Genomic DNA, 57,671 nt, shown 5'->3' on the forward strand with positions numbered 1-57,671 from the left:
CGTTATCGCCTATTTATGGGGAATAACCACACTACATAGGCTCTGCCTTGCCTAAAAACCAAACACGCTGCTGCAAATTCAAACATCAAAGATCAACACGCCCTACTAATACGCGATTTAGAAAGCTGACTATTAGGAATAATAATCATATTATTTGGCAGCATTTTAACCCATGTAGAGCGCCAACCAATTTTCTCTACAAAGCCTTGCTCCTTTGACTCAAGCTCAATAAAATCTCCCACCCGTATGGGTTTATCTATAACAAGTTGTACGCCCGAAAAAAAGTTTTCAAGGGTGGGTTGCAGGGCAAGTGCCACCGCTAATGACGTAATACCTAACGAGGCAATTATAGGTGTAATAGAAATACCCAAGGTGCCTAACAGCACTAAAGCCCCGACCGATAAAACGCTTACCCTAATAATGCCTTTAATAATACTTTGTGAATTAAAAATTACCGCCGACTCTTTGCTGTAGTAATTAATGGCGCCCACAAAAAAGTGGTCAAAAAATAAAATAATAGCCACTAAGCCCAAAATAATATTAATGGTCGAAAACGACATATAGCTCGCAACCGGCTCGCCTTGTATTAACAACCCTTGCTCTATAATGGTGAGTAGCAAAATAAATGTGCAAAGGGTGAGCGGTTTAGAGATAGAGGCGATAAGTAAGCTATCGAATATAAATTTAGTATGAGAGGTCCACTTTTTAAGCCAGTACATTATAAAAAAGCGGATACAAAACAAAGCTATAGTTATAGAAACTAAACAAATAGCAATAACCACCCAAGGTTGCTCTGTTAGGTTGTAAAAAGTAGTAGCAGACATTACTTACCTCTCTTTTATAAACTTAAAAGAGTAAGCAGCAAGTTATGTACCTATATGAATAGTTAGCCAAGGCAAGGAAAGAGGGGCTATTTAAATAGGGTTAAACTGGCAAGCTAATACCTGCCAGTTTTAATGAAGGACTAAGGCCGTATATCTTTCGAGGTTAAATTTATACTTTTTTAGCTATCCACATACCGCCAAGTACGGCTGCAAAAAATAACCAAAATTCCATTTTAAGTGAAGTAAGTTGCACAAGGCCAGGGCCTGGGCATATGCCGCTTAATCCCCATCCTAAACCAAACATTACAGAGCCAGTGATTAGCCGAGGGCTAATGTTTTTGACATCACTTAAAGTAAACGTTTCACCAAGCAGTGGTTTATCTTTTTTGGCAACCCAAAACCATGCCAGCATCATTATTCCCATAGCCACAGCCATTACAATAATTAAACTGCCATCCCATTGATTTTGAAAATTTAAAAAGTTAAGTACTTTGTCGGGGTTTGTCATACCACTAATGATAAGCCCTAAACCAAATATAAATCCTAAAATAACATGAATTACTGCTGTCATTTTTTTAACCTACTAGGTTTGCTGTAATTATAGCCACGGCCATAAATGTACATGTTGAAACCCACGAACGGGTAGAAAAACGCGACATGCCACATACGCCATGGCCACTTGTACAGCCATTAGCTAATGAGGTGCCCATACCGACAAGTAGCCCAGCTATAACTATAAGCACAGGCGATAAGCTCAGCTCACCTTCTAATAAAGATGGCGCAAATATACGCACTGCAATACCGGCTAATAATAGCCCTGCAATAAAGTATAATTTCCAACGCGACTCAGCCGTTTGCTTATTAAAAACAGATTTAACAATGCCTGATATACCGGCTATTTTTCCGTATAAAACCAGTAATAGTGCGCACGCTATTCCTATTAAAGCACCCCCTATAGCTGCCGCTATTGGCGTAAACTCTGTAACCATTTTATATTCCCCAAACAACCGACACACCTAGGCCTGATTGCTCCATTTCAATTGATACTTGTTGGTTTGGCGCTAAGTAGTTAGCACCCGATACTTTTTTAGCTGGCGAGTAAAAAGCCATTGCATTTAATTGTACCGTGTTACTAATAGAATGGCTAAACCCCGTAGTAAAATGCCATTCTTGTACACCTGGCGCTAAAATATTAAGTAAAACGTTTGATGAAGGAATAGGTTGCTCTGTATACGAAATACCAAAGCGAATTTTTTGTTTTGCTGTACGCTGCCACTGATAGCCAAGTTTATAAATGGTCATATCGTCCCAACCAAAACCTGCGCCTGCATCGGCACCTAGTGGAGCCGACATTAAATTATCAATCGGGTTAGCAATGCTGTTTACTTCACTGTAATTAATTTTTTGCCAATCAAATACAAGCTGGTTGTTTGGCGTAATTTTATAAGCTGCGCCAATTTGAAGCGAACTAGGTAAATCAAATCCACCTTGCTCTGCAAACAAACCTTTATAGCTATCAAACTCTTGCATAGATACTGATGAGCGGTAACTTGCTCCCCAGCTTAATGACGAGTTTATATCTTGGCTAATACCTAATTGAATACCTAAGCCTGTGCTGGTGTCGGTACCATTATTGGTAAGGGCTTGGGACGATTGCGAAAAAGGCGCAAAGTTTCCAAGGCCTGTAGCTTTAAACTGCTGCACTGCATAAATTGGTGATACACCAAGGCGTATTTGCTCGTTAAGTTTGTAGCTTATTGTTGGGCTAATAAACATTTGCTTTAAATCAACACCCGTAGTGCCAGCATAAAATGTGCCTTCAGGCTCTGAATCGGCGCTGTAGTCGGTGTTCATACCGCCATTACCATAAACTAATAAGCCAATACTTACTTTGTCATTAAGCTGGTGGCCAATAGCAAATTCAGGAATAGCAAATAAAGTGTTATCACTTTTTTGGGTTTTTGCTTGCAGGTAAAATGCGTCAGGGTAAAAGGTATCTACATCGGATGCTGAGTATTTTCGAACAGGCGAAAAAAGCTCCAAGCCCACAGATAATTGCGTGCCATTTGCTAAAAAGGTAGCAGGGTTATTAGCGCCAGACATTAACTCTTCAGATAGCGCAACACCCGCACCCGCCATGCCTTTGTGGGTCATGCCATAACCATGAGTAAAATACCCATTGGTAGCAAATGCGTTAAACGAACCTAAAGTAAGGGTTAGGGCCAAACCAGATACTAACTTATTTTTCATTTTGATAGACATACGTAGTGGGAAAACGCGGACAATAGCTAATTTTCTATATTCAAAAAAGGAATTTAAATCGATTACTTATAGTAAAAAGGAATACTGAATGCGAGAGATAAGCCAATGTTTAGTGCAGTAATTATTAGATGGTTTAATACTGATATTAAATCAATCATTTACCTAAAAAACACAAAGCGGTGAAAAGGGTTCACCGCTTTCAGGACTAATTACATAGACTCAAGTGTTTTACCACGGGTTTCTGTAATGTATTTAGCCACAAAAAATATGCTAATAAGTGCCGATAAAGCATAAAAGCCGTACGCACCTGCAAGGCCAATGTTAGCCAGCATAATAGGGAAGGTCATGGTAATGGCAAAGTTAGCAATCCACTGCGCGCTTGCAGCAACAGCAAGCGCTGCACCGCGAATACGGTTATTAAACATTTCGCCTAATAACACCCACACAACGGGGCCCCAACTTAAACCAAAAAATACCACAAATAAGTTAGCCATAATAAGCGCAAACGTACCCATGTTATCGCTAAGTGCAAGCTTGCCTGCTTCATCAAGGCCTGCGCTGCCAAATATATAAGTAAGCGCGCTTAAGCTGATAAACATACCAATACTGCCTACTAATAGCAGTGGCTTACGGCCAATTTTGTCAACAAGGGCAATAGCAATAAAGGTCGATACAATATTAGTCGTCCCCGCTAATACATTTATAAATAACGATTGCGACTCGTCAAACCCTGCGGCTTGCCAAAGCTCAGAGCCGTAATAAAACACCACGTTAATACCTACAAATTGCTGAAACACACTCAGCGCAACACCTGCCCATACAATCGGGTGTACTTTTTTACTGCCATCAATAAATAAGTCGCGAATACTTGGCTTTTTATCGCTACGTAAGGAGCTTTTAACATCACTTATTTGTGCAGCAACGTTGTCGTTCGAAATTTTACTAAATACTGTTTTTGCATCGTCCACTTTACCTTGCGCCACTAAATAACGAGGCGACTCAGGAATAAACAACACCCCCACTAAAAACAGTATTGCAGGCACAAGCTCAGCCCAAAACATCCAGCGCCAAGCGGCTATATCAAGCATTAAAATATTTTGCGCACTACCAGCTGCATCAGCAATTAAATAATTACTTAAAAACGCAGCAAATAAACCCAATACAATAGCGAGCTGTTGTAATGTAGCTAAACGACCACGAAGGGTAGGTGGCGCAACCTCTGCAATATAAGCTGGCGCCAATACCGATGCAGCACCAATACCTAAGCCACCAAATAAGCGGTAAAAAATAAACTCGGCCGAGCTTTCGCTAATGCCTGAGCCAAACGCACTAATGGCAAAAATAATCGCGGTGATGATCATAATTGCACGGCGACCAAACTTATCAGCCAGCGGCCCCGCAGCAAGTGCACCTAAGGCACAGCCAAGTAATACAGACGCTACGTTAAAGCCCGTAGCCACACTGCTTGAATTAAACGCATTACCCAGTGCCGACACCGTGCCGTTAATAACACCCGAGTCAAAACCAAATAAAAAGCCACCAATAGCAGCCACGGCAGAGATAAAAATTACGTAAAAAAGAGAGGTGTTTTCAGCTGTGTTGGCTGAGTGGGAAGGCGGTGTGTGCGTTGTCATTATATGCCCTGAAAGTTAATTTAAATTTAAAGGAGCATAATATCGTAAAGCGTTATGGCTGAATACATTTGTGCAGGTATAACGATTTAGCGGGTTTAAATTGAGCTGTATTTTAAAGGTTTTAGCTTAAAGGAATTAGTTAAAAGGCGTTAGATTGAATTCTTTTGACTTAAGTACCGCCTTTTGTAAATAACACAGACTGAATTTTAAAAAATAATATGCACTTTATGGGCCGTGCATGTTTAATAATATTAATTTTATCAAGCATTTAGATGTGTTTTTGCAATTACATAAACTGATATGAGTTTTGTAATTTCTTTCATGTGGTTATTTGGTGGTTAAAGTGAATATATAATAAAATAAGGATATTTGCCGGTCTAAAGCGATAGGTGTCGTAGAGTAAGTAGTCAGCTTTGCTTTAATATTCCGGCTGTAATTTTTATCTCAAAATTATATATTTTTGAGACAAGCTCAGTTCGATAGTATATAGTTAATTCAATTGGTAACATAATTGAGATAAAAAATGATCACAAAGCCACCTAGCAAAAATGTGGTAAACCCTTTTCAGCAAATTGCAGAAAATGCTCCATCAAAACTGGATGCTTATCTCGAATTGTTTTCACCTATTGATTCTAAAGGCAGGTACCTTCATTTTGACGAACTTAAATATAGATTACCCAAAGATCTAGATAGCACTATTGCTTGGTCTATTGTGAAAATGGCTAGAACTAGACAGTTCCAAACGATGTTTCGTATCGGAGAGCCCAAAGTCTCCTGTAAATTTTATTTATCACCATCTATACAAAAAGCTATTTCAGAAACAGATAGAAATACTACAAGTGCTTCATTAGACTGGATGTGCAGTAAGATAGGTGAAGAAAAGCATTTAGAGTATTTATTAAATGACCTTATTGAAGATGAGGCTATCAGTAGTAGCCAATTAGAAGGGGCTGCGACAACCACTAAGGTTGCAAAAGATTTGTTGAAAAGACAGAGAAGACCTCGTTCACCAGATGAGAAAATGATAGTTGGCAACTTTAAAATGATGAAATTCGCATGGGAAAATAGGCACAAAGATTTGTCTGTAGACCTCATCTTGGAATTACATCAGATAGGTGTAGACAATATAGATAACGATAATTACACACCAGGAGTGTTTAGAAAAACTGATGATGTTGAAGTCGTAGACTCAGAAGGTAATACCGTGCACGTGCCTCCTACAGCCACAGGGTTGACCAAAAGAATTAAAGAATTATCCAAGTGGGTAAACATATGTCATCACGATATCGATAATAAAAATTATTTGCACCCTCTGGTAAAAGCAATTGCTTTGCATTTTGCTATAGGTTATGAACACCCATTCAGAGATGGAAATGGCAGGGTAGCTAGAGCATTATTCTATTGGTACATGTTTAAAAATGATTTTGCTGCATTCAGGTATATTGCAATTAGTGTTCTATTGAAATCAGCACCAGTTAAATATGGAAAAAGTTATTTATATACAGAAACCGATAAAATGGATTTAACTTATTTTTTAGATTACCAATGTGGAATTATCATCAAAGCAATAAATCAATTTAAAGGTTCTTACAAGCAAACACTCGAGGAAACTGAAAAATTTAATAAGTGGTTATGGGAATCGGGGCTTTATAAAAAGCTGAATGATAAACAGCAGACTGTTTTTCAAGTGGCACGAAGTGGAGTAGCACATAGCTTTACAGCGACGAATGTTAAAGAGAACCTAGGGTGTGCGTATAACACAGCATCAACTGTATTGAATGGTTTAGTCGAACTCAAACTATTTACAAAACAAAAACAAGGCAGAGAGTGGGTTTATAGTATGAGAAGCCAGAAAAAAATACTGGAAGCCTGGAAGAACTAATAAGAAATTATGGCATCAATAGCTATTTTTAAGCAACTGGCGCTTCTTATTCTTTATTGTCTTTTAGTGATGAATTTAAGATCACAACCATTTTTCTAATTCAATTAAAGTGGCTAATTAGTTTATTGAGTATTAATTCTTTTTTGAGGCTAGATGGATGCTAGAGATTGTTGCTACTGAAGACTTAAAGGCTGCCGCGCACTTTACGTTTAACAATATGAAGCCCTATTACGAAATGTATGCGGTAGATTGGGATGTAGAAGACGTTTATCAAGCTACCAAAAACCTTAAAAATTTTGATATTTTGTGTAAGGAACAACACATAGGTGTCGTGCGCTTATCATTTGAAGAAGGGCGTTGCCAACTTCGCGATATTCAGATTGCAGCTACTTATCAAAACAAAGGTTATGGTGCTCTTGTTATTGCTAAAGTAGTTGATATAGCTCGACAACACAGCGTCAAATTCATAGACCTCAAAGTATTTCAGCTAAGCCCAGCATTTAAGTTATATAGCCGTATTGGATTTGCAGTCGATAGAGAAGACGATCGTTTCTACTACATGAGCTTGCGAGTCTAATAGCAACAGTATTAAGAGGCGTAAAGTACTTGGTTTCACTACTCTTTAGCTAACTTTAGTCAAGTCCGACTGTATTACCCTATGCAGGCATTAGTTTTTAGGAGAGCGAGGTGTTCTTAATTGCTGTGTGGTCTGCTCAAAAATTTAAAAGTACATTTAGGCCTGCAGGTATTGGCTCAATCCTATTTGGTGTTTTTTTGGTTTACATAATTACGATTAGTTACCACTTAATAAGTGGCTAAGCTTGCCAAGGGTAACTAAGAATGAGCGTTAACATATTACCCAGTTTCCCCCTCACACCTCAGAGTTATTAAAGTATTCTTTTTGCAGCTCTATAGTCAGTGCTTTAGGGCGAATACCTTGTACTAGGCTGTATACTTCTTCTTTTGTGTAACCTGCCGAATTTAAAATAAGCGCAGCAACCAACCCTGTGCGGCCAGTGCCGCCTTTGCAATGTATGGCAATGGTTTGTTTTTGCTGTATGGCTTGTAGTATGTCTGTTTTGTGGGTATTCCAGCTTGATGTAAAAGGTTGTTTTGGGGCTTCGTCGTCATTTATTGGTAAATGAAACCAGGTTATATCGTGCTTATTGCACTCACTATTAATTGTTTGTACGTTGTTTTTTTCAAGCTCCTTTTGTGGCATAAGCGATAGTAGCATGTGAGTGCCAGCGGCTTTTAATGTAGCGATTGAATCCGCTAGGTTTTGCGTTTTTGTACCAGGGCAAGGCGTAAAAATAATATTTGCGCCGTTATTGAGTGATAAAACATCGTATGGGTGCGCGCTCATGGTAAGTCCTTTATTTTTAATAAATTTGCTTTTATACGCTCACTATAGCGTGTTTTAGTTACAAGTTTAAGATTGAATAATAAGCATAAATACTAGATACTGTTTTTATATACAGTTGTGGCGATGTTATGAAAAAAGAATTACCAGCAAAATACTATTTAGCGCATTTTAGAGAGCTTATTGAGTTTGTAACAAGTAAATGTATGCACTTACTTGAGCCTAAACATAGTGAATTTATTAGTAAAATTAACCAACTAGATGAGCAAAGCCAATGCATGTTGGCGCGTGTGTATTCGCGCAAGCCTTATTTAGTGCAGGCGCAATCGCTTAATTATGAAGAAATAACTTCGCCGCATCAGGCTATTTATACGCTAAAAACAGCGGGTATTTTATATGAGCCAAACGCACAGCATTACAAGCAGCTTATAGCGCATTTAACCAAGCCCATGCTGGTGGAGTTACTCAGTAATTACAGTGAGCAAGTAAGCTTTAAGAAAAGCGCAGCTAAAGGGGAGTTGGTTACTATTGCGTGCCAATTTTTTAGTGAGCGCGCAGATGATTTAGCCCCTTTATATAGCCAGTATGTCATTAATAACCGTGAAGATTATTACGAGTATTTTGAATTTTTATTTGCAGGGCGCTTAAGTAGTGGCGATGTAAACCATCAAAACCGCTTTGTTATGCGCGATTTAGGGTTAACCGCTACCCGCGAAGGGCACAGCGAGAGCTTATCGCGCTTTAATACACTCGCTGAGGCGCAATCTAATTACGTTTTAAATCGTTACCGTTTAGCGTTTAAAAACATTGGCAAAACGGGTGGTAATGCAAAAGCTGAAACCTTGGATGACAAAACCGCTTACACCGAGCTTGCGCATTTAGTATTAGCGCAACCGGCGCATGGCGCACAAGCGCACGACATTAAAAATAAATTGCTGGTTAGGCTGTATAAACAACTTAAAAATACCGATAGCGAACTTGCCTTTAGCCTACTTGAAGGCTGCACCGATTACGCCGAAGCACAAGAAATTCAAATAAGAGAGCAATACCGCCTAGGTAATAAAGCGTGGGTTAAAGCGCAGCTAGAGCAAATTATAGAAAACCCGCTCACCGACGATTTACTGTACTTTGCTGATGACTTTTTAATGCGTAAGTTTAATAAACAAACGCGTTCGCGCTTAAGTACTATGCTGGCCGACACCCAATGTGTACTTGAAATTGACGAAATTTACCGAGGCGATGTAGAGCAAGGCGTAAATGAGTATTACAGTGCAAAAGGGTTAACGGTTTTTAATACCGAAAACACCTTATGGCAAAGCTTGTTTGGCTTAGTATTTTGGCACGAGTTATTTATTGAATCGCCTTACCCGCCGTGTAATGAATTTGATATTTACCCGCAAGTTTTACAGCTTGGTAATTTTTATGAAGCACAAAGCACGCAAATTGACGCACGTTTAAAAAGCTGTAGCACTAATCAGGCGCTGCTTAATTTGGTATGTAAGCATGCCGCGCAGTATTTTGAGCAGCCCAATGGTTTATTTAGATGGCGCAGCAATTTATTAGAGCCACTAGAGGCACTTATTTTAAACAGCCCGCTTGAAGCGTTAATTGCGCACTTAACGGCTATGAGCAAACACTATTTACAGCTAAAAGACGGCTACCCCGACTTAATGGTTATTAATAATGGCCAAGTACATTTTGAAGAGGTAAAAGCCCCAGGCGATAAGCTTAGGCGCAACCAACTTACCACTATTGATAATTTAAAAAATGTAGGCTTTACAGTACATATTGCTGCAGTTAAGTGGTTTGTAGACCCTAACCGTATTTACAGCGTGGTTGATATAGAAACCACGGGTGGCTTAAAAGGCGGTAACCGCATTACCGAAATTGGCATTGTTAAAGTGCAGCACGGTAAAGTAATTGATACCTGGACGACACTTATTAATCCGCAGCGCCATATCCCAAGTTTTATTACTAAATTGACCGGCATAAGCGATGGCATGGTTTGCAACGCGCCTGTATTTGCCGATATAGCACAGCCACTACTAGATAAACTCGCAGGCAGTATTTTTGTGGCCCATAACGTAAACTTTGATTACGGTTTTATAAAAAAAGAATGCGAGGTTGCAGGGCACTTTTTTAAAATGCCAAAAATGTGCACCGTGGTCGAATCGCGCAGAGCGTTTAAAGGCTTAAAGTCGTATTCGCTTGGTAACCTCAGCGCGCATTTTAATTTAAACTTAACCAGCCATCACCGCGCATTGGCCGATGCTACCGCCACTGCCGAGCTGTTATTGCTGATCCAAAACAGTGAAACGCTTACGCAGTAAACGAGTAATTTATATTTAAGAGTATGAAACTTAAATAATTAAGTAACGTTATTATAATTTTTTATTTATTTTTGGAATAAAGTGGTTTTGTAAATCGTCTTCATTATGTCAATCCGACAAACTAGAGGACAAAACAATGACTAAATTAAATAAAACTGTAAGCGTAATGATGTTAAGCGGTGTGTGTACTTTTACAGGTGCAGTGCACGCCGCTGATATTGAACTATCTCAGTCAACGTCGGCGCAGCAACAAACATCTACATCTATTGCGCTTTCACAAAATGGTTTAACAGCCAGTGGTAGCAACGAGTCAAACGTATCTAACGATACACAAGTAACGGCTGATGATTCGCAAAACACTGATTCAACGGCGAATAACACGCAAACTCCAACGCAAGAAAGCAGTGAGGCCGCAGAGCCTGCAAATACATTAGTTGCATCTGCCAGCGGATCTTTAAATAATGCATTAAATGCATCGGCCTCGTCTTTAAATGCCACAGCCAATTCCACAAGCAATACCACAGCCAATACAGCGCTCGATGCAACAACACAGTTAACTTCATCGGCGGGTAATTTAACAACCGCTGTGAGCCAGTCGTCATTACTTTCTGTTACCTCTGAGCAAGGCGCTCAGCCAGATACTACCGATACACCAGCCGATGCCTCTTTACTTTCAAATGTAAGTAGCGCTACCGATCCAGTTACACAAGCTGATGCAACTAATGCCGGTGAGCTTACAAACCAATTAGCAATTACTAATACGGCTGCAAACTCAGTGAGTTCTGCACTGCAAATGGGTGATGCAATTAATACCAGTAATGAAGTAGTAAGCAGTGTTCAGCAATCTTTAATTGCCAGTGTGCAAGACAGTACGGTTAGTAGTTTACAAAGCACAGTACAACAAAGTGTTAGCGGGCAGGTGAGTGCAGCGGTCACTGATCAAATTAGTAACGATGTAGCACTTAGCACCGCAAGTGAAGTAGTAACCAACATTACTAACGATTTAGACCTAGGCCTTTAATACGCCAAGTGCTTGCACAAATGCCGAATGGGGAAACCTATTCGGCCTGTTGGAGAATAAATATGAAAGCAGTTATAACCGCCACATTGTGTGTTTTTAGTGCTCAAGCGGTGCTTGCACAAACTAACCACATTAAAACAGCTGAGCAAAATAAGCCTTTTAAAAGTAGCTTTGAGCTAAATGCAGATGCTGAAGTTGGGGTATTAAGTAACTCGGCGCTCTCTGTTCAGGAGCTTGACGATATTTCGTCGCAAAGCGACAGCGGCATAAAAACCGCAGCCGGTGTTAATGCAAAATGGCAAGTAACCAAAAGCGCTAAATTAACCTCAAGCTATAAGTTTGAACAACAAGACTACGATGAGTTTGATCAATACGATTTAGACCTGCATCAATATGGTTTAGATGGCAGTTATAGCTTTAATAGCCATGAGCTAGGGGTTCGTTACGATGGCGCAAAAGCAAATGTAGATGGCGAAACATTTTTACATTTTAATCAAGCCAGCGCCTACTATGGCCATTTTTTAAACCCGCATACGTATTTGCGTATGAGTGTAAAAACCAAAGCTAAACGTTTTGCTACTGCAAAAGCACGTAATGCCGACGGCGTAGGTGGCGATGTAGCGCTTTATCATTTTATAAATAACGGCCAAACCATGCTAATGGCAGCGCTAAGTGCCGATAAAGAAAACGCCGACGACAACCAATACGACTTTAACGGCTACGGTTTTACTACTAAAGTTACGCACAAATTTACGGCCTTTAATGTAGCGAATAAAGTGGGCGCAGGCTGGCGTTATCAAAATAAAGATTACGATGAGCAAACAACGGATGATTTTTTTGAGCAAATACCGTCGCGAGATGAGCACCGAAATGTAGTTAATGCGTTTTATAACCTAGCTTTATTTGAGCACGTAACATTAATAGCCGAGGCTGAATATGGCGATTATCAATCAAAGCTTAGAAGCAATACCTATACGCAATCGGTTTTATCGGCGTCAGTTAAAGTGCATTTTTAGGTGGGTAAATGGCACCATAACCAAAGGTGGTGTCTTTGCCATGCTCGCCTAAATCGACGGCAAGCGATGTAAGCTCGTTAAGTGCTTTGGTTTTATTATTACCATGTTTTAACAATAAACAACTTAATGCCGCGCTTACATGCGGCGCTGCCATTGACGTACCCGACTCCCTTCCAAATTTTCCATTGCCTTGGCTTGTAACAACATTTACACCAAGGGCTGCAAAGTCTATGTAATCGCCTTTATTTGACCATCTATAAATTTGGTTTTGTGAATCAATAGCACTTACCGCTATCACGCTTTTATACGCACCTGGGTATAACGGCTGCGACGCCGGCCCTTGGTTACCTGCAGCAGCTACAATTAACACGTTTTGTTTTATTGCTGCAGTAATACTTGCTTCTAAAACTGCGTTATTTGGCCCCGTTAGGCTCATATTTATTACGGGTATTTTATTACTGACTAGCCAGTTAAGTGCTTCTACTATGGCAAATAATGTAGCCCCTTGAGCATATTCAGATTGCCTATAAAACACCTCGGCACTGTAAAGCATGGCACTGCCTAAAAGCGGGTTAAGTTTTGCGCCTTTACCTGTAATTAGCCCTGCAATGGCGGTGCCGTGTAAATTTGGAGAGCTTAACCCTTGTGGTAAAAAGCTTTGCGTAGTGATATTTGCGCCTTCAAAAGCACTGTGTTTGGTATTAATGGCGCTGTCGATCATGCCAATTTTTACGCTTTGTGTGCAGTAGGGGGCAATAGAGTTATTTGGTGTTACTTTTTCGGTAGGCTCGCCAATTTGCGCCTGGTATATGTGGTTTCGGTCAAGTATTGCAGACTCATCTAAGTTAAGTGCTTTTAATAACTCACTTTTAGAATTAACACCTTGGGGCACGTTAAAGCGCACTAAGCTCATGTTAAGTGCGTTGTAATTTTTTACCGATACAATGGTTACATTTTGCTGTTTTAGGGTATTAAGTTGTTGGCTATTTGCCATTAATAACCATTGGCGCTCTATTGCTCTAAAGCCGTTTTCTAGCTCTACTTCAACAAATGCGGTGTTTTGGCTATTTATATTAATGTTAAGTACATTGGGTAAGCTGCTAATTGGCTCACTAATTTGCGCTTTTAGTGCATCAATCGAAACTTGTGGTACAAGCATCGGAAGCGGCAGGCGTTGTGCTCGTTCTATTGTTTGCTCAATACGCTGCTCTATTGGGTTTAACTGCCCAAGCACTTGATCGACACTCACTATATTGGCAGAGCTCGTTGCGCTAAATATGCAAAGCGAAGCGGCTATTATGTGTTTAACGCGTGTGTTTTTAATATTCATAGTGGGTTACTTCTATTAAATTTATCATGCTTGTAATTAACGTTTAACACATAGAAATATTTCATTATTCAAATTATTTTGATTATTTGGGAATAAATGTTTTTTTGAATCGTCTTCTTTATAAAAGGGGTAAAAATCAATGAACGAAACATTAAAAACCTTATTGCCCATGCTTAGGCGCTTTGCCTATTCGCTAACGGGTAGTAAAGCAGATGCAGACGATGTAGTGCAAATAACAATTGAAAAACTATTAGTAAAAGGCATTCCGGATGACGTTGAGCCTGCTAAATGGGCGTTTAAAATTTGCCGCAATGTGTGGATAGACGAATACCGCTCACGCAAGGTAAGACAAAATACGGCCCAGGCCGATATATTACCAGAGCCAATTACAAGTAATGAGCACCAAACACTCGAAAACAAACAAATGCTTAAAAATGTAAATACAGCACTTGGGCAATTACCCGAAGAGCAACGCGCCATTGTATCGTTGGTGGCAGTGCAGGGCATGGCCTATAAAGAAGTAGCACATACACTCGATATACCTATAGGCAGTGTAATGAGTAAATTATCGCGAGCACGCAGTACACTTTATAATTTAATAAAACCCGACTTTAAAAAGGAGCAAGTATGAACATTAACGACGAAACACTTAGCGCCTTTTTAGACTCAGAGCTAAGCGAGCACGAAATGGGGCAAGTGCGCAAAGCCCTTGAAACCGATGATGAACTAGTAATGCGACTTGCAGAGCTAAGCGAAGTAGACATGCGTGTAAAAGAGCACGCAACAAGTATTGATGACGCACCCCTTAGTGACTCATTAGCTAAAACGGTTGCAAAGCTTGATACAGCAACGACAAAAAACACGTTAAATAGCAATGTAGTAACGTTAACGCCTTGGCAAAGGGTTAAGCAGTCGGCTAATAAAAGCTTAGCAATAGCTGCAAGCGTTGCCGTGGTATTTGGTATTGCAATGACTAGTTATTTACAACCCAATGAGTCGCAAAATTTAGTAGCCAGTAACATAGCATCAGCACTTAATACACAGCTAAGTAGTGGTGAGTATAAGCAAAGTGATGGCTCAGTATTTAGCGCGCAGCTTAGCTTTAAAAATCAGCAAGGTGAGCTTTGTAGGCAGTATGCGCTAAGCTCAAACAATACCATGCAAACAAGCATTGCTTGTAAAACGCAAAGCGGTTGGCAAATAAAAGCGCAAACAGCCGCGCAGCAAAGTGATAATGGTGCGCAATATCAAACGGCGTCTAATAACAGTGAGTTAGATGCTGTTATAGATAGCATGATCAGCGGCGCACCACTAGATAGAGCGCAAGAGCAGCAAGCAATTAGTGCAAAGTGGCAGTTAAACCAATAATAGTTTTTATAAAACGAGGTGAATGATGAAAACATCTATTTTAATTATCAGTATTTTAGTTATGGCGGGTTGCGCATCTAAACCCGACTACCGCCCAGCTAATAATGGCTCACAAGGTTATAGCGAGCAAAAAATTAGCGACGATCAATACCGCGTCGAGTTTAAAAGCGTGTCAAACAACGTAGCCGATGCAGGTGACTATGCATTGTTACGCGCGGCTGAGCTTACCCAAGCGCAAGGCTACGACTGGTTTGTTGTAACAAATAAAGAAACCTTTGTTGAGTCTAAATCGCAAGCGCCCGCGTCATCTATTAGTGCATCACACAGCCAACAATATGAGCGAAACTGCGGTTTATTAACCTGCGAAACACGCGTACGCCCGAGCAATAGCGTAGGCGTACAAGTGAGCAACAATGATAAACGAAAAGAAGTACACACCCTGATTGACATTAAAATGGGCAAAGGTATTAAACCCAGCGACAACAGCTATAGCGCACAAGACTTAATTGAAAACTTAAGCAAAAAGACACAAAACTAATTATGAGAATAGTTATTAGCTGTTGTTATTCTACATGTGATTATATTTCAGCTACACACTTACGGTCTAACCTTTAGAGACAGTGGGCACTTAATTATTAGTCGGTTAGGTGCCTACTTTAAATGTGATTACACACCCCTTGGACTTCGAAGTCTTTTAATCTGTATTTTCTCTACCATACTTCTTTCTTTGGTTGTTTTTGTTAAATTAAACAGATCAAACCAGTGCTTTAAGGAATAAACCTAAAAAATAACTTTATAATTTTAAAAGGTTTATTTTCATTTGAATACTCCGCTTCGTTTTTAGTGTTATGAACATGTAAAACTTTTACATAATCTTTATTGCATTCGAATGCAGAAAGCGATAGTTTTTATAAGTCGAAAAAATAGGCATTTAAATCGCGCTTTTAATAATTATAAATACTTAAAATTCGGTTGCGGGTTATTTAGCCCTTAAATGCTTAATAAAATAACTTATATCAACAGGTGGAGAACTAATCTCATGGCCGCACATATTTTACGTAAAACACTTATTTTTGCTGCAGTAAACACGGCGATATTGGGCTCAGCCTCGGTATACTCGCAAGAGGCAAAGTTAAACCCTAACAAAGAGTTGGAGGTTATTTCGGTTACCTCTACTAAGCGTGTTAAAAGTATTCAATCAGTGCCGTTGGCTGTGACCGCTGTATCTGCTAAAGATTTACTAGAAAATGGCGTTACTGATATCTTAAACCTTGATAGCTTAGCGCCAGGGTTAAAGTCGGGTGTGTCGGGCAGTGATGCTCGCCCAGCTATGCGCGGTGCTAGAACAGAGCAAGTAGAGGCTAACGATGTTGCCATCGCGTTTTATTCTAACGGTGTTTATCGTCCTCGTCACGGGCAGGCGCTTGCTGGGTTTGTTGATTTAGAGCGTGTTGAAGTATTACGCGGGCCACAAGGTACATTGTTTGGTCGTAACTCATTTGGTGGTGCGATTGATGTTATAGCTAAAAAACCAGAGCTAGATATTACCGAAGGCGGTATGGCCGTTACATTTGGTAATTATGGTCATTTACGTGGTGAGGGCTTTTTTAATGCAGCGCTTACTGATGATACCGCGGTGCGATTTACTGGCGTTCGAGAAATAAGAGATCCCTACGTTGAAAATACATTTAATGAAGATGCAGGCTTAAAAGATGCTGATATGTATTTTTTACGTGGCCAAGTTTTTACTGAAATTAACGACGATATAAATTTAAATGTAAAAGTAGAAACGTGGCAGGATGAATCAAATGGCGGCGGTGCTTTTGGCTACCATATTTTAGGCGTTCCTATAAACCCTGCAACGGGTAAAACAAGTTTGTCGGCACCATTAACTGAGCGAATTGGTCGTGACGATGTGTGTGGCAGTAATTGTGGCCGCTTTGGTGCAGGTTTAGATAACGCTGCAACACCAGGGCTTGATACAGCACAGGCGGTATCGTCAGACCCATTTACTCAGCAGTTTGACTATAAACCATCGCGTGATGTAAGTGATGTAAGCATTAGTGCAGAGCTTAACTGGTCATTAGAGTCGGTAGATTTGAAAGTGATTGCAGCCTCAATGGATTACGAAGAAACGCGCCTTACTGATGGTGATTTTTCGACTTATGCAACCACGGTTGATGGCAATGCGATTGAATCAAAAACAAACTCGTTAGAAGTGCAGGTTAGCTCAACGTATGAAAGCGACTTTGAATGGGTAGCGGGTATTTATTTGCTCTCAGAAGATTTAGACAACGCATTTTTAAATGGCAGCTATGGGGCTGTGGTTGATAATGTGCCAGATACAACGCAACCCCAAGAATTTCAGTACGCGTCGTGGTTAAATCAAATTCAGTTAGAAACAAGATCAGCTGCTGCCTACTTTCAAGGTAATTACACATTTAATGATGATACACGCGGTATAGCCGGCATTAGGTATACAAATGACAGCCGTGAGTGGGATATTTACGGCCAAAACCCAGATAACTTAAGCACGCTTGATTTTTCTGTACTTGAGGTTGATAACGCAGACGATGATTGGAGTAAAATAACGTGGAAGCTAGGTCTTGAACACGATTTGGCAAGTTCTCAACTGCTTTATGCTACAGTTTCTACGGGCTTTTTAGCGGGTAACGCACAGGGCGCTTTTAATGGCGAAGATAGCTACGATGAGCAAACAGTAACGGCTTACGAGCTTGGCTTTAAAAGCATGCTGCTTGATAATTCATTAAGATTTAACGCTTCTTTATATTACAACCAGTACGAGGACCTACTTTCTACTCGTTTTCAAAACGTGGGTGGTACGGCGGTGTCGTTTTTTGGTAATGCCGGGGAAATTGATGCTGCAGGTCTTGAGTTAGAAATTGATTGGCAGGCAAGTGATGCATTGCGCCTAGGGGCACGCGCCGCGTTTACAGACTCAACGTATGGCGACTTTGTTACGCCAAATGTATTTGAAGAAGGTGGAGAGACCATTAATGGCGTAGATAACTTACTGCAACTAGATGGTAATGACGTGCAACTAAGCCCTAAATACAATATTACACTATTGGCCAGTTATGAGTTTGATTTAGGTGATAAAGGCCGCGTTGTGCCTGCTACCAGTATTCAATTATCGGATTCGTATACAACCAACGATTTGCCTTTTTCATTTGGTACTCAAGAAAGTTACCAAAAGTACGATGCTAGCCTTGCATGGTATTCGGCAGATAATGAGTGGTCTGTACGTGCGTATGTTCAAAACGCAGGAGATGAGCTTATACTACTTAGGACAGTCCGCTTTGGTGGTAATGTGGCTGCGGCCGATTATGCTAATCCTCGCACTTATGGTGTAAGGGTAGGTTATAACTTTTAGGCATTTTTCAATAATGTATTTTAAGGTTTAAGTAAAAGTGTAAGTTTGTGCATTTTGCTAAAATATAGCATTAAAATTTTAAATTAAACAATCGCTTACATAGAGCCAGTAATAAATTATTACTGGCTTTTTTTGTGTTTCGAAATCACTTTGTTTTCATTTTAATATATTGTTTTATTTAGGTTAATTTCGATAAGGTTATTATTCGAGCAAAAAGTTGTTGATCTTTTTGACTTCGAAGTCTATTTTAGAACCATGCATTTTCAATTGATACAACTTGTTTACTGTAATAATTGAAAATGTAGGTTTGGGGAGAACTAAATACGTTTTATACTGGGGAGAATAACTATAATGAAAGCTAAATTTACACGGACTCTCGTTCACTTTGCTGTAACCACCGCTATTGCAGCAACCACAATGAACGCATACGCTGCGCAAGAGCCAGAACAAGCACAAGCACAAGCGCAAGAACAAACCGCAGAGCCCGCGATAGAGCGTATAGCGGTAACGGCAAACCGTCGCTCACAAGACCTACAGGAAGTATCATCATCAATAACAGCATTAGGGGAAGGGGACATTGCCCGCGCTGGTATTATTGATGTTACGGGTCTTGAACAAGTGGTACCAGGCTTACGTATGGGCTCTTCGGGTGGTGAAGTTAGACCCGCTATGCGTGGCGCTCGCACCAACGAAGTAGGTGTAGCAGGCACCGGTATTGCTGAGCAAATTGTAGGTATATTTCAAGATGGTATTTATGTGCCGACTACCTCATCGGGCTTAGGCGCGCTGGTGGATGTTCAACGCATTGAGGTATTACGCGGGCCGCAAGGTACGTTATATGGCCGAAACACGTTTGCGGGCAGTATTAATATTATTACTAATCAACCTGTTTTTGACGATTTACTGGGGAGTATAAAAGTTGAAACAGGCAGTTATAACCGCAGCGCTTACGAAGGAATTATAAATATTCCAGTAAGCGATACCGTGGCAACCCGTTTTGTAGTGGCCTCTGATCGTCACGATGGTTATATCAATAATTTAGTTGTTCCAGGCCCTTCAGATGACTTGCGCGAGAAAAACCAGTTTTATATGCGTAACGTTACTAAGTGGGAGCCAAACGAAAAGTTTAATGCCACAGTACGCTTTGATTACTCGCGTAAAGACTCTAACTCAGAAGCTATTTGGGGTTACCAACAAATAGCGGGCTACCAAATTGAAGAAACCTCGCCGGGGTCGGGTGTATTTAACACTACGCCTACAATAACCGAGGGGCATATTTATCAGCCAAGTGATGCGCAGCACGAAGACCTTGGCCCGTATGATGTTTACCGCAATGGATTTTCACTTGATAAGCAAGAAAGCTTTTCGACCACATTAGCACTTGAATGGTATACCGACTTTGCTGATATTAAATGGACCACCAACTACTCAACGCTTAGTGGTAAGCAATATTACGATAACGACTACAGCGACGGTGGCATTGATTTTGTAGGTGGTTTTGGCCGTGAGGATGAACAAAAAACACTCTCATCTGAGCTGCAGTTTTCATCTAACGATGAGGGTGATTTTTCGTGGATTGGTGGCCTTTACTACTTTGACCAAGAAGCAGATTGGAGCTGGTTATCGCATGCAGATACCACAGGCGATGGTGTGTCAGATTCTGTTGTAGTGCCTTCATGGGGGAACCCGGATTACGACCCGCATACGGCAAAATCTATTGCGGCGTATGGGCAATTACGCTACCAAGTAACAGAAGATTTGCGCGTGGTAGGTGGGTTGCGTGTAAACCAAGACGACAAAACATTTACCGGCGATACAATTCCTGATTGGGATGACTCTGCGCTACTTTATAAAGCGGCTGCCGAGTACGACATTAATAACGATATTATGGTGTATGCAAGTGTAGCGACAGGCTACAGAACCGGTGGCGCAAACGATTCGCGCGTTGTAGCTCGCGGTGCTGACCCACTTTACGATAACGAAGATGTTATCTCTTACGAAATGGGTATGAAAAGCTATTTGCTTGATGGCGCAATGCGTTTAAATCTTTCGGTATTTATGAACGAATACGAAGATGTAAAAGCACAGTTATTTGCAACCTCATGTAACGATACAACCACTGGCGATACTGTTTTAGAGTGTGTTGCCGCAGGTACTGCTACCACCTTTGAATACTACGAAAACGGCGGCGATGTAGAAACTGTGGGCCTAGAAGCTGATATTCAATGGGTGCCAATTGATAACCTAACACTAACCGGTACTTTATCTCTTCTTGATAGCGAATTTGCTGATGGCTATGCAGTAGGTAATGAGCAGCTTCGCCCATTATTAGCATTAGGTAACTTAGAAGGCCGCCAAGATATAAACGACAGCTCTAGTCAGTTTAGTTTTGAAGGCTGGAGCCCCGCTATGGCGCCTGAGTACAGTGTTGGTTTTTCAGCTCGTTATGAGTTTAGCTTAGGGGGGGATTCGTACTTAGTACCGTACATTCAACTAAATTACTTAGACGATTACTACGCGTTTGATACGAACATCCCAGAGGTGCAAGTAGATGCGCACTTAATGGCTGATGCACGTTTAACTTGGTACATTAACGACAGTGTGCAAGTAGAAGCGTACGTTAAAAACATTGGTGATAAAGCGATTTTAACTCGTGGTGTAGTGCACTCACAAATTGTTGATGGCTTACCTGCAAACTCAGTACAAGCTAACTGGAACAATCCACGTACGTGGGGCGCAAGCTTAAAATATCAGTTTTAAAATTTCCTAAAATGGCCGCTACGGTCATTACTTTCAGCCAGCTATTTATTAGCTGGCTTTTTTTATTTTGAGCTTGTTAATTAGCTTCAGTTAGCTGCTATTTAACCTTACTATTGTATTTAACCCACCTTTACAGGTATTTATTAAGTGCGCTTTTATTGGCTTAAGATTGTAAGCTTAACCCCTCTAACCAGCCCTTCATTTAAGTTTGCTAAATGCATACGTGTATTTAAGCCATAAGTGCGTAACTTACAAAGTGGGGTGCTTGGCTTTTGGTTGTATACTCGGGCTTTAGTAAGGCGAGGCTGATACTTTATTTATTGCCTTTAACTATTTTAAAGCGTTATTTTTTAAATAAGTAATACCCACTCGCTTAATTAAGTGAGCCATTTTAAGTTATAAAAGCGAGTCATTAACTAGGTGAAAATTGCTTAAGTATGATTACAGGTTGCTAAAAGACCATTTATAAAAAAAGCGCTCAGTGAGCGCTTGAAGGGAAGTGGAAAAGGTGACCTTATAATGCAAACTGCTGGTTAAGTGCCAGCGTGTCGAATTGCATTACTTCGTGGGTTATTTGATTATCGCTGATGCTAATAACGCTAATTATTTGCTGACGTACACGTACGTTTTTAGCATTAAAGCTGCCATCGAGAGTCCAGCATAGGGTGGCTTGGTTTTGCGTACTGTCATACTCAATGGTTTCTAGCTGAGCATAGCGTCTGCTTAGCGATTGCGTAAAATCTAAGTGGCAATCAAGCAGCGCGCTAATAGGTTGTGGCTGTGTGTTACCTGCAAGTACAGCCGTAGCGCTTGGAGTATAAAGGGTTTCAAAATGAGCCAAGTTATTAGTTTGCCAAATTTGCCACCAGTTATCTAAAGTACGAGCAGTGTGAGAGGGCAGCTCGCAAATAGCGCTGGGGGTTGCATGAAAAGTAGTAGGGTGCAGCTGGTTATCTAAATCGCTAACAATAATCGGGTCACTTTTTGGTAGTTTAGGAATAACCGAGCTGTTATTTACCGTTGTATTTACATACTCGTTATTGGCTAACGACAACGTATCAACCACACATTTTACTGACTTAATAAAAGTCCCGTTGTGTTTTATTACAAACGTTAAACGCACTGGGTTTTTAAGCTTTTTAGGCTGTAAAACCAGCTGTAGGGTTTCACGTTCTGCGCCTACACTATGAGTGTGCGATACACACTCAGACACACCATATTGAGCTAAAAAGCTAAGCCACAAAGGCTGCGCCTGCAAAGCACCCATGGCGGTAAAGTGGTGCTGCTGCCAACGGCTACTGCGAAGCAACTTGCTGCTTAGACCTTCAATGTCGGCTTTAGTGTATAAATCGATAATAGCGTTGATCATGCATTTTCCTCCCACTGTGATTTGCTGACTAATGCATGTGCTTTAAATAAGTTTGCATAAAGTGCTACTTCATCAAAAACGGTGATCTCTTCGATGATTTTTTTGTTTTTAATACGCAAATGCGATGCGCCTAAAATAAAGTAAGGCTGCTGTTTAAGCTCACTTAGCTCGCTATTTTGCGGATTAAAGTGGCCTGCTAGCGACCAACGTATCGCTACATCTGTCGTGGTTTCGTCAAATGGGGTAATAGCTATATGATCAATCGTTAATTTGGCGTCGGGGCAGGTTGCAAAAAATTGTATAAATACGCCATTAATTTGTGCAAGTCCGGTGGCCATTCTGCCGCTAGGCCATTGTTGTGTTGCCGTTAAACTGTAAAATTCGTGTACTTTAGCAAACTGTTTTTGATTAAATAGCGTGTCTAACCAAGTATGAGCAAATGCCGCAAGCTCACCCTCTACAATGGGCGTACTTGCTACGCGGTGATCTATGGCAATTACACGGTTAAATTCATCATTTAGCCACTGCGTGTGTTTTTCTTTACTCGGAATGTTTGCCATGTGTTTGGCTACATTAATAATGTTTAAGCCAAGCTGCTTAACTAAAAAGCCGTTGTCGCGCACTAGCCACTCTTTAACTATTTTGTTTTCAAAGCATACGCAGTCGGCAATGGTTGTAACACGGCCTGTTTTATGTGTTGCTGGGCCAAACTCAGAGTTACCTGTGTTGGTCATTACACTGCTAATTAAATGTGATGAGTAATAGTGCTCGTTGGCTTCTTCTGAAAACACCACGTTTTCGCCAATTAGGCTTCTGTCGGGGAAGGCGGCAATAGTTTTAAGGGTGCCTTGAATAACATCTTCTATGTTTTCGCCATAGGCGCCAAGGGTAAAAACAGGGCATACATCGGCGTAATAGCGATAGCATAAGCCAATGTTTTTTTGCTCCCAAATACGGTGCGTTATGCGTAAAATGTAATCAACGATATCAACAAACTCGTCATCAAAACCGATTAAAGGCTGTTGTTTGTCACCTTGCGGGTTTAACACGCTCGATAACGGCAGCCAGTAAGGTTGGGTCATATTATTGTGTTTGTTCATGCTCACCTCTTAATTAGCTGCGGCTATTTTGCGTTGCATTTGCTCAAAAATATCAATGCCCATTCCATCTAATAAATGAGGGATATCAATAGCGACCCAGTTTTCTTTTAATATGCCGTTTTCGCAGCGCCAAAAGTCCATGACACGTGGGAATAGCTTATTGCCAGAAGGCGGTAAACCTAACCAGTCTTCACCAGTGTGGGTGCCATACATGTGAGGCCAGCCGCCGGTAGCAACAAAGTTATCGTGACTTACTAAACACAGTGTTTTATTAATACCGCGATCAGGAAAGCCTTTTAAAAACGGCCCTTGATGGTGCTCTCTAAAGCCGCTAATTCCGCGGGTTGTACCAATGCCTGCTGGGCCATACCAAATAAAGTCTGGGTGCCAGTATTTTTCTAAATTAATGCTGTATAAGTCTTTACCGTCATAGCGGCCAAGCTCTGTGAGCATATCAACTACAAGTTGCTCGTTAGTTTTGCTAAGCGTTTCGTTTTTATCACCTGTTGGTACGCCATCAAGTGTGGTGGGGGGCACAACTAAACCTGGGTAACCTAAGCTTGGGCGTAATGGGTTTACGCCTACTTGGTTCATTACATCAATTAAATCTAAAAATGTATAAACACTAACCACTTGGTTGTTTTCTATTTGCGCCATTTCGCTGTAGCGAATAAACACACTTTTGCCACTGGCAGGAATACCCAATAAAGGCTGTGTAAATGTGCCGGTAAAATACCCTGTTGCACACACCCATTGCTCACCTTTGTAGTCGCCCTGGATAGAGATAAACGGTTTGCGCTCTATGTCAGGTAACGAATGTTTAAGTACGCCAAAGTAATCATTAATCACATTTTGCTTTGTGCTAATAGGCTCAAAAGGGTGGCTTACCTGCCATTGAACGGAGTCTGCGAGCAATGCTTGATTTGGCAATTCTGCAGCGCTGAAGTTTTCGAAAAGTTGTTCTAAAATATTCATTTATTTCACCTTACACAAAATATTCAAATAACATGAGAGAGGTAAAGCTCAGTACAAAAAAGCCAAGTAACCAGTAATTGATTGAGTCAAACTTACCCGGAATTAAGTACCAGCCGTTTTCTTTTTCTGGACGTTTTTCATTTTTAAATGCTTTTAACTGACCTTTAATGGTGTATTCGTTGTAATCCTCTTGATAGCCATCAAATGCAATACTTAACGCAATGCTAAATACAAGGCAGGTTATTGCCCCTATGGCGCAGTACCATGGCCATGCAATGTCGGTAAACAGTGCGCACACAGCAACGGTAATAAACGACACTAAGGTGCCTATTAATAAGCCTTTTTCGGTGGTGTGCTTAGAGAAAAACCCAAGGGCAAACATGCCAAGCTGAGCACCTACAAAGTACGAGCCTACTTTAGTGAGTATTTCTAAAATTGAGCCTTCGCTGTATAGGTGATACATAATGGCCGGAATAATAATGATCACCGCCCAACCTAGCGTAAATAAGCGAGTAACATTTAAATAGTGAGCGTCGTTTTTTTCAGGCGCAAAGTACTTTTTATAAAAATCGATAGTACTTATGGTTGAAAGTGAGTTAAGTGCTGAGTCGAGGCTCGACATAGATGCTGCCATTACCGCCGCGGCAATAATGCCCATTAATCCCGGTAAACCATAATCAGCTGCAAACTGTAAAATAATTAAGTTGTCGTTTTCAAAAGTGCGCCCGCCGTAGTAGCTATAAAACAGCACGCCCATAAATATAAAAAACAAGTAAATAAAGAACGCGATAAAGCCCATTAGTAAGTAGGATTTTTTAGCATCGCCAATATTTTTAGCGGCAAGGGTGCGTTGCACCATCATTTGGTTAGTGCCATACACCGTAATGTGATAAAGCGACATAGCCAGCACGCCAGACCACACGGTAGTTACTTGGGTAAAGTCGAGCGAGAAATTAAGTGGATCTAATTTACCTTGGCTTTTTAGCTCGCTCAGTGTTGAGCTAAATGAACCATCCATAGAGGTAATAAGGGCATACATAATAATACCAGCCCCTATAAATAAGATGGCTGACTGAATTACATCGGTCCATATAACGGCGGTTATGCCACCTAGCATGGTATAAATAAGGGCGATTATGGTAACTAAAAATATCGCAGTTATAACATTTATATCAATAATAAAGGCCAACACTAAGGAGGTTGCATACAGCACTGCGGCTGAACCCATAGTTTGCGATATTAACCAAATAGTAGAGATAAGTAAGCGGGCCTTTTTACCAAAGCGGCGCTCTTGGTATTCGTAAATAGAGGCCACACCCGCGTTGTAAAAAAACGGAAAAAACAAACACACCACCGCCACAATAACCAATGGGTAGTTAAGGTGTATGGCAATAACCGAGAGTCCCTCTTTGTAAGACCACGCTGGCGCACCTAAAAAGGTGAGCGCACTTACATAAGTAGCAACAACCGATATACCAATAGCCCACCAAGGTGTTGTTTTTCGACCTATGTAAAAGTCGTTAGCACTACTGATCTTTTTACTAATTACAAACCCAAGTATTAGGTTGGCAATTATGTACCCGATGAGAATGCTCCAATTCAACAATCCAAAATCATTCATAATTAATCCTGTTAGATTAGGTTTTACGGGCTTGAGAGCCTATTTGTATTTTTTATTTTGAATCATCATGAATCACTTTGACTTCGAAGTCAATTCTCATTAGTATTATTTTAAAGCAATTTATAACTTACTATTCACAGGCTTTTAATTACTCTTTAAATGCAATACATTTTGTTAAAGTGTGTTTAACGGCGGTTTGAAGACATTAATTTGACTGCGCAAACAATGAGGAATAATCATGGCAGATATACTTAAAGATAAACAACTAGTTCGTCAATTTCATACTGCACTAGAAAAAGCACAAGGCAATGATTTACAAGCCGTATTTAATGAGTTTATGGCCAGTGAATACAGCTTTAAAGGGGTGCATCCGTTTAATGAGCTTGAGTGTGCGAATGATGTAATTGCCCAAGTTTGGCAGCCATTATTTAGCTCGTTTAGTGCGCTGCAGCGCCGTGAGGATATTTTTATTGCAGGGCAAAGCGAAGCCGACGGTGGCCAGTGGGTGATGAGCATGGGCCATTTTATGGGCTTATTTGATAAAGACTGGCTAGGTATTGCGCCAACCCATAAGCTTGCCACTTTGCGCTATGCCGAATTTAACTGCGTTAAAGACGGAAAAATAATTCAGACCGGTTTTTTTGTCGATATTATTGGCCTTATGATGCAAGTAGGTTTAAACCCGCTGCCGCTCTCTACTGGGCAATATTTTACGTACCCTGGGCCGCGTACGCACGATGGTATTCGTTTGGGTAAAAGTAGCGATGAGCAAAGCGAAAAAACAATGGCGCTGGTAAATCAAATGATTGATAACCTAACCGCGCTTAATAAAAGTGGCGTTGATACGTGCCCGCCCGAAGTGCTTGGTAAAACCTGGGATGAAAACATGGTGTGGTATGGCCCAGCAGGCATTGGCGCAACTTACACAATTAAGCGTTATCAGCAGCAGCACATGTATCCGTTTAGAGAAGGGTTAACGGGTAAAGTATTTAACGGCCATATTTGCCGTTTTGCTGAAGATGAGTTTGCCTGCTTTTTTGGCTGGCCTAATTTAACTAACACGGCCATTGGGGGCTTTTTAGGCCTACCGGGTGCTAATACCCCAGCAGATATGCGCGTGGTGGATGTGTATCACCGCGAGGGCGATAAACTGGTAGAAAACTGGGTCATTATTGATATTCCTTATTGGTTAAAACAACAAGGCCTAGATATTTTAAAGCGCACGCAAAGTATTGCGAACCCTGGCGCATAGTCTATTTAAGTAATAAAAAAGCTCTGTTTAACAGAGCTTTTTTTGTTTATACGCCCTAGGGCGCAAAGTTTAAATAGCGCGCTTTGGTAAGCTCTTTCATGCGTGCGAATACATCTACTCCAATTTGATGGTAGACATCAAGAATATCTATTAATACCCAGTTTTCGCGAATTAAGTTATTCTCGGCGCGCCAAAAGTCGAGACTACGCATGGTTATTTGCTGATTTGCGGGCGCAATACCTAACCAACCATCATTACTAATAGTCATGCTCATACCCGGCCATGCGGTAAAGCCAACATAGTTTTCATCGGCAAATAAATAGCCTTTACTTGCATCACCTACTCGGTTTGGCAGGGCATTTAAAAACGGAATTTGATGCCAGTTTCTAAACCCTTTTATACCTCGTGCAGTGCCTATGGTACTTGGCCCATACCAGCTACAGTGCGGGTGCCAAAATTGCTCAAGCTTCATGGCCTCTATACCGCCTTTGGCATAAAAACCAAGGTGCTCACACATGTCGCCCACAAGTTTTAAGCTTTGTGCTGCGTGCTCTTCATTGTATTCGTTTGTGATTAATCCATCTTGCGTTGCAGGGCCTGGTACATGCCACTCTTTACCTAAGCTCACCGAAAGCGGCCATACTTTAGCTTGCATCATTACTTCTGGAATATCCCAAATAGCTTGTACTTCTACCACTTTGTTATTTTTAATGCGGTAAAATTCATGAAAACGCATGCTAACTTGGTGCCCTGTAGGGGGGATATCAAGCCATGGCTTTTCAAACGAACCGGTATAATAACCGCAACAACCTACCCAGTCTGAGTCGTTAATTGAGCTACCTGCCATAACGATTGTATCGCGGCGCTCTAATCCTACAAATGCCTCGCTAAGCGGTAAATAAACTTGCTCAATAAGTGCATTAGGGTTGGTAAGAGTTTCAAACGGGTAACACAGCTGAATGAGTGCGTCATCGCTAAACACGGTATTAATTTGTGTATGCAAGGCGTTTATATCAAAGTTATACAGGGCCTGTCTAAAGTCGTGTATTAACGCTTTATTTTTATTATGAATGTTCATTGTTTTGGACTCCTGTTGCTGTTTCAAATTGCTCTCGCAATTGCTTAGCGCCACTTAATAAAAAGCTGTGATCTGAGCCTAATAAATAAAAGCTCACGCCTAATGATTGCCAATGGCTCAGCTCGCTCAAATTACCTACAAACATGCCACAGCATTTATTATATTTAGCCGCTGCCTTGGCTATTTTAGTAACTGCCTCAAGTACAGTAGGGGCACTTGGGTTGGTTTCGCCAAGTGAAATAGTTAAATCCATACGGCCTATAAAAATGCAGTCTATTTCATCTATTTGGCACAGTTGCTCGATATTATCCAGTGCATCGGTATCTTCTATTTGCGCAATAATACAGGTTGATGACTTATTGCTTGCTAGGTTATCGGTTAGGGCATGGGTTGTGTAACCAGCAAAGCGGCTTGAACCGGCATAGCCTCGGCCGTTATTACCATAAAAGCAGTTTTTAATAATTGCTTTTGCTTGTTCGGGGGTTTTTATATGCGGCAGCACAAGGCCATCTGCGCCTATATCTAAGCTACTTAATAAAGTGGCGTGGTCTGTATTACTAACACGTATAAGCGTGGGCATATTTTTAGTACGTGCTGCCATTATGCAGCTATCTAAATCGCCTCTATCAAAGGGCGCATGCTCTGCATCAAGGCACAGAACATCAAGGTTAGTGTGAGCCAATACTTCTGTATTATGATAATGCGTGCTTTTAATAAAAGTACCTAGCAGTAGCTGTTTTGCATTTAACTTTTGCTTTAAATTCATGATAAAGACTCCAACCAGTCTAATAAAATTGCGTTTACCGTATTACTTCGCTCAAGCGGGGCAAAGTGAGCGCAATGACCAAGCAGTACAAGGTCACTATTAGGCGCTGCTTCATGCATACTTTGCTGAACACTTGCCGGGCATAACGGGTCATGCTCGCCCCCAATAATGAGTAGTTTTTTTGTACTTTGCTTTATTACGCTTAACGTATCTTCGCGGGTGGCAAGTGCACTCAGCTGGGCGCTAAAGGCGTTAATACCAAGATCGTCTGCCATGCTAAGTACGGTCTCTTCATGGGCTTTATTTGGTTGGTAAAAGTAGTGCGGCAAAAAGTCACGTTTAAGCAGGGCTTCTAAACTGCTGCTTTTGGCGTGTTCAATTTGTTTGAGCCTAATTGCAGGGCGCTCAGGTTTATCGGCTAAATAATTGCTCGACATTAAACACAAGGAGGTAACAAGCTCAGGGTTTGATTTTAACAGGGCAAGCGCAACAATTCCGCCCATGGAAAAACCTATAAATGGGCCCGGCTCTTGTGCAATTTTTTTGCAAAGTTCTACCATTTGCAAAATGCTAGATTGCTCGGTGAAGGGTATTACACACGGTGTATAACCTGCATTTTGCAGTGCGTTAATTTGCGCTGCAAACATGCGGTCATTACACAGTGTACCAGGTAAAATATAAACAGGATTTTTGGCCACAAAAATTCCTTAATTTAACGTTTTTTAATAGAGTTCCCTTCAATTAATGAACCAGTAAATACCCGAACTTCTGCAGCCGCTTGAGGGTTTTCAATGCGCTCCATTAAAATATCAACAGCGGCTTTAGTAAGCTGTTTCATTGGCTGTTGTACTGTGGTTATTTGATAGTTGTACCATGAGGAGGCATTAATACCATCAAATCCTACAACCGACATGTCGTCGGGCACTTTAATGCAAAAGTTTTCTTTTAGTTCATCAATTACGCCAATTGCCATAGCATCATTACTGCATATTATGGCATCGGGCTTGGGGTGTTTTTTTAACCATTTTTTAAGTGCGTCGCGTGCCGATTTATACCCATAATCACCATAAATAACCGGCGTGTCTTTAACGCCTAGGGTTTGTAAATAATTTTCGGCTATTTCTCTGCGCTCGTTTGCAACATCTGAGTCGGTAGGGCCGGAGATAATTAAATACGATTTATGGTTAGCTTCGTGTAATAAATCAATTAACTGTTTAATGCCTTTGTCGTGATTACAGCAAACGGTGTTTGCATTCGACTCAGGCACATGGCGGTTATAAAGCACAATAGGCGTACTGTGTTTAGCAAATAAGTTTAAGCTTTTACTATCAAAGTGAGCAGCTAGGGCAATTACACCATCAACCTGAAAGGTCCATATGTTTTCGAGTAATTCATCTAGCTCTTCTGCGTTATCAAGTGTAAAGAGCAGCACACGTTTATTGTGCAGTGCCAGCTCTCTGTTTAGCTCAGAAAGCACCTCTGGGTAATTCAGGTTTGCTTGCGATGACAATATAACCGCAACCATACCCGATTGTTTGGTGATCAACATACGGGCAATAGCATTCGGGCGATAGCCCATTTCATTGGCCGTTGCGATTACTTTTTCACGGGTTTTTTTAGACACACTAAAACCGGGTCTAAAAACACGTGATACCGCCGATTGCGATACGCCCGCTACACGGGCAACATCGTATGAGGTGACTCTTTTTTGCTTCAAGATTTACTTCCTATATCGTCTTACACGAATGTCTGCTTGTTCTTTGTGGCCTGCGAACCCTTCTGCAGCACATAATCGTGAACAATACTCACCAACAACCACCGAGGCTTGCTCTGTTACTTGCTGAAAAGTACATGTTTTTATGAATTTTCCTACCCATAGTCCGCCAGTATAGCGCGCAGCTTTACCTGTGGGTAGTGTATGATTTGTACCAATGCATTTATCACCATACGAAACATTAGTTTGCGGACCTAAAAATAAAGCGCCAAAGTTTTGCATGTTCTCTTTAAAGTAATCGGTATTGCTGGTCATCACTTGCACGTGTTCAAACGCTAAGTCGTTGGCAACTTGCAGCATTTCTTCGTAGGTGTCACATACAATTACTTCACCGTGATCTTCCCATGCTACGCCTGCAATATCGGCGGTAGGTAAAATAGTAAGCTGCCTTTGCACCTCAGCGATTGTATCTTTAGCTAGTTGCTCTGAGTTGGTGAGTAAAATAGCCGGTGAAGTCGGGCCGTGCTCTGCTTGGCCGAGTAAATCTGCCGCACATAACTCGCCATCTACACTGTCATCGGCAATAACGAGGGTTTCGGTAGGCCCTGCAAATAAATCAATACCAACACGGCCAAATAGCTGACGCTTTGCTTCGGCGACAAACGCGTTACCTGGGCCAACTATCATATCTACCGGCGCAATAGTTTGTGTACCAATTGCCATTGCAGCTACCGCTTGCACGCCGCCTAAACAATAAATTTCATCAGCACCGGCCATATCCATCGCGACTACAATTTCAGGTGATGGCTTGCCATTAAACGGCGGAGCCATGGCTATAACGCGTTTAACACCCGCTACTTTAGCGGTTAATACGCTCATGTGCGCAGAGGCTAATAGCGGGTATTTACCACCTGGCACATAACAGCCTACGCTATCCATAGCGATATGTTTATGACCAAGGGTTACGCCCGGAAGAGTTTCTACCTCTACGTCTTTCATTGAGTCACGTTGTATTTGTGCAAAATTACGTACTTGGCTTTGCGCCCACTTAATATCGTTAATTAATTGCTCATCAAGTTGTGTATAGCAGGCTTTAATTTCGTCTTCTGAAAGTTTGAAAGACTCCGGAGTCCAGTTGTCGAACTTTTCAGAGTACTCACGAATGGCTGCGTCACCTTCGGTTTCAACATGCGCTAAAATATTCTCTACAATATCTCTTACTGATTGATTTTGTTTTTGTTTTGAGTCAATTGGTTGACCCTTTTTTAAATGCTTTATCATTGCTAGTGTCCTTAGTGAGTCGTTGTTATATACACATTTGATGAGACGTATTGGTTAAATAATGTCTTGCATCTAAATGCACTCTAATTAATAATGACTTCGAATGCAATATAGAATTTAGGTGAACAAATGGGATTTGATAAAACGCTTTTAGTGGGTAAAACCATTTTAGTGACAGGTGCAGGCAAAGGTATTGGTAAAGCATGCGTAGAAAAATGCGTAGATGCAGGGGCCCAGGTTATTGCAGTAGCACGTACCCTCAGTGATTTACAAACACTGCAGCAATACGCGCCTGAGCAAATAGAAATTTGGCCGCTAGATATAAATAGCGATGCTTTTTTTGAGCGTTTAAAGGCGCTAAAAACACTTGATGGGCTGTTAAATAACGCTGGTATAAATCGGGTTGCGCCAATGCTTGAGCAAACAGATGAAAATATTGATGACGTAATTGCGATGAATATTCGCAGCGTTTACAAAATTAGCCAAGCGGCACTGCCAGCGCTAATAAATTCTGGCGCTGGGGCGGTGGTTAATATGTCGTCGCAAATGGGGTTTGTTGGTTCACCTAAACGTACTTTGTATTGCATGAGCAAACATGCGGTAGAGGGGTTGAGCAAAGCAATGGCGGTTGAACTTGCCGATAAAAATGTGCGTGTGAACACCGTAGCCCCCACCTTTGTAGAAACCCCAATGACCAAACCCATGCTAGAAGATGCGACGTTTAAGCAGTTTGTTTACGACATGATCCCACTGAAAAAAATTGCCCAAACCGATGATATTGCCAATGCTTGTGTGTTTTTACTAAGCGGCCTTTCAGCAATGATCACCGGAACAAGTATTAAAATTGATGGCGGTTGGACCGCACAGTAACCAATTTAGGAGAGAGTAATGAGTGTATTTTCAGATAGGTTAGTACGATACGATGATTTAATTGCGTGTAAAAATGCCTTTATTGATACACGCTCGCCGGGGAGCGATCAAAAAGAAAACTTTACAATTATTGGCCCAGGCGTTGCCGAAAACCCAAATCAACATGTACATATTTCTATTCCTCATGGGTTTAATATTGGTGGTGCGCGCCAACCTGCAGGGTGTTTAAATTCGCAGCATAGCCATTTAACTGAAGAAATTTTTGTAGTACACAGTGGTACGTGGGCTTTTTACACTGGTGTTGACGGTAAAGATGCCAAGGTAATTTTAAATGAAGGCGATATTATTTCGATCCCGATGGATATATTTAGAGGGTTTGAAAATGTTGGCGACGGCGTAGGCTATTTATATGCGGTACTTGGAAGTGATAACCCCGGTAGAGTACTTTGGGCTCCGCAAGTATTCGACATGGCAAAAGAATACGGACTAATTTTGCTAGAAAATGGCAGCTTAGTAGATACCACGTTAAATGAAACCATTCCCGATGGTGTAAAGCCAATGGCAGTCACCAGCCAAGAGCAAATAGCGCAGCACAGAGTAATAACCGATGAAGAGCTGGCACAAACAGTGGTTAAAGCCAGCAACTTTAACTGGAATAAACGCTCGTACCTTAGCCAGTTTGATGGCGTATATGAAGCGCCATTAGTCGGTAATTTAAACGCCAAAACATGTATTCAAACACAGCTAAATTGGCCTCATGGCTTTAATATTTCTGCGTTAAAGTTACAACCTGATGCACAGGTTGCGCCTCATATTCGCTTTGAAGAAGAGGTTATATTTGTTCATCAAGGAAGCGTAACAATAGACTTAGATGATGAAGTATTAACGCTTTACCAAGGTGATACTTTTTCAGTGCCTATTGAGCACGTAAGAGCCTATAGCAATAATAGCCAAACCGACTGTGTGCTTTATATAACGCGCCGCCACGACGCGCCAAAAGACCCACAATTTATTTAAACTATAATGCTATATAAAATTTAAGGCACTTAGCTTGTTTTAGCTAAGTGCTTTTTTCGTGGTAAAAAACCAGTAACCAACATAGTACCCACAATAACAAATAATGCGCCGAGTAACGTATTTGGCCCTATTTGCTCATCTAAAATTAAATGCCCCCAAAAAATGCCAAATAGCGGAATTAAAAACGTGACCGTTAAAGCTGAGGTTGGGCCTATATCGTCAATAAGTTTAAAAAATAAAATATAAGCAAGTGCGGTACATACCACGCCAAGTGCTAATACGCCAAGCATAACGTTGGTACTAGGTACTTCGCGCATTGGCATAAAAAGTATAAGGGGCAGTACTATAAAACTGGCTGCCCACATAGAGCCGTGTGCGTTATCGAATGGGGCAAGCTTAGGGGCATTTTTTGTATAATGGGATGCAATGGCATAACACAGGGAGGCGCTTAGCGCTGCTGCAATAGCAATAAGTGACTGACTATTTAATACAAAATGATTTTGCCCAACTAAAATGGCCACGCCTATTAAACCCAACAGCAAACCGAACACCATGCTTTTAGTCGGTTTGGTTTTGCTCCAAATAATGCCCACCACCGCGCCCCATATGGGCGTTGTAGAATTTAAAATAGATAAAGTAGAGGCGCTAATCGTTTGCGCGGCATAAGCAAACAGTAAAAAGGGGAGGGCGGAGTTAAGTGCGCCAATTATAAAAAAGTGCTTTGTGTGCGCAGTAAACGCCAAGCGGCGTTTTAAGTACAGCGCCACAATAAAGAGGGTGAGTGCGGCAAAGCCAACTCTAAACTCTATCAACACCGCTGGGCCTAAGCTGTTTGCTGCCATTCGCATAAATAAAAATGACGCGCCCCAAATTGCAGCCAGAAAAAATAACCGAAGTAAACTTGCTAAGCTCATGATAGTATTTTAATTATACAAATTAATTTACAGAGTAACAGGCTTTGCATTAACTGTAAGCCAGATTCGGTACTCGCATATAAAAATAATAAAAAAGGAATAGTCATGAGCCGATATTTACTGATCACAGCAATAATGGGAGTGGGTTTATTAAGTGGTTGTGGGTCTACGCCTATTAATTTATACGATGACATAACCATGAAAAAACATGAGTACAATGGCATAAAAGCGTATAAAAAAGGTGATTATAAACAGGCCTTTATGTATCTAAAAGACCCTGCAGCACTTGGCTATAAAAGCGCGCAATACACATTGTCGTTTATGTTTTTAAAAGGGCAGTACTTAACACAATCCACTAACATGGGTATGGGGTGGCTAGGCGTTGCAAAAGAGGCTGGCGTTGAAAGTTGGCAGGCGCAATATAATACCTTTTATAACGCAGCCACTTCGGCGCAACAGCTTAAAATAGACGAAACCGTTGCGTTGTACATAAGCCAATATGGTAGTAAAGCAAAAAAATGACGTGCCGTCGCTCAACAACCCCAAGACGCACGTTTGGCGAGATTAAAATTGATTGTAACAAACACGATGGCACTGTGACTAAATACGAAGTGCAAACAAAAGAGTAATGCTAAGCGGTGGCTTGTTTTTGTTCAAAGTCACTTTTTACAATTTCGAGCGCTTTTAATACATCCTCTGGAGCAACCTCGTGCTGCTCCAAAAGCATAATTAAATCCACTGCCAGTTTTACATGTGTAGGGGCGTTATCAAGTGGGCTGGTCATCTAAATCTTTCTTTTTTGAAATTTGGCTAATAGCAACATCAATAGCGGTTTGTACGCGCTCTTCCATGTGAATACGTTCACTTTGTGGTAAATAAAAGGCCATATCTACATCGTATCTAATATAACGTGGCGGCAATTGATTAAGTACCGTGCAACAAAAATCGGCCATTACATCTTCACTGTAAACTTTATCTAGTTTACGTTTAATGATTTCTTCAACTACAATTTTTTCGTAAAAGTTATGTATGTCGTCGTGCAGTCGCATCGTGCTAGCGCCTTTTATAGAGTCCGTTTATTTGAGTGTATACTAAGCACTAAAATAAATCGATAGCAGCTTTAAATAGTTGTTTATGAACATTAATTAACGCATTTAAATTACGCTGATAACCGCCACCTAAAGCGCACATAAGAGGGATGTTATGGGCTTTGCAGTAGTTAACAATAAAATGATCGCGCGCATAAACCCCTTCAAGCGATACGTTAAATAACCCTAGCTCGTCTTTTTCGTAAATATCAGCCCCTGCGTTATATAAAATAATGTCGGGGTTATGAATACGCACGCAAAATTCGAGGGCTTGTTTTAACGTTATTAAGTACTCGGTATCTGATGTGTTGGCAGGTAGGGCGAAGTCGTAATCGGAGTGTTGCTTTAAGCGCGGAAAATTTTGCTCGCAGTGAATAGAGCAAGTAACTATAGCGTTATTATGTTGCGTAATTTGTGCCGTGCCATCGCCTTGGTGTACATCACAATCAAATATTAATACGGTATCGGCTTGGTTTGTATTGATTAAATGCGCGCCAGCCACAGCCAAGTCGTTAAAAATACAAAAGCCACTGCCGTAATCGCTATATGCATGATGATAGCCACCACTTAAATTAGCGCAAAAACCATGTTTTAGTGCGTATTCGCTGCCTTGAATACTTGCCCCAACCGAAAGTAGCGTACGCTCTACTAATTCGCGTGAATACGGGAAACCCATTTTTTTAATTGCTTTATTACTGAGCGTGGCGTTTAAAAAATCATTTATGTAGTCTTGGCTATGGCACAGTGCAAGCTGCTCGGGCGTAGCTTTGGTTGGTGTATTAAACTGTGTAGCCCCAAAGCCTAAGCGTTCTATTTCTGCTTTTAGCATTTGGTATTTTTGAATAGGAAAACGGTGGCGCTCAGGAAGCGTTAAAGCACTGTAAAGCGGGTGGTAAAAAAGCTGCATTAGCGTAATTGTTGTTTTTCGACTTGTTGAATTTTATCTTCGGTGGCCGAAATAGCTTTACGGCAGCGGCCTAAACGCGCATGCGTGGTTAAAATTTCCATATTAAGTTTTTGTGCTTGCGCTGGGCTGGCTTTTTCCATTTGTAGTTTACGCTCTTCAATCATTAACACTAAGCGTCGTTCAAACTCATGGTTTTGTTTAAGCTCGTCGTATAGCTCGTGCGACGATTGCATTATTTTTTTTACGGCTTGCTTATAAACCGTATTTTTGGGTCTAGGTTTGTACTGGCTTTTGTTTTCTTTTGCCCAGATGGGGGTCGATTTAATAACACTAAATACAGCTTGTACTTGATTACCTATGCGCTCGAGTGCATAAGCATAAGCATGGCGATGATCACTGGGTGGTAAGCTGGTAATTTCGTCTTCAATTTCTGTTACGTAGTCAGTTAAGTTCATGCTTTTAGTACTAAATACGCCGCGGTCAAATAAACTAGGCTGCGCCTGCATATAGCGGTTTTTAGAAAACAACTTTGCGCTATCAAATTGCTCAGCTTGTTGTTTAAGCGTAGCAACTTGTTGGCGTAATTTATCTAACGCGTGGGTTTGCATTTACAAATAAGCCTCGTAAATCAGTTTTAATGCTAGCAGTATAACCATAGTGTTAAAAACAGGGCGAATAAACTTACCGCCAAAGCGAATGGCTGAGTGAGCACCAATCCAAGCACCTAACATAATAAAAAAGCCCATGATAAGGCCTAATAAAAAGTTTACATGTCCAAGTGCCACAAAGGTAATAAGCGATATAAAATTAGATACAAAGTTCATTGAGCGGGCTAAACCACAGTTAAGCAGTAAGCTCATTTTATAAAATAAACTATTAGATGCGGTCCAAAAAGTACCGGCGCCTGGGCCTGCTACGCCATCAAAAAAACCTAACGCTAAGCCCTGTAACCACTGCTTTAGTTTAAGTATTGGTGTTACTTTTGGTAAATCATCGCCCTGTGTGGTGCTTAAACTACCAAACAAGCTATAACAGGCCACCATAATAATAATGATAGGCAAAAGCTTATTTAAAAATTCAATACTTAAGTGATCGACTATTAACGTACCAATCACAGCGCCTATGGCTGTAGCAAAAATGGAATTTGCCCAAAATTTAGGACTAAATAGATTTTTTTTATAATACGTGTAGCTGGCCGTTAATGAGCCAAAGCTTGCCGCAAGCTTGTTGGTGCCAAGCGTTACATGCGGTGGCAAGCCAGCGGTGAGTAGTGCAGGGACTGTTAATAAGCCACCGCCGCCGGCAATTGCATCAATAAAGCCAGCAGCAAGGGCCGCGGCACATAAAACTGCCAGTGTTGTGGGATCTAAAGCAAGTTCAAACATTAATAATCTATTTGTCTTTTAAAAGGTGGTAAGGTGTCGAGCATGGCTTTGCCGTAGCGCTTGGTAACTAAGCGTCTATCGAGAATGGTTATACGGCCTTCATCGCTCTCTTTTCGCAGCAGTCTACCACAGCTTTGTACCAATTTCTTTGCTGCATCGGGCACCGTTATAGACAAAAATGGATTACCGCCTTTACTTTGTACAAATTCGGCTTGGGCTTCTTCTATTGGTGATGTAGGTACTGCAAACGGTATTTTTGTAATTATTAAGTTTTCTAAATATTTACCTGGTAAATCAAGCCCTTCTGAGAGGCTTTGCGTACCAAATAAAATACTACCTTTACCGCTATCAATATTTTGGGTGTGTTTTTTTAATAATGCCTCGCGCGACATTTCGCCTTGTACTAATAAGTTAAAACCTTTTGTTCTAAGAAACTTAGCCACATGGTCCATTTGCCAGTACGAGGCAAACAATACCAAATTAGCTTTTTTTGTATTTAAGTACTCAGGCAAAGTTTGCGCTATATGGTCACTAAATGCTTTGTCGGTTGGCTCAATTTTACTTACCGGGATACGCAAGGTTGCTTGTTTAGGGTAATCAAACGGAGAGGGCACTTTAATAAACTTAACGCCTTCTTCTTTTGCTAAGCCGCTTTCATAGGCAAAGTGGCTAAACGAACCAAGAGCACTTAAAGTTGCCGAGCATAGTACCGCCCCTGCGCATTCATTCCATAGTTTGTCTTTTAAGTAGTAGCCAACTTCGATAGGGCAATCACTTAATAGGTGATCGTGATGGTTTTTATATTCTAAACGTTTGATCCACCTTGCGTGAGGTGTGCCTTCGCCTTTATTGGCATAGCTATACCACAGCTTATTTAATTGCTCTAAGCGGTTTATATAGTGCCCGCTTTCGGCCAAAACAGGGTCGGCAACGTAGGGTTTTATATCGCCATCGCTTACATCTTGAGTGAGGGTATCGTGCATTTTATTTAAACAACGCAGTGCATCTAGTGTGGCGTCACTTATATCTTTAGCTTTGTTGTGCAATGATTTTGGTATTTCGCCATGCTCAAAACGGTATGTGTCGTCTTTTGAGTATTCAAAGTCGGAGTTATCGAGAATATCACGCACCACTTTTAAGTCTTTATTAGCATCGTTAATGCTATCGCACAATTTGAAATTTTGCCCAATGGCTTTTTGACCCACTAATACCTTAGACATTTTGCCACTAAATTTAGTGAGCTTATCGAGCCAATCAATGGTGCCTTTAATAGTGGCCGCTGCCGATGAAAAGTCGCGGGTAATATGCGCAAGGTGGTGCGCTTCATCTATTACATAAATGGTGTTATCGGGCTCGGGTAAAATTTTACCGCCCCCTAAATCCAAATCTGCCAGTAGCAGTGAATGGTTAATAACAAGCACATCCATTTGCATAAGCTGATTACGAGCAAGCTGAAACGGGCAGGTTTGATGGGCTTTCATTTGGCGTTGGCAAGCGTGTTTATCGCATGCGATTAAGTTCCACACTCTATCGGGTATGGTGTCGGCCCAACTATCTCTGTCGCCTTGCCATTTTTTATTTACATAGGCATCGTAAAGGCCTTTTAAGCATTTCGTTTCCATATCACTTAGCGGCGAGGTAAGTGTGGGCATAAACTCCATTTGCGTTTGGCTATCGCCATTAACAGCGTTATGTAATTTATGGGCACATATATAGCGTTGCCTACCTTTTACTAGGTCAAACTTAAAGTCGAGCCCAGAGTGTTTTTTAAAAAAAGGCAGCTCTTTTGCTATTAATTGCTCTTGCAGGGCCACGGTTGCAGTAGAAATAACCAGCTTCTTTTTTTGAGCAAGGGCAAGCGGTAACGCGCCTAAACAATAAGCAAGCGATTTACCAGTTCCTGTGCCAGCCTCAATAACACATATTCGCTGCTTTTTATGGTATTCGCCAGCCAGTGTTTTTGCTATTTCGGCAACAAGGTAGTTTTGGCTACTGCGGGGGCGGTAATCAGTAAGGTTACTAGCCACATGCTGGTGTACTTGCCTAATTGTTTTTTTTAGTTGGTCAGAAAGCATGGGGAGATAAACCTAAAATATGTATATAATTACAGTGTATGGATTTTAGAGTTATAACCGTGTAACTACAAGCAAGGATGAAATTAATTTAGTAAATTAATGCGGCAATTTTTTAAGTTTATAAATTACTCCCTATTATGGCCTGTTTATATTTTGAGGTTGAACAATTTTCAATCCTTAACGTTCATGGCCCTAAAGTAGAAAAACAAAATATAAGTAAGGTTTATTGATAGTGTATTTAACATCTGGTTTTGTACTTTCTGCACAAGCGCACGATAGCGCTCAGGGTTTACAATATGAAATTTGGTTTGCTACCGATAATGGACCAATAAAGACAATTTCTGAGAATGAAACCGCACTATTTTTTATAAAAAACTCAGATACAAAAGCAGCTCAAGCTATTTTATCTGCCGAATCACTAAACTTTTTAATTAAACCTCTTTCACTTAAAAATTTTCAGCAGCAAGATATGTGTGGCTGTTACTTTTACTCACTCAAACACTTTTATAGCGCGAGCAAAGCGTTAAAAAGTCGCGGTATTACACTCTATGAAGATGATATAAGGCCCATTGAGCGTTATTTAATGGAGCGCTTTATTAAAGGCGGGGCGTGGATCACGGGTAAACGAGTGGATCATGCACATTACACTGAAATTTTAGATGCTAAATTAAAAACCAACGCTGACTATACGCCTGTGCTTTCTAAGTTGTCACTTGATATAGAGTGCAATGAAAGTGGGGTGTTGTTTTCTATTGGCTTGGTAGGCTGTGGTTTAGATTGCGTAATCATGATTGGAGAGCCTGAGCATCACGACCCAGTGATTGGTTATACTATTATATGGTGCGCAGACGAGGTTGCACTATTACAGCAACTTGTAACACTTATTAAGCAGTGCGACCCAGATATTATTATTGGGTGGAATGTTATTGAGTTTGATTTTGCAGTTATTTATGAGCGCTCTGTGGCACTTGGGGTAAAACTATTACTAGGAAGAGGAAACCTTCCTTTATATGTTCGAAAAGGCCATTTTACACGGGTTTCTATTCCCGGGCGCTGTGTAATTGATGGCATTGATACTCTAAAAAATGCCACTTATAGTTTTGAAACTTTTTCACTTGCTAATGTAGCTAAAGAAATTTTAGGCGAGTCTAAATTAATTGAATCTAGTAACAGCTTACAAGAAATTATTCGTCAATTTAATGAAGATAAACTCGCGCTCGCTAACTACAATCGGCAAGACTGCATACTCGTTAATAAAATCTTCGATAAGCTAAAACTTCTCGATTTTGCTGTTATTCGCACACAATTAACAGGCCTTGAGCTAGAAAAGCGCGGCGGCTCAGTGGCGGCTTTTGTAAACATGTATTTGCCTTTATTACATCGCAGCGGTTATGTAGCACCTAATATGGGCGACCATGGGCTGACGTTTGAAAGCCCAGGTGGTTATGTTATGGAGTCGGTACCGGGGCTGTATAAAAATGTCATCGTGCTTGATTTTAAAAGCCTGTACCCCAGTATTATGCAAACCTTTTATATAGACCCGCTTGGACTAATAGAAGGGATTGAAAACCCTGAAAACAGTATTGAAGGTTTTAATAACGCATTGTTTTCAAGAGAGCAGCACCATTTACCAGCGCTTATAAAAAGCCTAGCGCTACAGCGCCAGCGGGCAAAAGATAATCACGATTTAATGCTATCCCAAGCGATTAAAATAATAATGAACAGTTTATATGGTGTATTAGGCTCACAAGGCTGTCGTTTTTATGACCCTCGACTCTCAAGCTCTATTACTTTGCGTGGTCATGAGATAATGCTGCAAACTAAAAAGTGGATTGAAGAGCAAGGTTATAGTGTTATTTACGGAGATACAGATTCGACCTTTGTAAAACTAACGGATGATTTAAGTGTTGAGGCCTGTAATAAAATAGGTAAACAGTTAGCTAAACACATAAACACATTGTGGCAGCAAAACATACACGCTAAACATAATTTAACTAGCCATTTAGAAATAGAGTTTGAATCGCTTTACAGCCCATTCTTTTTACCCACCATAAGAGGTAAAAGCGTGGGGTCTAAAAAACGCTATGTGGGGCAGTTAATAAAGCCGGATGAATCAAAATTGGTTTTTAAAGGCTTAGAAACCGTAAGAAGTGACTGGACTAGACTGGCTCAACAGTTTCAATTTGATTTATTTACCCTCCTTTTTGATCAACCAGAGCAAATAAATGACCTTGTACACGATTACATTAGTAAACTTTTACGCGGCGAATTTGATCATTTGCTGGTTTTTAAAAAACGTTTAGGTCAAAACTTAACCGACTATCAAAAAAATATCCCTCCACATGTGCAAGCAGTAAAAAAGTTTCAGAAACAAAATAGTGAATTTACGCTAAAAAGAGGTGAATTTGTTACATTTGTTTACACAACCCACGGTGTTGAGCTGTATCAAGGGCTGCATAGCTACGACTACCCATTGTATATAGACAAACAAATTGTACCTTTATTAGAAATGGTTACGCAATTTGTTAACGTTAACGTAAACAGTTTCGAGCTAAAACAGTTCGAACTATTCTAGCTTGTACCTATTAATGCAATTTTTGATTACATAATCTACGCTTTAGCTTTATTTTTGTACAGTTATTCCTCATCTAAGCTAAAAAACAATAAAAAACCCTTTTTTAATTAATATTTGGTTAACAGTAGTTGGCTTTTAGATATTTTTTGTTTAGTATTTGGTTTAGTCGCTGTTAACAAACTGTGACAACAAAAAATAATTAAATAATAGTCGCTTCTAACAAGTGGTGACCCAGGGAGAATCAAATGTTAAATAATAAAGTTTCAAAGGCAGTTCGCTTAGCGATTGCATTTGGTGCAGTATCAACAGCTGCATTTTCGTCAAGTTCATTTGCTGCAGAAGAAGAGTCTGCAGAGAAAGTAGAACGCATCCAAGTAACTGGTTCACGTATCAAACGTACAGATTTAGAGGGTGCTTCTCCGGTAGTATCTATTACTTCTGCTGATATCAAGCTAGAAGGTGACTACACAGTTGCAGATGCACTACGTTCTAGTTCATTAAACTCATTCGGTTCGTTCTCAGAGCGTTCTGGTAGCTCAGCACAATCTCAAGCAACTATCAATTTACGTGGTGCTGGCTCACGTCGTACTTTAGTACTTTTAAATGGCCGCCGTTTCCCAGGTTCACCAACATTAGGTGGTGCTTCTGCTAACCTTAATGCTATTCCAATGGCTGCTGTTGAACGTATCGATATCATGACTGAAGGTGCATCTTCTATTTATGGTTCTGATGCAATGGCAGGTGTTGTTAACGTAATTATGAAAGAGAACTTTGAAGGTTTAACTTTCAACATTGGCGCGGGTCACCGTGACCAAGATGAAGGCACTACTTCAACTGAATTTTCTGTAGTTGGTGGTGTTTCAAACGATAAAGGTAACATTACATTCTCTTTCGATCACCAATCTCGTAAAGGTATTTCAGATGCTGACCGTGACTACACTAAAGCTCAGCTTGGTGATTTAGACGGTGATGGCGACATTGAAGCTTACACTGCAGATACTGTAGGTTGGTCATACTTTGGCGCTACTGTACTTTCTCCAGATTTTGCTACAGCGTCAGCTTCACTTTTATGTGATGATTTAATCTCTGAATACGGTGAAGATACTTTCCGCCGCGTTGATGCAAACGAAGATTGGGGCCCAGGTTCTGAGTACTGTATGTATGCATTCGCTAATGTATCTTACAACACAGCATCAATTGACCGTAACACATTATATGTTAGTGCTAACTACGAGCTAACAGACGACATAGAGTTCTTTGCTCAAACAATGTTTGTACAAAACTCTTCATTTGGTCGTTACGCTCCACCGGCTGCAGCATGGGAAAACATGGCAGCTGATAACCCGCATAACCCATACGGTGAAGACGGTGCATATGGTTTATTCCGTTGGGTAGGTATTGGTACACGTGATGGTAACGTAGATGATTATAACCAAGATTTAACAGCTGGTTTACGTGGTGACTTAGATTGGAACAACGCTTCTTGGGAAGTTTACTACCACCACAATAAAGCAGATAACAAATCTGTAGGTGAGTACTACCTTTCTTACAGTGGTTTAGCATACAACGAAGCTAACGATATCGATTTAGGCTCTGATGAAGGCATTGCCAACATGAAGTCGACTACGTTACAAAACTCAGGCTCTACTTTTGACCAATACTTTGCTGGTTTAGGTTTTGACTTATTTGAACTACCAGGTGGTGCTGTTGCTCACTATGTAGGTGTTGAATATTTTGAACAAACTTACGAAGATATTTACGATGGTCAATCTGAAGCTGGCTTAATCGGTGGCTCTGCTGGTAACTCTTCAATGGGTGACCGTGATGTGACAGCTGTTTTCTTCGAATCAGTACTACCAGTTTCTGATACAGTAGAAGTGAACTTAAAAGCTCGTTACGATGATTACTCTGACTTTGGTGACAACGTTGCTCCAGCAGTATCTGCTCGCTGGCAGGTTGCTGATAACGTAGTGATTCGTGGTTCATACTCTGAGTCGTTCCGCGCGCCAGGTCTAGATTTACTTAATGCAGCACGTACATTCTCTGCTGAATCTGCAATCGATTATAATAACGGTTCTACTACATCACGTCAGTACAACACATACTATACTCAGAACTCAGAACTTGAAGCTGAGACTTCAGATTACATCAACTTAGGTGTGGCATGGGATGTAAACGATAACTTAAGCTTTAAGTTAGATTACTTCCAACTTTCTATTGATAACGTTATTCAGTCTAAATCTCTACAGGGCTTATTATCTGATGAGGCTGCTGGCCTAATCACTGCAGTAGGTGTTGATACAGATACGTCTGATGAAACTTTCTACCTTAAGCGCTCTGCTTCAGGTACACTAATCGAAGCAGGTACTTCTTACTTTAACGGTGCTGGTTTTGAAATTGAAGGTTTTGATTTCACTATTAATGCAAACGTAGAGACTGATTTTGGTGACTTCCGCTTTAACAATGTTAATAGTGTAACACTTTCATACGATTCTGAAGTAGGTGGTGTTGTACAAGACACTGCTGGTTGGTCTGGCCAACCTGATCTTAAGTCAGTAGCAACAATTTCTTGGTCACTTGATGATCATACAGTATCTTGGAACTCTACTTACACAGCAAGCACGTCTGAAACTGAAGTTGATGAAGATGGCGATGGTTTCTACGAGCAATCAGGTGATTTAGATAGCTGGTTAATCCATAACTTAACTTACAGCTACAATGCAGGTCCTTACGGCGCTGTAACATTTACTGTAAGTAACTTAACTGACGAAGACCCAGTTCTTTCTTCAGCTGGTACATGGGATAACCAAGACCTTTACAACAACTTTGGTCGTGATTACCGTGTAAACTACTCAATTAGCTTCTAATATTAATTAGAAACAGGTTGATATATAGGGCTGAATTTATTCAGCCCTTTTTTTATGGGGATTTTTTATGGAAAATTATTGGAGTGAGTATTGGTCTCAAGGGTATTTAACTTCATTTGGGCAGGATATTAAGAAAAACTATACAGGCAAGCTCAAGCAGAGCTGGACAAGTTTTGCTACTGAGCTTAGTCCACAGTGTAAAATACTAGACATAGGAACAGGCAATGGTGCACTGATACAGCTTATACACGATAGTAGTAAAGATCAGCTGAGCTTTATTGGTATTGATAAAGCAACAGTGGCAAAGAGCGTTACAGGCGTGCCCGACTCTAGTATTTTATCAGATGTAAGTGCAGAGTCCTTACCTTTTGAAAATAATGAATTTGATGCGATAGTGGCTCAATTTGCAATTGAATACAGTGAGCTTTCGAAGAGCATTCCTGAATTATTTAGGGTATTAAAACCGGGTGGGTTATATCAAATTGTTTGCCACGAAATAGATTCAGATATAGTTAAACCAAATGTGCTTATATTGGAGTCTGCTGTACGTGTACGTAGTGACTTGTTAACTCCTTTAAAGCAGCTAATTGATGAGCTGAAAAAAGATGATAATGCTCAGGTTAATAGCTTGATAAAAACAATAAATAACCTTATCCAGCTTGAAAGGCAAGTACACCCTCACGCAGTTAATGGAACACGGTATCCCGACTTTTTTCAGTTTATTTTGAATAATAGAAAAATTGATTTAGAACGCGCTTATCAATTATTTACTCAAGAGCTCGAAGGGCTGATCTTTAGGTTAAGTGACTTAAAGGAAGCGGCGTTAAACTCTAAGGATATTAGCCAGTTGTTATTGTTAGGGGATAAAACATTTAAAGAGGCTTTAGTTGACTCTAATAATGAATATATCGGAACGCTTTACAAAGGACGCAAATAGCTAGCCCCATTACTAAAATTTGTTCTGTTCTGCACATTAATAATCTAGCAGCTTTGATGGTATTCCAATGGCTATACGAGCTGCAGCTCCCGATTCCTTTACTTTTTGGCGACTTGTTAAACATTGTTCTTGGTCACCTTGTCATTTATAAATTTTAAATTACCTTGTTAACACCTTTAAAAATGTAAATAAGTAGAAGTATTTTACGTTTTATTTTCAAAAATGCATTGTTCCGGTTATTGGTATATTCATACTTTATTTTTTGTCCCCTTTATCGAAATAAACTAATATTAATTATATTTAAATTGATGTGAATTATTGGTTTTTAATATGTTGACTATGTTTATATATTGATACTAACATTCACAAAAGAAGCGGTACTTTCACTTCTTAAGCTATTTATTTAATGGCTAAAATAATAAATATATAAATAAAATTATTTCAGGGAGAATCCAATGTTAAATAACCAAGTTTCAAAAGCGGTGCGCTTAGCGATTGCTTTTGGTACGGCATCTACAGCTGTATTTTCAGCAAATTCAATTGCTGCTGAAGAGGGAGTTGAAAAGGTAGAGCGTATAGAGGTTACCGGTTCACGAATTAAACGTGCAGATCTTGAAAGCGCTTCACCAGTGAGCATTATTACTACTGAAGATATGAAAGTTCAGGGTATTTCAAATATTTCCGATGCGTTACAAAACCTTACCGCTCAGTCGGGCGGATTAACTGCTGCTGTAAATAATGGCGGTAATGGTAATGCAACTGTTAACTTAAGAGGTATGGGTTCATCACGTACATTGGTACTTGTTAATGGACGCCGTATGATTGCCTCAGGTACTGGTGCATCTTCTACCGTGGATCTTAATGCCATTCCTTTTAGCGCTGTAAAACGCATAGAAGTTTTAAAAGACGGAGCATCAGCTGTTTACGGCTCTGATGCTCTTGCTGGTGTGGTTAATATTATCATGCGCGATGACTTTGAAGGCTTTGAGCTAGATGCCAGCTATGCAGAGACAGGTGAAGGTGACGGTGAAGAAGCTAGCTTAAGTAGCACCTTTGGTGTGAGCAGTGATAAAGGTAATGTTGTTGTAAACGTTGGTTTTTACGACCGTGGAACTGTACGTGCTAGCGACCGAGATTATTCAGCATGTCCATACGCTGAAAGTGGCGGTGAGCGTTTTTGTGCCGGTTCTGGTAACTCTTTAGGTATGAATGCAATCTTAGATGATGGTAGAAGAGTTCAGTTTGAGCCTGGCGGTAACGGTTCATCAACTGATACTGGCTATCACACATATGTGGGTAGTGGCGAAGGCAACGATACCTATAACTACTCTTCTGCTTCATACTTATCTACGCCTGCAACTCGTTATAATGTGAGCGTGTTAGGTAATTATGAATTAGCAGATAACTTAAACTTTTTTGCAGAAGCGTACTATACAAACCGTACCTCAACGCAACAAATGGCACCAGCACCTATCAACTACACATACAGTGTAGATGGTCGTAGTTGGGTATTAAGTCAAAACCCAGAAGTTTACCCATTCTCAGGCTTGTATGATTTTGCAACTCCTGGCGACAATGTAGACATGTTACCGCTGCGTCGTATGTCAGAAATGGGTGGCCGTGTATTCGAGCAAGAAGTAAATACAGCACAATTTACAACTGGTTTAGAGGGCTTTATCGCTGATCAATACGCTTGGAATGTGTTCTATACATATGGTCGAAATAGCGCTATTGACCGTTCTAAAAACTACATCAACGTAGACAAAATGATAGCGTCAGTAAATGAAAACTGTGAAGGTGTCTCGGTTACAGGTTCGCCTAGTGACTACACGGTTACAGGCAACGATGCATCTGCTCCATGTATTAACTACTTCGGTGAAGGCGCGCTTTCACAGTCAGATGCCGATTACTTGCGTTACACCGATCAGGGTACTTCAGGTACAGAAATGCACCACTTAGGCGCTTCAATTTCGGGTGATTTATTTGAAATGCCTTCTGGTGTTGTTGGCTTTGCATTTGGTCTAGAGCACCGTGAAGAATCAGCATTTAATCAACCAGATGCATTCTCTTCATCAGGTATCGGTTCAGGTAATGCTGTACAGCCAACTTCTGGTGGCTATAAAGTTGACGAAGCATATGTAGAGCTTGTTGTTCCACTATTGAATGATTTACCACTGGTTCAGTCTTTAGATTTAGAAGCTGCGCTTCGCTACTTTGACTACGATACATTTGGATCAGATACTACTTATAAGTTAGGTCTAACTTGGCGTATGACAGACGAAGTTATGCTTCGCTCTGTATTATCAACAGCATTTCGCGCACCAAGTGTAAGTGAGCTTTACGGTGGTCAGTCAGATAGCTTCACCAATTATACAGACCCTTGTACTGGTTTTGGTGGTGCTGGCTTTGATTCTAGATACCAAACAGCCTGTGCTTCTGATGCAGCAGCCGGCCTAATTCCTTCAGATGGTACGTTTGCACAAAACAGTGGTCAACTTCGTGCGGTTGTTGGCGGTAACCCAGACCTAGGTCCTGAAACTGCTGATACATTTACAGTTGGTCTTGTTGTTGAGCCAATTGAAGGGCTAAGCTTTACTGTTGATTACTACGATATTGAAGTAGATAACGTAATAAGCTCTGTTGGTATTACGACTAAGCTAGATAAATGTTATAGCGCGGGTGAAGAAGGTGGACAAGGTGGTTCTTTTGCACTTTGTGAAGGTGTTGTACGTGATGCAACGGGTAACTTTGATGGTACTCCATCACTTGATCAAAACCTTTCTACTTGGAACCTATCGGGCGTAGATTTCAACGCTCAATATAGCTTTGACGCTGCTGACTTAGCGTGGAGAGCTGATTGGGAAGCTTCTTACATCTCTAAATGGGAAGTACAAGAGTTTGCTGGTGAGCCTATTCAAGATTACGTAGGTGTTGCATCAAGTGGTTCTGGCTCAATTCCTGAGTGGAAACATAATGTAAGCTTACGTGCAGCCGGTGATGATTGGACTGTTTCATACAAAGTGATGTATGTAGATTCGCTTGTTACAGAATCAGTTGCATTATTTGATGGAGACCCTGCGGATTACTATTCACCAGAAGCTGACTCGTTTGTATCACATACACTAAGTGGTACTTACCAACTTAACGAGCATGTTTCGTTACGTGGTGGTATAGATAACCTAACAGATGAAGAGCCTCCATATTACAGCGATTATGATGATGCCAATACAGATACTACGTTGTATAAGTACATCGGTCGTAACTTCTTTGTAGGTACAACTATTTCATTCTAAGCATAAGCTTTAATGCTAAGGCCGGTATATTATCGGCCTTTTTATTATTTAAGAGAACATATGCAAAGCCAAGGCATGTCATTTCAAGATGTAAGCAACTTAATCCTTAAGGAAATTAATAATAATAATTTCCTTAAGGCATTAAAAATTGCTAATTCGATTAAAAGTAATGAATCGAGTATTGTAGCGCACCTTCATCACTTAAAATCTATAGCATACCAAAAGAAAAAAGATTATATATTATGTTTAGCCGAGATTGAAAAAGGCATTAAACTAAGTCCACGTCATTTTCATTTAAATGTAAATAAAGCAAAATTATATAACTTGTTGGGTGAACCTGATAAGTCAATAAAACAATATTTAAATGTATTGACTATATATAGTGACGATATAGAAACACTTTATAACATCTCTGTTTTATACTTTAAAAAGAATGAATTTACTAAAGCAAAAGAATACATTGATAAAGCATTTACACTATCCCCTCAAAATGCAGTTATTCTCAGTGCAAAAATAAAAACAGACTTAAAGCTTGAGAAGTTTACTGAGGTCGATAGGCTCACAGATGATTATATTCGCAATTTTGGTGCTGATGCTAGTATTCTCAATAGTAAAGGGTTGGCTTTAAAAGCTTTATGCTTTTGGGATAAAGCAATTATAACTTTTGAGCAAAGCTTAAAATTAAGCCCTGGTTTAGTTGAAGCTAAAAAAAATATGGCCAGCTGCTATCACTTAGCCGGTAAGTTTAAAAAAGCCAAAGCAATATATACAGAACTAACAACTATCAACCCGCTAGATTTAGACAGTCATCATTGGCTAAACCAAATGCTATGGGAAACTGCAGACTCTGGTTTTTTATCCTCATATAACCATGCTTTAAAAATAACTGGAAAAAATACTGCACTGGAAGCTGAGCTTGCACAAAAGCTTTATACATCGGGTAAGCAAACTGAGGCTTACAAAATAGCAAAGCAAATACTCTCTCAAAGCAATTGCCCACAAAAAGCGTTTTCTATAGTGGGTGATTACGAACGTGAAAACAGCTTATTTGATGAATCTTTAGAGACCCATTTAGCTGCCAGTAATAGGTTTAAGAATAATCACGCGTACATAGAATTAGCCAAAAGCTATATTGCGATAGATAAACCAGATCACGCATTGAACATTATAAATAAGTTATTAAATCAAGACGAATATAACCAAGAGTACTTGTGTATTAAAAATACAGCATTGAGATTACTAAAAAGCGAGCTGTACTCATATTACTGCAATTATGATTTATTTGTTATGCAGGAGAAAATAGCAACACCTTCTGGCTTTGCTTCTATAGATGATTTTTTAACTGAGCTTAAAGGTACGTTAAAACAGTATCATTATTATCAAAACCACCCTTTAGAGCAATCTTTAGTGAATGGTTCTCAAACCGCAGAAAAATTATTTGATTATCAACTGCCGATACTAAAAATGCTTAAGCAAGAGCTATACGAGTTAACGTCATGCTTTTTAACAAGGCTTCCAAAAGATAATCAACACCCTTTTTTAAAAAGAAATGTTGGTGATTTTAAAGTGACTGATTCATGGTCGGTAATTCTGAAAGGTAAAGGTTTTCATAAAAATCATTATCACAGCCAAGGTTGGATGAGTTCACCATTTTATGTATCTATACCCACGCTGATATCCGAATCAACCAACCAAGAAGGGTGGTTAAAGCTAGGTGAGCCAGGATTTAATATGCACACTAAGCTTTTACCTGAGACAACATTAAAACCAGAGGAAGGCAAACTTATTCAATTTCCATCCTATTTTTGGCATGGGACTAATACCCTAAATAGTGAAATGGAACGAGTAACAATTGCTTATGACATACTCCCTCAACACACTTAAATTAAGGATAAACAATGAAACATCTTTGTACCGTATTATTAGTAATTTTAGCTTCAGGTTGCACTAGTGCAGCAGCGCTTAAGGCCAGTGAAAGCGATGGCAAAATATGTAAACTCGAAAAAACCACAGGTAGCAACATTGCAACAAGAGTGTGTAGAACACCTGAACAAATTGCTTACCAAGAAAAATTAAGCCAAGAGGCAATGAGAGAGATGACCCGTGGTAGTGTAAAAATTGATAAATAGACTTTAACTTTATAAGTTTATTAACCTCTATTAAAAAATTAATAGAGGTTAAATATTTTTTATTTGATATTAAAGTCCATTACTATACTTATTTTATGCTGATTTCTCATGCTAAAGTATTTGCTTTTATACCTTTTACTATGGAGTAAAATTGCTCATGGTAAAAATATATTGTTGGGTTTATACTTGCTTTGAAACTAAAAAGTTAACTCCAACAAGCAAGAGAGATATAAATGAAAGAAGTTCGATCTTTTATTAAAACAGCATCATTAACTGAGCTAGAAAAAGCACAACAATTAATCACTGATGCGATTGCAAAATATACTGAGCAGCTACAAGCTAAACAGGAAGTGTTGGATCTTTTAAAAGAAAAAGGACTTACGTTAGAAGATTTACAAGACGGTACTGCAGATAAACGTACTAAAGTAAAAGCTAAGTATCGTATTGAAGTAGATGACGAAGTGATTGAATGGACCGGTCGTGGTCGTCGCCCTAAAGCGTTTGAAGGTGTTGATTTACAAAAGCACCTAGCTTAATAAAGTAACAGAGAAGCCACGGCTTCTCTTTTTAATGGCGTATAACTTAATAACTAAACCTTAGGCTAAGGCTTACGCTTTGTACGCTAGATTTAATTGGCCAAAACTTACCTTAAACTCCCCGCAGTCGCTTAGTATTTGTTAAACTGCAGTTCTGGTTATTCTATTTACTATTTTCATGAGCTATAAATTAAGGCCGTATCAGCAAGAGGCCGTAGAGCGCACCGTTTTACATTTTCGAAAAACAAATGATCCTGCCGTGATTGTACTGCCTACCGGTGCGGGTAAAAGCCTTGTTATTGCAGAGCTTGCGCGAATTGCTAAGCAAAAAATTTTGGTGCTTGCACATGTTAAAGAGTTGGTAGAACAAAACGCACAAAAATATAAAAGTTTTGGTTTAGAAGCGAGTATATTTTCAGCAGGGTTAAAAGAAAAATCACTCAACCACCAAGTTACCTTTGCCAGTGTTCAGTCTTTATCGCGTAATTTAAATAAATTAAATGAGCATTATTCTTTGCTTATTATTGATGAGTGCCACAGAGTAAATGGTGATAAAAAAAGCCAATATGGAAAGGTTATAAATACGCTCAAAGAATATAATCCTCAGTTAAAAGTATTGGGTTTAACGGCCACACCTTATAGATTAGGAATGGGGTGGATATACCATCATCATTACCATGGTTTTGTAAAAGGTAATAAAGAAAGTCCATTTAAAAACTGTATATTTGAATTACCGCTCAGGTATATGATCAAACATAATTACTTAACGCCGCCAAATGAAGTGGACGCGGCAATTAGTCATTATGATTTTTCGTCCTTGGCTACTAATGCGTTTGGTCAATATACGACTGATGACATGAATGCGCTTTTAAAAAATAGTGAGCGCGCAACGCAAGCTATACTGAAGCAGGTAATACAATACAGTGAAACCCGCCAAGGCGTGATGATATTTGCGGCAACGGTGATGCACGCGCAAGAAATTTTAACTTATTTACCCGCAGAGCAAAGTGCCCTTATAACTGGCGATACCCCCAATGCAGAACGCGATAAATTAATAAATCAATTTAAACAAAAAAACATAAAATACCTCGTTAATATTTCTGTTTTAACTACCGGATTTGATGCGCCGCATGTCGATTTTATCGCTATTTTACGCCCCACCGAATCGGTTAGCTTATACCAGCAAATTGTTGGCCGTGGGCTTAGGCTAAATGAAGGAAAAACAAACTGCTTAGTTATAGATTACGCAGGCAACGGCTTTGATTTATTTCACCCTGAGGTGGGCGATAAAAAAGGTGATAGCGATAATGAGCCCGTTCAAGTGCTTTGCCCTGGGTGTGGGTTTGCAAATATTTTTTGGGGAAAAACTGATGCTGATGGCAAAGTAGTTGAGCATTTTGGCCGGCGCTGCCAAGGTTTATTAGAAGATGACGAAGGCCATAAAGAGCAATGCGATTATCGGTTTAGGTTTAAAGAGTGCGAACAATGCGGCGCTCAAAACGATATAGCAGCTCGTAAATGCCATGATTGCGGCGCAGTAATGGCCGACCCCGACGACAAGCTACGTAACGCCCTTAATTTAAAAGATGCGTTAGTACTGCGCTGTAGTGGGTTATCAGTGGTAAAACTTAAAGATGATTTAATTAAAATAACCTACTTTGATGAAGATGGTGCAAGTTGCGATGAGGTATATAACCTTGCCAGTAAAGGCGGGCAGTATATTTTTAATAAACAGTTTGGTAAACGCCTAGGGCAGGGGCAAGCGCCTGTCGAATTTAAAAGTGCTGAGCAGGTTATTAAGGCACAGTTTGATTTAGTGCATCCCGATTTTGTTATCGCGCGTAAAAGTAAAAAGTATGGCTGGAAGGTATCTGATAAATTATTTGATTACACTGGCAGCTTTAGAAAAGCTAATCAGTTAAGCGGCTAAGCTTAACTGATTTTTGTTAAGCGGCGTCTTCGTCCATTAAACCCCAGCCATCGCCATAGCCATTGTAACTATTAGCAATACTTTCAAGGTATTGCTCTGCTTGGCCAAGCAATGTGTGCTCTGGCACCATTTGTACATGAGTAATCACTTCCCACACGCCAGTGTCTTTACACTTTTCAACGTTTGCGCTTTGTACTAATGCATCAGAGATTATTTCTTTGGCAAATTTTTCAGCATCAGCTTGTTGTTCAAATAAAATGAAAAAATCGATTTGGTGCATTTTGCTTAAATCAACGCCAGCGGCGGCTATTTCGGCTAAAAGTTGGCCGTTATCATCATCAGGGAATTGCATTAAAAACTCATTTAAAATTAATTTTGTATTCGTAGCCACTATTGTAACCAAAATATTGCTTTAAAGCGTATTAATTTTAACTCTATAGGCTTTAAAAGGGAGTGAAATTTGGTTCAAGATTACTATTAAGTTAATGTGTTGCTCATTATGGCTATGGTAGTATGCAACTCATTGGTGGTTAAATTTTAAAGAATAAAAAGTAAGGATATTTACTTGTTCAAACAGTTATTACGTTTTGTGTTTTTTTTAGCTTTTTTTATAAGCACTCAAGCCAGCGCTGAGCAAAGGGTAATTGAAGATTACGAAATTAAAGGGATTAGTGGCGAGTTAGAAAGTAACGTTGAGCTATATTTAAAACAACTGGTTGGCGAAAAACCCACCAGAACCTTGCGCCGCTATGCTAAAAAACAAGTGCAAAGCAGTATTAAAGCGCTGGGGTATTACAACCCAACGGTAGACATTGAGTTTGATAAAGACGACAAAGAGCTTATCGTTAAAGTAGAGCGCGGCCCTGCAACGCGCATAGAAGCTATTAATATAACGCTTAATGGTGAGGGTAAAAACGACTCGCAATTACAAAACGTTATTAAAAACTTAAATTTAACCCAGGGCGATGTTCTTAATCATGGCAGGTACGACTCAGCTCATAAAAAAATAGAGTCAATGCTATTAGAGCTAGGCTATTTTGATGCTAAATGGCCAGCCCGAAAGCTTGCGGTATCAGTGCAAAAAAACAGTGCCGATATTACATTTAATATAGATACCGGCGTGCGCTACACGTATGGCAATATAATCATTGCCAGCGAAACCCCCGCAGAAAAATACATTCGTTCACTTGCACCTTTTACCCAAGGGCAAGCTTATAAAGCCACACAAATTGCCGATTATAACCTTGAGCTCTCAAGCACACCGTATTTTGCAAGCGTGCGTATTTATGCCGATATACCAGCAAGAGCCAACGGACAAGTGCCTATAAATATTGATGTGCTACACAAACCTGCTAATAGCTACGAAGTAGGCGGTGGCTTTAATACCGAGCTGGGCCCGAAAGTGCGTTTTAAATGGAGTAAACCCTGGATCACAGAAGATGGGCATTATCTGGAAAGCAATTTAAATGTAGCTGAGAAACAGCAAGATATTTCTATGGCGTACACCATTCCGGTAGATGACCCTAACGACGATTTATGGCGTTTATCAGTGGGTTACAAGTTAGAAGATGAACTTGCCGATGACATATACAGTGAAATACTGACCGGCCAACTGCAGCGCCAATGGTTAACTGAAGATAAATGGGTACGCACGGCCTTTTTACGTCGAGACCAAGAAACATACCGCATTGGTGATGAACCAGAAGAAAGCACCGAAATGCTTATGCCTGGTATTAGCTATGCCCGTAAAAAGTCAAAAGGAGGCACAACACCTTATTGGGGTGAGCAGTGGCTAATTTCGGGTGAATTTGGTTTAGATGATGTACTTTCAACCACAAACTTAGTGCGGGTGCAGCTGCAGCATGCGTGGCTGCGAACCTATTTAGATAAACACTTAGTTTTTTTAAAAGCAAACGTGGGCGCCATGCTGGTCGATAATATTGAAAACGTACCTTACTCGCTGCGCTTTTATGCCGGTGGTGATCAAAGTGTACGTGGTTTTGCTTATCAGTCTATTTCTCCTGAAGATGAAGACGGTGATTTAATTGGTGGTAAATACTTACTAACCAGTACTATTGAATACAATTACCAATTTGCACAAAATTGGCGCGCAGCTTTATTTGTTGATGGCGGTACTGCCACAAATGACTTTTCGGACGACTTTGAAGTGGGCGCAGGCTTTGGCTTTCGTTATTTAACACCCATTGGCCCCGTAAAAGTAGACCATGCATGGGGGCTTACTAAAGAAAGTAAAAGCACACGTTTAAGCATTACCATAGGGCCAGAAATTTAATGTCAGTATTTAAAAAAATATCCGCCGCCGTCATCGGCGTTTTAATCACGCTTGCCGTTATTATATTTTGTTTGTTATTTACTGCGCCCGGTAATCAATTTATTGCTTATAGTGCCAATAAAATGGTGGATGGCTTACATATCGAGATTAAAAAAGGGCGCTTTTTATATAACAACCCGTTTAATGTGAGCTTTAAAAACCAAAGTACAGATTTTAAAGCGCAGCAGCTTAAAATAGATTTATTTTGGTGGCAGTGCGATGGCCTATGTATTGAAAATGTAAGTGCGCGGTCAATCAAACTTGCCCTTGGCAATACACCTGAAGCCACACAACAGAGCAACCAAAAGCCATTAGCTAAAATTACGTTTCCCTTTAATATTGCCGTTAAAAATGTAGCAATAAACGAATTTGTATTAAATCACCCCAGTGCTGATGTAACCGTAAATAACTTTACCCTTGCAGCGAAAGCTGAAGATGCAACCTTAGCACTAAAAAGCCTAACTATTAGTGATGTA

General features: G+C 40.3%; 46 protein-coding genes and 2 pseudogenes (1 of these 48 running past the window's edge). 24 read left to right on the forward strand and 24 right to left on the reverse strand.

What is annotated here, in order from left to right; all coding sequences use genetic code 11:
- Positions 1-107: 107 nt before the first annotated feature.
- The 5 genes and pseudogenes from AN390_RS14480 to AN390_RS14500 form a co-directional block, all read right to left on the reverse strand.
- Positions 108-824: pseudogene (locus AN390_RS14480) on the reverse strand (mechanosensitive ion channel family protein); the annotation flags it as partial.
- A 169-nt stretch (positions 825-993) separates the two neighbouring features.
- Positions 994-1,395, reverse strand: coding sequence for a DUF6691 family protein (locus tag AN390_RS14485; RefSeq protein ID WP_055255193.1), 402 nt, complete (start codon positions 1,393-1,395; stop codon positions 994-996).
- Between the two features lie 4 nt (positions 1,396-1,399).
- Positions 1,400-1,813, reverse strand: a complete 414-nt coding sequence (locus AN390_RS14490; RefSeq protein ID WP_024033749.1) for a YeeE/YedE family protein — start codon at positions 1,811-1,813, stop codon at positions 1,400-1,402.
- A gap of 1 nt (position 1,814) precedes the next feature.
- The gene (locus AN390_RS14495) at positions 1,815-3,074 is read right to left on the reverse strand and encodes an OmpP1/FadL family transporter (RefSeq protein WP_055255256.1); all 1,260 of its coding nucleotides are present in this window, start codon (positions 3,072-3,074) and stop codon (positions 1,815-1,817) included.
- Between the two features lie 221 nt (positions 3,075-3,295).
- A complete protein-coding gene (locus tag AN390_RS14500) occupies positions 3,296-4,720 on the reverse strand; it encodes a sugar porter family MFS transporter (RefSeq protein WP_055255194.1) in 1,425 nt (474 codons plus the stop codon).
- A gap of 523 nt (positions 4,721-5,243) precedes the next feature.
- On the opposite strand from AN390_RS14500, the gene AN390_RS14505 reads away from it, so the two are divergent.
- Both AN390_RS14505 and AN390_RS14510 read left to right on the forward strand, forming a co-directional pair.
- Complete coding sequence (locus tag AN390_RS14505; RefSeq protein ID WP_055255195.1) at positions 5,244-6,602, forward strand: Fic family protein; 1,359 nt, start codon at positions 5,244-5,246, stop codon at positions 6,600-6,602.
- A 157-nt stretch (positions 6,603-6,759) separates the two neighbouring features.
- Complete coding sequence (locus tag AN390_RS14510) at positions 6,760-7,179, forward strand: N-acetyltransferase (protein ID WP_055255196.1); 420 nt, start codon at positions 6,760-6,762, stop codon at positions 7,177-7,179.
- 294 nt (positions 7,180-7,473) lie between these two features.
- Here the strand turns inward: AN390_RS14510 and AN390_RS14515 are convergent, their stop codons facing one another.
- Entirely contained in the window at positions 7,474-7,968 is a 495-nt protein-coding gene (locus AN390_RS14515; protein ID WP_055255197.1) for a dual specificity protein phosphatase family protein, read from the reverse strand.
- A 128-nt stretch (positions 7,969-8,096) separates the two neighbouring features.
- Between AN390_RS14515 and AN390_RS14520 the strand changes: the two genes are divergently transcribed.
- From AN390_RS14520 to AN390_RS14530, 3 genes are all read left to right on the forward strand, one after another.
- On the forward strand, positions 8,097-10,295 hold the full coding sequence (locus tag AN390_RS14520) for an exonuclease domain-containing protein (RefSeq protein ID WP_055255198.1): 2,199 nt from the start codon (positions 8,097-8,099) through the stop codon (positions 10,293-10,295).
- A gap of 136 nt (positions 10,296-10,431) precedes the next feature.
- A complete protein-coding gene (locus tag AN390_RS14525) occupies positions 10,432-11,316 on the forward strand; it encodes a hypothetical protein (RefSeq protein WP_055255199.1) in 885 nt (294 codons plus the stop codon).
- 62 nt (positions 11,317-11,378) lie between these two features.
- Complete coding sequence (locus AN390_RS14530; protein ID WP_055255200.1) at positions 11,379-12,332, forward strand: hypothetical protein; 954 nt, start codon at positions 11,379-11,381, stop codon at positions 12,330-12,332.
- On the opposite strand, the gene AN390_RS14535 is transcribed toward AN390_RS14530, so the two are convergent.
- Positions 12,316-13,662 carry a S8 family serine peptidase gene (locus AN390_RS14535; RefSeq protein ID WP_055255201.1) on the reverse strand — a complete coding sequence of 449 codons (1,347 nt, stop codon included), beginning with the start codon at positions 13,660-13,662 and terminating at the stop codon, positions 12,316-12,318. The two genes, AN390_RS14530 and AN390_RS14535, sit on opposite strands and share 17 nt — an antisense overlap.
- A gap of 139 nt (positions 13,663-13,801) precedes the next feature.
- On the opposite strand from AN390_RS14535, the gene AN390_RS14540 reads away from it, so the two are divergent.
- From AN390_RS14540 to AN390_RS14560, 5 genes are all read left to right on the forward strand, one after another.
- A complete protein-coding gene (locus AN390_RS14540) occupies positions 13,802-14,293 on the forward strand; it encodes an RNA polymerase sigma factor (RefSeq protein WP_006793586.1) in 492 nt (163 codons plus the stop codon).
- Complete coding sequence (locus AN390_RS14545; protein WP_055255202.1) at positions 14,290-15,030, forward strand: anti-sigma factor; 741 nt, start codon at positions 14,290-14,292, stop codon at positions 15,028-15,030. The genes AN390_RS14540 and AN390_RS14545 overlap by 4 nt, the downstream gene beginning before the upstream one ends.
- 25 nt (positions 15,031-15,055) lie before the next feature.
- The gene (locus AN390_RS14550) at positions 15,056-15,568 is read left to right on the forward strand and encodes a CC0125/CC1285 family lipoprotein (protein ID WP_055255203.1); all 513 of its coding nucleotides are present in this window, start codon (positions 15,056-15,058) and stop codon (positions 15,566-15,568) included.
- Between the two features lie 501 nt (positions 15,569-16,069).
- A complete protein-coding gene (locus tag AN390_RS14555; RefSeq protein ID WP_055255204.1) occupies positions 16,070-18,424 on the forward strand; it encodes a TonB-dependent receptor in 2,355 nt (784 codons plus the stop codon).
- Between the two features lie 351 nt (positions 18,425-18,775).
- A complete protein-coding gene (locus tag AN390_RS14560) occupies positions 18,776-21,184 on the forward strand; it encodes a TonB-dependent receptor (RefSeq protein WP_055255205.1) in 2,409 nt (802 codons plus the stop codon).
- Positions 21,185-21,698: 514 nt separating this feature from the next.
- On the opposite strand, the gene AN390_RS14565 is transcribed toward AN390_RS14560, so the two are convergent.
- Genes AN390_RS14565 through AN390_RS14580 form a run of 4 tightly spaced genes read right to left on the reverse strand, consistent with a single transcriptional unit; the run spans position 21,699 to position 26,249 of the window.
- Positions 21,699-22,553, reverse strand: a complete 855-nt coding sequence (locus AN390_RS14565) for a nuclear transport factor 2 family protein (protein ID WP_055255206.1) — start codon at positions 22,551-22,553, stop codon at positions 21,699-21,701.
- Positions 22,550-23,653: an ester cyclase gene (locus tag AN390_RS14570; protein WP_055255207.1), complete on the reverse strand. Its 1,104-nt coding sequence runs from the start codon at positions 23,651-23,653 to the stop codon at positions 22,550-22,552. The genes AN390_RS14565 and AN390_RS14570 overlap by 4 nt, the downstream gene beginning before the upstream one ends.
- A gap of 9 nt (positions 23,654-23,662) precedes the next feature.
- The gene (locus tag AN390_RS14575; protein ID WP_055255208.1) at positions 23,663-24,628 is read right to left on the reverse strand and encodes an ester cyclase; all 966 of its coding nucleotides are present in this window, start codon (positions 24,626-24,628) and stop codon (positions 23,663-23,665) included.
- A 10-nt stretch (positions 24,629-24,638) separates the two neighbouring features.
- Positions 24,639-26,249: a sodium:solute symporter family transporter gene (locus tag AN390_RS14580; RefSeq protein WP_055255209.1), complete on the reverse strand. Its 1,611-nt coding sequence runs from the start codon at positions 26,247-26,249 to the stop codon at positions 24,639-24,641.
- Between the two features lie 238 nt (positions 26,250-26,487).
- Here AN390_RS14580 and AN390_RS14585 point away from each other — a divergent pair, with 238 nt between their 5' ends.
- The gene (locus AN390_RS14585) at positions 26,488-27,501 is read left to right on the forward strand and encodes an ester cyclase (RefSeq protein WP_055255210.1); all 1,014 of its coding nucleotides are present in this window, start codon (positions 26,488-26,490) and stop codon (positions 27,499-27,501) included.
- 55 nt (positions 27,502-27,556) lie between these two features.
- Here the strand turns inward: AN390_RS14585 and AN390_RS14590 are convergent, their stop codons facing one another.
- The 5 genes from AN390_RS14590 to hisD are packed head-to-tail and all read right to left on the reverse strand — an operon-like array spanning position 27,557 to position 32,340.
- The gene (locus AN390_RS14590; RefSeq protein ID WP_055255211.1) at positions 27,557-28,579 is read right to left on the reverse strand and encodes an ester cyclase; all 1,023 of its coding nucleotides are present in this window, start codon (positions 28,577-28,579) and stop codon (positions 27,557-27,559) included.
- Positions 28,566-29,345 (reverse strand): HpcH/HpaI aldolase/citrate lyase family protein, encoded by a 780-nt coding sequence (locus tag AN390_RS14595; RefSeq protein WP_055255212.1) that lies wholly within the window; start codon positions 29,343-29,345, stop codon positions 28,566-28,568. The genes AN390_RS14590 and AN390_RS14595 overlap by 14 nt, the downstream gene beginning before the upstream one ends.
- A complete protein-coding gene (locus AN390_RS14600) occupies positions 29,342-30,043 on the reverse strand; it encodes an alpha/beta fold hydrolase (RefSeq protein ID WP_055255213.1) in 702 nt (233 codons plus the stop codon). Before AN390_RS14600 ends, AN390_RS14595 begins: the two co-directional genes overlap by 4 nt.
- Positions 30,044-30,057: 14 nt before the next feature.
- Entirely contained in the window at positions 30,058-31,065 is a 1,008-nt protein-coding gene (locus AN390_RS14605; RefSeq protein WP_029772146.1) for a LacI family DNA-binding transcriptional regulator, read from the reverse strand.
- The gene (hisD, locus tag AN390_RS14610; protein WP_024033719.1) at positions 31,066-32,340 is read right to left on the reverse strand and encodes a histidinol dehydrogenase; all 1,275 of its coding nucleotides are present in this window, start codon (positions 32,338-32,340) and stop codon (positions 31,066-31,068) included.
- A gap of 129 nt (positions 32,341-32,469) precedes the next feature.
- Between hisD and AN390_RS14615 the strand changes: the two genes are divergently transcribed.
- The gene (locus AN390_RS14615; protein WP_054982250.1) at positions 32,470-33,210 is read left to right on the forward strand and encodes an SDR family NAD(P)-dependent oxidoreductase; all 741 of its coding nucleotides are present in this window, start codon (positions 32,470-32,472) and stop codon (positions 33,208-33,210) included.
- Between the two features lie 18 nt (positions 33,211-33,228).
- Positions 33,229-34,227 carry a cupin domain-containing protein gene (locus tag AN390_RS14620; protein ID WP_055255214.1) on the forward strand — a complete coding sequence of 333 codons (999 nt, stop codon included), beginning with the start codon at positions 33,229-33,231 and terminating at the stop codon, positions 34,225-34,227.
- A gap of 29 nt (positions 34,228-34,256) precedes the next feature.
- On the opposite strand, the gene AN390_RS14625 is transcribed toward AN390_RS14620, so the two are convergent.
- On the reverse strand, positions 34,257-35,141 hold the full coding sequence (locus tag AN390_RS14625) for a DMT family transporter (protein WP_055255215.1): 885 nt from the start codon (positions 35,139-35,141) through the stop codon (positions 34,257-34,259).
- Positions 35,142-35,246: 105 nt separating this feature from the next.
- On the opposite strand from AN390_RS14625, the pseudogene AN390_RS14630 reads away from it, so the two are divergent.
- Positions 35,247-35,770: pseudogene (locus AN390_RS14630) on the forward strand (sel1 repeat family protein).
- 2 nt (positions 35,771-35,772) lie between these two features.
- Here the strand turns inward: AN390_RS14630 and rsmS are convergent.
- From rsmS to dinG, 6 genes are read right to left on the reverse strand one after another with little or no spacing between them, the layout of a single operon-like run.
- Positions 35,773-35,925, reverse strand: a complete 153-nt coding sequence (gene rsmS, locus AN390_RS19690) for a pleiotropic regulatory protein RsmS (protein ID WP_024033713.1) — start codon at positions 35,923-35,925, stop codon at positions 35,773-35,775.
- Positions 35,909-36,190 (reverse strand): late competence development ComFB family protein, encoded by a 282-nt coding sequence (locus AN390_RS14635; protein WP_004585951.1) that lies wholly within the window; start codon positions 36,188-36,190, stop codon positions 35,909-35,911. The genes rsmS and AN390_RS14635 overlap by 17 nt, the downstream gene beginning before the upstream one ends.
- Before the next feature lie 49 nt (positions 36,191-36,239).
- Complete coding sequence (locus AN390_RS14640) at positions 36,240-37,136, reverse strand: histone deacetylase (protein ID WP_055255216.1); 897 nt, start codon at positions 37,134-37,136, stop codon at positions 36,240-36,242.
- The gene (locus AN390_RS14645) at positions 37,136-37,744 is read right to left on the reverse strand and encodes a primosomal replication protein (protein ID WP_024033711.1); all 609 of its coding nucleotides are present in this window, start codon (positions 37,742-37,744) and stop codon (positions 37,136-37,138) included. The genes AN390_RS14640 and AN390_RS14645 overlap by 1 nt, the downstream gene beginning before the upstream one ends.
- The gene (locus tag AN390_RS14650; RefSeq protein ID WP_024033710.1) at positions 37,745-38,521 is read right to left on the reverse strand and encodes a TSUP family transporter; all 777 of its coding nucleotides are present in this window, start codon (positions 38,519-38,521) and stop codon (positions 37,745-37,747) included. It abuts the gene before it with no gap.
- On the reverse strand, positions 38,521-40,596 hold the full coding sequence (gene dinG, locus AN390_RS14655; protein ID WP_055255217.1) for an ATP-dependent DNA helicase DinG: 2,076 nt from the start codon (positions 40,594-40,596) through the stop codon (positions 38,521-38,523). Before dinG ends, AN390_RS14650 begins: the two co-directional genes overlap by 1 nt.
- A gap of 232 nt (positions 40,597-40,828) precedes the next feature.
- On the opposite strand from dinG, the gene AN390_RS14660 reads away from it, so the two are divergent.
- From AN390_RS14660 to AN390_RS14695, 8 genes are all read left to right on the forward strand, one after another.
- Positions 40,829-43,171 (forward strand): DNA polymerase II, encoded by a 2,343-nt coding sequence (locus AN390_RS14660; RefSeq protein WP_055255218.1) that lies wholly within the window; start codon positions 40,829-40,831, stop codon positions 43,169-43,171.
- 245 nt (positions 43,172-43,416) lie between these two features.
- Positions 43,417-46,038 (forward strand): TonB-dependent receptor domain-containing protein, encoded by a 2,622-nt coding sequence (locus tag AN390_RS14665; RefSeq protein ID WP_029774024.1) that lies wholly within the window; start codon positions 43,417-43,419, stop codon positions 46,036-46,038.
- Between the two features lie 67 nt (positions 46,039-46,105).
- A complete protein-coding gene (locus AN390_RS14670) occupies positions 46,106-46,975 on the forward strand; it encodes a class I SAM-dependent methyltransferase (RefSeq protein ID WP_055255219.1) in 870 nt (289 codons plus the stop codon).
- Between the two features lie 455 nt (positions 46,976-47,430).
- Positions 47,431-50,268 carry a TonB-dependent receptor gene (locus AN390_RS14675; protein ID WP_055255220.1) on the forward strand — a complete coding sequence of 946 codons (2,838 nt, stop codon included), beginning with the start codon at positions 47,431-47,433 and terminating at the stop codon, positions 50,266-50,268.
- Positions 50,269-50,328: 60 nt separating this feature from the next.
- Complete coding sequence (locus AN390_RS14680; protein WP_162231849.1) at positions 50,329-52,152, forward strand: putative 2OG-Fe(II) oxygenase; 1,824 nt, start codon at positions 50,329-50,331, stop codon at positions 52,150-52,152.
- Between the two features lie 14 nt (positions 52,153-52,166).
- Positions 52,167-52,397 carry a hypothetical protein gene (locus AN390_RS14685; RefSeq protein WP_029774020.1) on the forward strand — a complete coding sequence of 77 codons (231 nt, stop codon included), beginning with the start codon at positions 52,167-52,169 and terminating at the stop codon, positions 52,395-52,397.
- A gap of 233 nt (positions 52,398-52,630) precedes the next feature.
- Positions 52,631-52,933 carry an H-NS histone family protein gene (locus tag AN390_RS14690; RefSeq protein WP_055255222.1) on the forward strand — a complete coding sequence of 101 codons (303 nt, stop codon included), beginning with the start codon at positions 52,631-52,633 and terminating at the stop codon, positions 52,931-52,933.
- A gap of 178 nt (positions 52,934-53,111) precedes the next feature.
- The gene (locus AN390_RS14695) at positions 53,112-54,863 is read left to right on the forward strand and encodes a DEAD/DEAH box helicase (protein WP_055255223.1); all 1,752 of its coding nucleotides are present in this window, start codon (positions 53,112-53,114) and stop codon (positions 54,861-54,863) included.
- A gap of 16 nt (positions 54,864-54,879) precedes the next feature.
- Here the strand turns inward: AN390_RS14695 and AN390_RS14700 are convergent, their stop codons facing one another.
- A complete protein-coding gene (locus AN390_RS14700; protein ID WP_024033700.1) occupies positions 54,880-55,215 on the reverse strand; it encodes a ribonuclease E inhibitor RraB in 336 nt (111 codons plus the stop codon).
- Positions 55,216-55,452: 237 nt separating this feature from the next.
- Here AN390_RS14700 and AN390_RS14705 point away from each other — a divergent pair, with 237 nt between their 5' ends.
- Together AN390_RS14705 and AN390_RS14710 are read left to right on the forward strand one after the other, a co-directional pair.
- A complete protein-coding gene (locus tag AN390_RS14705) occupies positions 55,453-57,156 on the forward strand; it encodes an autotransporter assembly complex protein TamA (protein ID WP_408003177.1) in 1,704 nt (567 codons plus the stop codon).
- Positions 57,156-57,671 carry the 5' end (the start) of a translocation/assembly module TamB domain-containing protein gene (locus tag AN390_RS14710; RefSeq protein WP_055255225.1) on the forward strand. The gene runs 3,168 nt beyond the window's last position, so only the first 516 of its 3,684 coding nucleotides appear in the window; the start codon lies at positions 57,156-57,158; its stop codon lies beyond the right edge, outside the window. Before AN390_RS14705 ends, AN390_RS14710 begins: the two co-directional genes overlap by 1 nt.

Source organism: Pseudoalteromonas sp. P1-11, assembly GCF_001399995.1.
GTDB classification, from domain to species: Bacteria; Pseudomonadota; Gammaproteobacteria; order Enterobacterales; family Alteromonadaceae; genus Pseudoalteromonas; species Pseudoalteromonas atlantica.

Excerpts from the sequence above, each read along its gene's own strand:
- AN390_RS14585 (WP_055255210.1), top strand. The coding sequence starts at position 26,488 with ATGGCAGATATACTTAAAGATAAACAACTAGTTCGTCAATTTCATACT.
- AN390_RS14695 (WP_055255223.1), top strand. The coding sequence starts at position 53,112 with ATGAGCTATAAATTAAGGCCGTATCAGCAAGAGGCCGTAGAGCGCACC.
- AN390_RS14565 (WP_055255206.1), bottom strand. The coding sequence starts at position 22,553 with ATGATCAACGCTATTATCGATTTATACACTAAAGCCGACATTGAAGGT.
- AN390_RS14530 (WP_055255200.1), top strand. The coding sequence starts at position 11,379 with ATGAAAGCAGTTATAACCGCCACATTGTGTGTTTTTAGTGCTCAAGCG.
- AN390_RS14645 (WP_024033711.1), bottom strand. The coding sequence starts at position 37,744 with ATGCAAACCCACGCGTTAGATAAATTACGCCAACAAGTTGCTACGCTT.
- AN390_RS14700 (WP_024033700.1), bottom strand. The coding sequence starts at position 55,215 with ATGCAATTCCCTGATGATGATAACGGCCAACTTTTAGCCGAAATAGCC.
- AN390_RS14675 (WP_055255220.1), top strand. The coding sequence starts at position 47,431 with ATGTTAAATAACCAAGTTTCAAAAGCGGTGCGCTTAGCGATTGCTTTT.
- AN390_RS14495 (WP_055255256.1), bottom strand. The coding sequence starts at position 3,074 with ATGAAAAATAAGTTAGTATCTGGTTTGGCCCTAACCCTTACTTTAGGT.
- hisD (WP_024033719.1), bottom strand. The coding sequence starts at position 32,340 with ATGATAAAGCATTTAAAAAAGGGTCAACCAATTGACTCAAAACAAAAA.
- AN390_RS14680 (WP_162231849.1), top strand. The coding sequence starts at position 50,329 with ATGCAAAGCCAAGGCATGTCATTTCAAGATGTAAGCAACTTAATCCTT.
- AN390_RS14615 (WP_054982250.1), top strand. The coding sequence starts at position 32,470 with ATGGGATTTGATAAAACGCTTTTAGTGGGTAAAACCATTTTAGTGACA.
- AN390_RS14640 (WP_055255216.1), bottom strand. The coding sequence starts at position 37,136 with ATGCAGCTTTTTTACCACCCGCTTTACAGTGCTTTAACGCTTCCTGAG.
- AN390_RS14545 (WP_055255202.1), top strand. The coding sequence starts at position 14,290 with ATGAACATTAACGACGAAACACTTAGCGCCTTTTTAGACTCAGAGCTA.
- AN390_RS14590 (WP_055255211.1), bottom strand. The coding sequence starts at position 28,579 with ATGAACATTCATAATAAAAATAAAGCGTTAATACACGACTTTAGACAG.
- AN390_RS14670 (WP_055255219.1), top strand. The coding sequence starts at position 46,106 with ATGGAAAATTATTGGAGTGAGTATTGGTCTCAAGGGTATTTAACTTCA.
- AN390_RS14510 (WP_055255196.1), top strand. The coding sequence starts at position 6,760 with ATGCTAGAGATTGTTGCTACTGAAGACTTAAAGGCTGCCGCGCACTTT.
- rsmS (WP_024033713.1), bottom strand. The coding sequence starts at position 35,925 with ATGACCAGCCCACTTGATAACGCCCCTACACATGTAAAACTGGCAGTG.
- AN390_RS14685 (WP_029774020.1), top strand. The coding sequence starts at position 52,167 with ATGAAACATCTTTGTACCGTATTATTAGTAATTTTAGCTTCAGGTTGC.
- AN390_RS14665 (WP_029774024.1), top strand. The coding sequence starts at position 43,417 with ATGTTAAATAATAAAGTTTCAAAGGCAGTTCGCTTAGCGATTGCATTT.
- AN390_RS14595 (WP_055255212.1), bottom strand. The coding sequence starts at position 29,345 with ATGAATTTAAAGCAAAAGTTAAATGCAAAACAGCTACTGCTAGGTACT.
- AN390_RS14635 (WP_004585951.1), bottom strand. The coding sequence starts at position 36,190 with ATGCGACTGCACGACGACATACATAACTTTTACGAAAAAATTGTAGTT.
- dinG (WP_055255217.1), bottom strand. The coding sequence starts at position 40,596 with ATGCTTTCTGACCAACTAAAAAAAACAATTAGGCAAGTACACCAGCAT.
- AN390_RS14515 (WP_055255197.1), bottom strand. The coding sequence starts at position 7,968 with ATGAGCGCGCACCCATACGATGTTTTATCACTCAATAACGGCGCAAAT.
- AN390_RS14650 (WP_024033710.1), bottom strand. The coding sequence starts at position 38,521 with ATGTTTGAACTTGCTTTAGATCCCACAACACTGGCAGTTTTATGTGCC.
- AN390_RS14525 (WP_055255199.1), top strand. The coding sequence starts at position 10,432 with ATGACTAAATTAAATAAAACTGTAAGCGTAATGATGTTAAGCGGTGTG.
- AN390_RS14570 (WP_055255207.1), bottom strand. The coding sequence starts at position 23,653 with ATGAACAAACACAATAATATGACCCAACCTTACTGGCTGCCGTTATCG.
- AN390_RS14555 (WP_055255204.1), top strand. The coding sequence starts at position 16,070 with ATGGCCGCACATATTTTACGTAAAACACTTATTTTTGCTGCAGTAAAC.
- AN390_RS14520 (WP_055255198.1), top strand. The coding sequence starts at position 8,097 with ATGAAAAAAGAATTACCAGCAAAATACTATTTAGCGCATTTTAGAGAG.
- AN390_RS14620 (WP_055255214.1), top strand. The coding sequence starts at position 33,229 with ATGAGTGTATTTTCAGATAGGTTAGTACGATACGATGATTTAATTGCG.
- AN390_RS14580 (WP_055255209.1), bottom strand. The coding sequence starts at position 26,249 with ATGAATGATTTTGGATTGTTGAATTGGAGCATTCTCATCGGGTACATA.
- AN390_RS14575 (WP_055255208.1), bottom strand. The coding sequence starts at position 24,628 with ATGAATATTTTAGAACAACTTTTCGAAAACTTCAGCGCTGCAGAATTG.
- AN390_RS14490 (WP_024033749.1), bottom strand. The coding sequence starts at position 1,813 with ATGGTTACAGAGTTTACGCCAATAGCGGCAGCTATAGGGGGTGCTTTA.
- AN390_RS14500 (WP_055255194.1), bottom strand. The coding sequence starts at position 4,720 with ATGACAACGCACACACCGCCTTCCCACTCAGCCAACACAGCTGAAAAC.
- AN390_RS14625 (WP_055255215.1), bottom strand. The coding sequence starts at position 35,141 with ATGAGCTTAGCAAGTTTACTTCGGTTATTTTTTCTGGCTGCAATTTGG.
- AN390_RS14505 (WP_055255195.1), top strand. The coding sequence starts at position 5,244 with ATGATCACAAAGCCACCTAGCAAAAATGTGGTAAACCCTTTTCAGCAA.
- AN390_RS14540 (WP_006793586.1), top strand. The coding sequence starts at position 13,802 with ATGAACGAAACATTAAAAACCTTATTGCCCATGCTTAGGCGCTTTGCC.
- AN390_RS14690 (WP_055255222.1), top strand. The coding sequence starts at position 52,631 with ATGAAAGAAGTTCGATCTTTTATTAAAACAGCATCATTAACTGAGCTA.
- AN390_RS14485 (WP_055255193.1), bottom strand. The coding sequence starts at position 1,395 with ATGACAGCAGTAATTCATGTTATTTTAGGATTTATATTTGGTTTAGGG.
- AN390_RS14550 (WP_055255203.1), top strand. The coding sequence starts at position 15,056 with ATGAAAACATCTATTTTAATTATCAGTATTTTAGTTATGGCGGGTTGC.
- AN390_RS14560 (WP_055255205.1), top strand. The coding sequence starts at position 18,776 with ATGAAAGCTAAATTTACACGGACTCTCGTTCACTTTGCTGTAACCACC.
- AN390_RS14535 (WP_055255201.1), bottom strand. The coding sequence starts at position 13,662 with ATGAATATTAAAAACACACGCGTTAAACACATAATAGCCGCTTCGCTT.